Here is a 43,101-nt window from a genome sequence, read left to right as displayed (position 1 = left end):
CCACCTCACACCGGTCGAGTTCGAACAACAACTGATCACGTCACGTACTCTGCCACTCGCCGCATGAAACCCGGTGTCCACTCCCGGGGATCAACCTCAGGTCGTTGCTGCCCCTTTGTTGCCGTCACGAGTGAGTGAGGGGCGGGTGAGCTCCGGAGTCGGCCGTCCAGATGCGGCTGCTCAGGTCTGGACGGTGAGGAGCCGGCGGCCGGTGGCGTCCGGTTCGCCGACGCGGATCCGGAGGTGCAGGGCACCGGTGCGTGGCAGCACCAGCGGCGTGTCGACGACCAGTTCCCCGACCGCCGTGCAGTCTTTCTCGTCTCCTGCCCGGGCGGCCAGTTCGGCAAGGACCGTGTTCGGTACGACGGCCTCCCCGACGACGCTGTGCGTGGCGAGGTGGGGTCCATACGGACCACACAAAACGCAAGTCAGGCCCCCTTTGCAGCAGGCTCCAGAATCGCCACGCACTCCACGTGGTGGGTCATCGGAAAGGTGTCGGCCTGAGCGAGTCCCGGAAAAGGCCAGGTCAGGACCTATGTCTCAGCTCGCGACCCTGCGTACGGGCGGCCAGAGCGTCAAACGAGCGTCACGACCAAGAGTCCATTCCTCCTCTTCGGGCAGAACAGGCTGCCACGACCAGCTCCATCCCCTCCGCGAGCCCGCTCCCGCTCGCTCCGGACGCAAGCTCGCCCATCATGACCCGCGCCACTTTTCCGGCCGCCATAATGGAGGCATGCCCTCCAGCCCACAGCACCCCGCACACACGCCGAGCGACCTCTCGGGCGCGGTCGCCGAGGACCTCGCGCTGTACCGGGAGAAGTTCCGCCGTCGTCTGCCGGAGTCGCTGGACGAGTTGCGCGGGCCGGCCCGCGGTGTCGTGGATCTGCCGCTGCACATGGCCTGGTCCGGGATGACCTCATACGACCTGGGCAAGCCGCGTCAGCGCATGGGCCTGTACCGCACCGTCCTGCACGAGGGCCTGCACGACGACCTGCCCCGCTACCTCAACCAGGACCTGCTCCTCCAGCTGTGGCCGGTGCTGCGCACCCTCGTCGGCCGCACCGTCCGCGCCGTATGGGAAGACGCCTTCCCCCAGCTCGCCTCCCGCACCCGGGCAGCCGCGTGACGGACATGCCGGAGCTGCACACGCGGCTCCTGGCGGATGTGATCGCACTCGGTTCCCCGTATCCACTGGTTCTCACCGGCGGATACGCCGTGCGGGCACACCGCCTCGTCAACCGTCCCAGCCAGGACCTCGATGTCGCCACCGAGAACCCGGCGCCCATGGCCGACATCGCCGCCACGCTCCGCGCCGGCCTGGAAGCCCGCGGCTGGAAGGTGCACGCGCTGGAGACCGCCCCGCTGTCCGCCCGCTTCACCGTGTCCGACCCGGCCACCGGGCAGGAGTGCGAAGTCGACATCCTCAAGGAGATCTTCTGGCGGCCGGTCACCCAGAGCCCGTACGGGCCCGTCCTCGCGGAGGAGGACGTGATCGGGACCAAGGTCCGCGCCCTCGCCGACCGTGGAGCGCCCCGCGACCTGATCGACGTGTTCGCAGCCTCCCGCCGCTGGACCAACACCGAGCTCGAAGAGTTCGGCCGCCGACATGCCCGTGGCCGCTTCGAGCGCGAAGACCTGCAGTCGAACCTCACGGGCGCCGAGTGGACCGACGACGAAGCCTTCCTCGCCTACGGGCTCGATGACGCCACCATCACCGCGCTTCGCGCTTGGGCTGTGGAGTGGGCCGACGACCTCGCGGCCCGTCTCCTGGAAGAGGCCGATGATCCGGACATCGACTGATCACGTCCGGATGAGACCACACCTGCAATCGATCAGAGCAAGAACCAAGAAATGAGCAGGTAGCAAAACAGGGCATCGCTGGTCTGTCCCGCGTCAAGTACACCGGGCAGGCCGTGCCCTGGGAGAAATCAGTCGGCGGGCAGGCTGCCACCCTATCGGCACGGTGATCAACGGGAACCGGCCCTCATCGAGTCCCTCTACGCTGGTCTCCATGTCCTCGGCCGTCGAGAAGCCGGCGTGAACAGGTCAGCGTGCCAGGCGCCGCCGGATACCCGTACGCCGTATCCGGCGGTCAGTCGGCCTTCGCGCTGCAGCAGCCGCTCTCGCACCGATCCGGGCGGTACAGCTGCCCTCCGTCTGGCTGCCTTCGTCGACCTTCTGGCCCGACCGACCGTGAGCGGCGCATCGCGGTGAGGCGGGTGGCAGGCCAACAACACCCGTTGTCATCGGACATGACCGCGACTGCGCCATGACGACGGGAGTTAAGCAGATCGGCGACCCGCTGCCCGGCATTCGGAAGGGTCCTCTCCCGTGCCAGAGTGATCCTCATGATCCCCGCGCACATCGTCGACGAGCAGCCGCTCACCTACGCCGACAGCTTCGACGTGCCGGTCCTGTTCCGTAACGGACCCTCGAACAAGCCCAAGAGGCAGTGGCGCACGGCGAAGCATGAGGCGTGGAGCGCGTCGGACGGGTTCCCGGCAACCAATGGCTGGTACGCCCCGACCACCACGTGGCGGGAGATCATCAAGGCCGCCACCGAGGTCGGCCGCGACGTCACCCCGCACCTGCAGAACCAGCCCCGGTACGCGCACGGGGAACTCGTCGCCCGGGTCTCCCCGCTGTACGCCTACCTCGGCACCCACCCCGTCACACCCCGACACCCCGTACCGGGCGCAAAGGGCCAGCGCCTGACCCTGAACCCGGTGTACGAGCACGGCACCGAGCGCACCGCACAGAACGCCGCCGCCTACCGGCTGGGCATGACGATGACCGAGTGGGCCTGCCGCTCCCTGCTCGGCCTCGGACAGACCCACCACCTCGAACTCGGCGGCCCCATCACCACCCTGAGCAACACGTTCAAGGACCCGAAGAGGACGCTGCCCGACCTGTGGGGACGGCACGAGGCGGAAGAGATGTACTGGCTGATCGAGGCCAAGGGCGGCAGCGTCGGCGTCGGCACGCTCCGCAAAGGGTGGGCACAACTGGAGGCCGGCAGCAAGATCCTCGGCTCATACAAGCACCGCATCGTCCTGGTCGGGGCGTCCGTGCGGCCCGGAGACGACCTCTTCCTCACGATCGACCATGACCTGCGCTCCGGCGAGCCGCCCCTCCCCCCGGCCGGATCCGGCGCTGACGACGCGGCGGTCGGCCCCGGCAACCTCGAAGACCACCTCGGGGACAGCGACGACGCGCTCATCGGCGCGGCCCGTGCCCAGATGCTCGCTTACCTGGCGCTGCGCTCCGCTCCCGCCTCTCAGTTGCGCACAGTGCCGGTGCCGGCCGACCGCACTTCCCGCCACCGGCGTTCCGGGCTGACCACCCCCCTGGAAAACGACGACCTCACCCTCGCCATGCGGGCGGACGCCCGCGGAGCGGCGCTCCACATCGAGTCGCACACCCTGCGCGCCGAGATCCGCTCCCGGGGGCTCGACGACTTCCTCACCTGCCGCATCCCTGGAACCGAGGTCCACCTCGGCATGTCCAGAAAGCTGTTCGCCGCCTGCGCACGCCTCCACGAAGAAGATCTGGCCATCGCCCAGCGCACCCCGGGACTGCGCGCCGAGGATCAGCCGGCCCTCTACCACGGGCTCAGCGACGAAGCCCAGGAAGTACAACGGCTCACCCAGCGACGGATCTTCCGGGAGCGGCAGGAGGAAGCCCGCCCACGGCTGCGCCCCCTGCTCCGCGACGCCTACGAGCGGGGAGCGACGAGCGACTGGAGCGACCTGCTGCGCCGTCCTCAGGAGCCGAAGCTCGACCTGGAGGGCGACGAGGGTCTCCTCGAAGCGGCCACGCCGGAAACGTACCTGGCCGTCAGCCGCTACGACCTGCCTCCCGCACGCGCCTAGTCCGGCCCGGGCGGCGGCCGGGGTGCTGCGTCTGTGGGTGCTCTGCCGTGTGGACGGGCACCGGTCGTGGCGCACCAGCGTGGACGTGCTCCCAGACCAGGATGTCCTCGCCACCATCGGATAGGCGGCCGGCTCGGACGATGGCCCTGCTGGGCAGCACAGCATTACCCGGCTGGCCCATGGTCTAGGACCTGTCTGACAAATGATCTTGGCTGGGTTCGCGGAGCCAGAGGATGAGTGCTGCGAGGTGGAGTCCGGCCCGGTGGCGGACGGCGAGTTCGTCGAAGCGGGTCGCGATGGCCCGGAACTGCTTGAGCCGGTTGAAGCAGCGCTCGACGACGTTGCGGGCCTTGTAGAGCTCGCGGTCGAAGGCCGGGTGTCTGCCGCCGGCTCGGCCGGGACCGCACACGCATCTCCCACCAGCTCACCCGCATGGGCGAGCACCAACTCGTCACCCGCGAACGCGCCGGCGATGTCACCCTCACCGACACCGGACGCCAGGCCCTCACCACCGTGCACCCCGGCCTGGACGCCGCGGTACGCGGCCGCTTCACCGACAAGCTCTCCGCACGAGAGATCGAAACGCAGAGTTCCGTCCTCCGCCGGCTGCAGCCGCCGGAACACGATGCCGACAAGCCGCCGGGGCGCGCGATCACCAGCCCTTGACCAGGTGGCCCTGCCCCCTCTGCCCGACGTGGTACACGTCAGCGAGTACGCGTACGACGCGGCCCACCGCTTCCGTGAACCCAGCACTCCCGGACCAGGGGTCCGGGTCGCCGCGGACCACGCAACCCCGAACCTCCACGGCCGCGCCGGCCGGGCCGCCACCGGCACGACCGCCCGGGCCGACCGCGCGGCTACGACAGCACCGAGTTCCGTGTATCGGTAGCCCAGCCGGGGGTCACGGCCGAGATCGCCCGCAAGGGCGTGCCGGCCCCGATCCAGGCCGGCAAGCGCTGGGGGATCGAGCGCACCCACTCGTGGATGAACGACTACCCCAAGCTCCGGCGCTGCACCGAGAAGAGCGGCGAGGCCGTGGACTTCCGCCCCCGCCTCGCCGCCGCTCTCGTCACGCTCCGCATGCTCATCCGACGATCGACGAACCGCTACCGCTCGGATGGTCGGCCCGTCACCCGACGCCTCAGGTGCCCCATTCGCCGGTCGGTCCAAGACGTGCGGCCGGGAGAGCGGGTCGCCCTGTCTGCACGAGCACGCCTGTGCCCGGGCGTCAGGTGAACGCCGATGTCCGATGGGCAACGCTTCGTCGTCTTTACCACACGTGATCAACGGAAGCCATCTCTCCGTTTCTCCGGTGTGGCTGGTTATGATCGGTACATTACGTCGCGTCAAAGCCGAACCGGACTTCCCCCGTCCTGAACCCAGGACTGCGTCCGGTCTTGGCGGTCGGGCCGTCCCCCTGGTTCCCCGCTCTCCGAGGATTGATGTCTCCCATAGAACCCGAAGGCACACGAGGGCAGCCGGCGACTCGTCGGCGGCGTACTCCGCGCCTGCGCACGCTGCTCATTTGGCTGGCCATCGTCCCTATTCTGGCGATGAGTGCCCAAGTGGCCATGACCGCACAGCCGCTGGTAGACCAGTCAAAGCAACTGCGCGCTGATGTGGCAGTCGCTGAGCGGATCGATGTACCCCTGACCAGGCTGATGGTCGAACTGCAGGCTGAGCGGACGATGACCGCCACACGGTGGGCGAGCGGCTCCGTGTCCGAGAAGGAGTTGCGCGAGCAGCGCGCGGCCACGGACCGGGCCGCGGACGAGTTCCGCCGGGTGTCGGACGGAGCTCTGGCGGCGACCGGGCGCGAGGACGATCATTACGTCGCGGAGCTGAAGCACAGCCTCGCGGATCTGGCCGCGTTCCGCGAGCGCGCGGACGCCCGCAGCGGGGACGCGGATCGGACGATCGGCTACTACTCCGACCTCGTCGACCGCATCATCCGGGTGTACCAGAACGAGTTCAGCCATGCGGAGGACGCCGAGCTCATCCAGGAGAGCGGTCTGGTCGTCACGGTGTTCACGGTGTCCGAGATGGTGGCACGCGAGACCACCATCCTCGCCATGGCCGGGCCGTCCAGGCGTCTGAGCCCTTCCGGGTTCGCCGAATTCGTCAACTCCGTCGGATCCCAGCGGTACCAGTACGACGAGTGGGTCGCGCCGTATCTGACGGCCGAGGACAAAGCGGCCTACGACCAGGTCTTCGCCTCGGACGGCTGGAAGACGAAGGTCCGTCTCGAGGACGTGGTCATCTCCGACCACCAGAGCACCGCGTCCGGCATCGAGCTGCCCGAGGAAGCTGACGCCTGGCAGGCCGCGTACGACGAGTTCGCGCCGCGCCTTGCCGCGCTCAACGCGAAACAGGGGCGAGCACTGCTCGTGCACGCCGACGCCAAGGCCACGCAGTTGGAGAACGAGGTCATCTGGCTGATCGTCGGAAACGGCGCAGCCGTCATCGCCGTCGCGGCCGTCATCGTGCTCACCACGCGCTCCGTGCTCCGCCGCCTGCGCGGTCTGCACCAACGTACGGTGGCCATTGCCGAGGACACGCTGCCGGATGTCGTCGCCCGGCTCCAGCGCGGGCAGCCCGTCGACGACGATGCGCTGCCCGCGGTGAGCGGAGACCAGGACGAGGTCGGACGTATCAGCGACGCGTTCGCCCGGGTCGTCTCCGTATCCGTCGACGGGCATGCGCGGCTCGCGGCCGAGCGTCAGGGTTTCGGTATGTTCGCCGCGGGCATCGCCTCGCGCACCGGAAACCTGGTCAGCCGCCAGTTGGCCCTCACCGACGAACTGCAGGACGCCTTCGGGCACGACGAGGAGCTTCTCGCCCGGTTGATGCGATCCGACCAGCTGACGGTGGGCATGCGGCGGCAGATCGAGAACCTGCTCATCCTGGCAGGTGGAGAGATCCCCGATCCGCACACCGAGCCCATGCGCGTCGCCGACCTGCTGCGCGAAGCCGCCGCGGAAGTCGAGGACTTCCGGCGGATCGAGCGCCAGGCCCTGGACGAGATCAGCGTGGCACCGCGGGTGATCAGCGAGATCAGCCACCTCCTGGCAGAACTCCTGGACAACGCCACCCGGTTCTCCCCGCCGCAGTCGAAGGTGGTCATCCGTGCCGAACTGGTGACGGACGGGCTGTTGGTCGACATCGAGGACCGCGGGCCTCGGGTGACCGCCGCAACCTACGAGGAGATGAACGGGCGTCTGCACTCGGCCCCGCCGTATTCCGTCCTGGCGGAGAACGCGCACCGGCTCGGACTCTTCGTGGTCGGCCACATCGCCGAACAGCTCGGGGCCACAGTGACGCTGCGCCGCTCGGTGTACGGGGGGACGTCGGCCGTGGTGATCCTTCCCAAGGAACTCCTTGTGCCGACCGAACCGGGCCGGGCGGGAAAGGAGGCGCCGCGCGCGGCGGCGATGCCCGCCCCGGCACCGGGCCCGTTCGACGAACGCAAGCCCGGGCTGGTCCTGCACGCGAGGACCGGGGCGGCCGCCCGCAGGACGCCGGAGCGCTTGCCCGAGCGGCCGGTGAAGAGCAAGCCGTCGGTTCCTTCCCCGACACGGAACGGTGACGCGAAGCCGGCCCTCCCTGAGCGGATCCCACAGGCTCACATCGTCGAGCAGCTCCGCGCGCCGCACGCACCGGAGACCGGCGTCCACCAGGATGCGGCGACACCCGAAGAAGTGGCCGACGCCTGGGCGGACTACGAACACGGGACTCAGACAGTGGAAGAAGAACTCCGACAGGATCAGCCATGACGACAACGAACGACATGATCTACAGCGTCCTGGACAACAACCTGAGCAGGATCGCCGGCATCCAGGGAGCCGTGCTCCTGTCCAACGACGGGATCAAGCTCAGCTCGTACGAGCTGGAACGGGACCAGGCGGAGCGCATAGCCGCCGCGTCCTCCGGCATCGCTTCCACGATGAAGGCGATATCCAGGGAGGTCGACGGCGGCCGGGTGATCCGCCAGCTGGTCGAGATGGACGACTGCTATCTCTGCATCGTCGGGTGCGGGGAGGGCAGCACGCTCATCGTGGTGACCTCCCGCAAGGCGCGGCTGGGGGAGCTGGGCGGTGAAGCCGTGCGCACCGCCCAGGCGCTCGGTGAGTGGCTGAGCACGCCTGATCGCGGCCAGGCGCAGCCGTCGTAATGGCGGACGAGCCCAGGCCGGGAGAGGGAGGCCACCGCCGGACGCGGCTGTACGCGCTGACCGATGGACGTACGGCGGCTGCACACACCGCCCTCACCATGGACACCACGATCACGGCGGTGGCCGTCGCGGACGGCCACGGCGGCCTGCCCAGCGAGTGGCAGGCCATCCTCGCGATGTGCTCGCCTCCGGGCGGCATGGCGGTCGCCGAGATCGCGGCGCGCATGCACATCCGCCTCACTCCCATGACGCTTCTTCTCGGCGAACTCGCGGATCGGGGACTGATCGAGCACCGGCCACCCCTGGAAGGGGCCGAGACCACCAATGTCCACCTGCTCATGAAAATTAGGGACAACCTTGCCTGGATATGACGCCCCTGCCCATGAAGCGGACCCCGTCAAGATCCTCATCGCTGGGGGATTCGGCGTCGGCAAGACGACCCTGATCGAGACGGTCTCCGAGATCGAGCCGTTGCGCACCGAGGAGCGGCTGACGAGCGCGGGCGTCGGCGTCGACGACCTCGACGGCATCGAGTCCAAGGCGGTCACCACCGTCGCGATGGACTTCGGCCGCATCACCCTCACCGACGCACAGGTCGTGCTCTACCTGTTCGGCACACCTGGCCAGGAGCGCTTCTGGTTCATGTGGGACGACCTGCTGAACGGGGCACTCGGGGCGATTGTCCTTGTCGACACACGACGCCTCGACCGCAGTTTCCCGGCCGTCGACTTCTTCGAGAACCGAGGGGTCCCGTTCCTGGTCGCCGCGAACTGTTTCCACGGCGAACAGCCCTACACCGTCGAGGAGATCAGGGCGGCGCTGCATCTGCGTGACCCGAACACACCCATCCACTTGCTCGATGCCCGCCTCCGTGACGACGCGCGCGGTGCGCTGCTCTCGCTTCTGGACATGCTCATCGCCAAAGCCGGGGTCGCGGCGACCGGCTGACTTCGGCCTGCCACGTGGTGGCGTGGAGGTCCACGACCGCGACCGTGGACCCGGTCCGGGCCGCCGCCGCGTCGGCCGTCGAGGAATGCCGGCCGGTACCGGCCATCGTCCTCGTAGTGGACGGCATGAGCTGCACGCTTTCGCCCCTCGTCCAGGCCGGGTCGTACCGCTGCTTGCCGCGGACAAGCAGCGGTACGACGACATCGAAGAGCGGCTGAGCGAGATCGGGTACGCCCCCGCGTGGCCGAGCACCGTTGCCGACGCCTACGACGAGTACCGGGTGATGCAGCCGGAACCGGCCGGTGCGGAAGGCGTCGGGAACATCTCGGTCGGGAGTGCCGAGCATGCCCTCCTGGCTACCTGGACACTGGCCGGCCTTCGCAGCACAGGCGACGACAACACGCCGAGTCCGACGCTCAGGGCGAACGTCCATAGGCGTGCGATTCCCAGGACGACCACCTCACACTCCGTCGGAAACAGCGTCGAACGAGCGTCAAGACATTTCCCGAACCCGTCTCCGACGGAGGCGATCAGAGCGTTCCGGACTCACGCTCCCGCTGCGAACCCGCAGGTGAGCCACGTGGCGGCCACCTACAACAGGCTCCACGCGGTGAACTTCGGGAAACAGGTCGAGCACCACCGGCCACATCTGGAAAACACGAGAAAGCCGCAGGTCAGAGCCCCTTCGCAGCAGGCTCCAGAATCGCCACGCACTCCACATGATGCGTCATCGGGAAGGTGTCGGCTCGAGCGGGTCTCGGAAAACTCCAGGTCAGAGCCGGTTTATCGGCTCGCTGTCCCGCGTGCGGGCGCCCAGAACGTCAAACGAGCGTCACGACCGACACAGTCCATCCCTCCTGATCCGTGCAGAACACGCCGCCGCAATCAGCTCACCCCGCGCGGGTCCGCGCCGCTCACTCCGAGCGCCGGCTCGCACATCGTCACCTGCACGACGTCCCGGCCGCCATAGATCACATCAAAGGGTAGCCGAATGGGAAATGCCCATGGAGTCTCCAACTCGGGCCGATAAGAGCCGACGCGTCGTTGCGGAAGTAGTACTCACGGCTGTTCGACCGCCACGCTCAACGGCACCCTGAACGACAGCAGGTCGAGCCTGGATGGTTCCGCCGCCCCGGTTGCCGACTGGACGTGCGGGCGCCTGCGTGCTGCCGCTCGCAGTGCCACCGCTGCCTCCGTGCGCTCCAAGGCCGTGCATGTCCTTCAGTCCCGGGCCGTTGAGGTCGACTTCGAGATGTGCGGGGTCGGGTCGGCCATGATCTTCACGCACAGTTCCGCCACGTCGTAGCCCGCGATGGGGCGAGCCGATGGTCACCGAAGGGCAAACGCTGTTCGCCCCTGCTCAACGGCTCCAGTGCAGGCCAGGTCATCAACGGGTTCTCTACGAACATCGCTCCGCGGATGTTGACGGGAGGCCGGACCAGTCCAGCACCTGCTCGGCGACCCAGTGGGTCCGTTGCCGCGGCGATCATTTGGCGGTGACCCCGTCTAGTGCTGTGACCGCATAGGTTCGCCGGGTTGTCGGGGCATGCAAATTCTCCACTCCTGCTCCCGTGCAACATCATCGCGTAGGGCCAGAATGTCACTCCGGGGCAGGACTGGCGGCTGGTGGGGCGGGTTGGGTGAGGATTGCGGTGACGGCCTGGTCGAGGGTGGCGGCTGGGTGACCGAGGACGTGCTGGAGATCGTCGGTCTGTCGCTCCAGTGCGCCGGCACGTACCTGGTCCTCAAGCCAGCCCTGGGCACCGGGCGCCCGGCCGTGGCGGTCTCGGTGGACGACGGGTCTGCCGGAGATACGGCTGAGTGCGTGGGCGAGCTGGCTGTAGGTCCACAGGTTGCCAGTGAAGTCGTAGGCGCGGCCGAGGTGGCAGTCCTCGGTGAGGACGTGGGCGGCGGCCTCGGCGAGTTCGCTGCGGAAAGCGGTATTGATGCCACGCCCGCCGGTGCCGCTGGCCAGTTCACCCGAGGTGACGGCGGCGCGCAGGCCCGCGTTGAGGAATGCCTCGCTGTAGTAGGGGTGGCGCAACAGCGTGTGGGGCAGCCCGCTTGCGAACAGGGTGCGCTCGGTGGCGTGATGAGCAGCGGTGACACCGTGGGCCTGAGTGTCGGCACCCAGGAAACTGGTGTAGATGATCGCACCGACTCCGGCGGTGCGGGCCGCGTCGATGGCTGCCTGGTGCTGGCCAGCGCGGCGGGAGGGTTCCAGCTCCGGAGAGGAGATCAGCAGCAGCCGGTCAGCTCCCTTGAACGCGGTGCGCAGCGTTGCCGGGTCATCGTAGTCACCAAGGCGGACACGGACCCCGCGAGCGGCTAGATCCGCGACCCCTTCGGGATTGCGCACCGCGGCAACGATGCGATCAGCCGGGCACTGGGCCAGCAACTGGTCGATGACCAGTCGACCGAAAGCCCCCGAAGCGGCCGACACAACAATCATCCACAACTCCCTCACCGTGGTGTAGCCGTCGCCGACGCGGCGGTTCGTGACCGCTCGGTCCGGACGTCCGGCTCACCATCGATGAACAGCGAACCGCGCGTCAAAGCCTTTTCCAAGCCCCAGGATCCTGAGCCTCGACAGCAACCAACCATCTGCTCGTGCTGTGACCGCATTAGGTTCGCCGGATTGTATTCAGGCCGCTGGGGTGAGGGGGCGTCCGCCCCGGCGGATGCCTTTCTCACTGCGGATGCGGACACGCTCTCGGCGTTGTGCGGCGAGGACGTCGGGGTGGCGGGCGTTGGCGTTGCGCCAGCGTAGGTAGCGGTGCAGGGCCCGGGTCTGTGCGGGGTGGCTGCGGTGGTGGGAGTTGGCCAGGGTGAACTGCCGCAGCGGACCGAAGTGGGCCTCGATCGGGTTGGCCCAGGAGGCATAGGTCGGGGTGAAGCACAGTTCGACCTTGTTCTTCTTCGCCCAGCGGCGGATGTCCGCACCGGTGTGGGCTGAGAGGTTGTCCAGGATGATGTAGATCGGAGCTCCGTCGGGCCGGGCGGGGCGCGGATCGACTTCAGCGCCGCCAGGGTGTTGGCGGTGCCTTTGCGGCGGCGGTTGACGCCCCACAGACGGTCGTCGCCGACGGAGGAGCAGCCGTGGAAGTAGGTGACACCGTGGGTGCGGCGACAGGTCGCCGGCAGCCGGTTGGGCTCGCTCTGTTTCGCCCAGCAAGAGCCCGCGGTGGGCCGGATCCCCAGCGGCCCGAACTCGTCGAAGGCGAACACCCGGTCAGGGAAACGCCCCAACACCTGCTCGATCCGGTCGAGCTTGGCGTCACGCTCGGGATCTGGGGACTCCTTCCAGGTCCTGGTGCGCTGGAAGGTGATGCCGCGGCGCGATAGCAGGCACCGTAAGGCTTCCCGGCCGATGCGGATGACACGGCCGTGTACGCGGCGCAGGTAGGCGGCGAGTTTGCGGATCGACCAGCGAGTGAAGGGCTGGCCGAGCTTGGTGGGGCGGGTGGTGGCCGTCTGGACGACGAAGTCCTCGTCGTCAGGGGTGAGCTGGCGGGGACGGCCTCCCGCCCATCGAGGGTCCAGACAAGCCAGGCCGATCTCGTCGAACCGGTGGATCACGTCCCGGATGGTGTCCTCGTCGGCCTGCACCAACTTCGCGATCACCGGGACGCGGTTCCCGCCGGCCGAGACCAGCGGCATCATCGCCCGCCGGTAGCGCACCGGGCTGGTACTTCCCCGGCGCACGATCTGCTGCAGCTTCTGCGGTCGTGTCCCGCCACGTGGTGTAGGGGATCAAGGGTTACGTATTCCGGTACAAGGTCCCTGACGATTTCCGCAGAGGCGGTCGCCCACGTGGCGCCCTGCTGAGGCCAGTTGAACCCCCGGTCCGGCGAGAGCGATGCCCTCGACCTGCGGATTTCGGCACCTTGATCGGCTACACCACCCGGCGGGACGCCACCGCTTCTGCCCTTCCCGACCGGTCAGTCTGCGCACCCGCACAGGCTCAGCCACCACATCTCCAGCGGTCGGAACCGACGTCACCGCCCGTCCAACCGCCCCAACCACCGACCCGTCGAACGTTCCCGGTCACAGCACTAGCCATGCACGCCGTTCCTCCGCGCTCTTGCATCAAGGTGTCCTCTGCCTGGTGGAGGTGCGGCGGCTGTTCGCAGAGCCCAGGCAGTTGCCTGTGCGTCACCCGGCCAGCCGGTTCATCTTGCGGATCTGCTGGTCGAAGACCCCGGCGGGAGCGAGACGGCGCAGTACGCGTGCGCGTCCGGCCAGGGGGCCGGCGGTGTAGCGCGGCTTCGGCTTCGTGTCGGTCGCCGCCGCGACGATCGCCTGGGCGACGACGGCGGGGGCGTCGCCGTTCCTGAACACGCCGCGCCCCCTGCCGGCCACGGTGCTCGTCGCCCTGCACGACCTGAACCTCGCCGCCTGCCACTGCGACCGCCTCTACGTGCTCGACCACGGCCGGCTTGCCGCCGGCGGCCCGCGCGTGGAGATCCTCACGTCCCGGCTGCCGGCCGAGGTCCACGGCGTGACAAGCGAGGTGACTACTGATCCCCGCACGACCGCGCCGCAGGTGACCTTCCTCCCCGGAGCGCCGCACCCGGCCGAAACGGCAGAGGCACCCTGTCACGGCGCGGCCACGCGCCCGTGATCAGCCCGCTTCAGTCAAGGCCGCGTGCGCGGCGGCGAGGATCTCACCGGAGAGCGGGGAGCCCTTGGTGGCCCGGGACAGGACCAGCGCACCGAACAGGGTGCAGAGGCGGACGATGCCGTCCTGGTCGTCACCGGCCAGGAAATCGGCGAAGTCGGCCACCCCCTCGGCGTAGACGCGACGGGCCTCGCGCCCCCCGCCCTCGCGCGCGATGTCGATGGCGAGCGCGGCGACCGGGCAGCCGTCCGCCGGGGCGTCGCGGTGCTCGACGGAGAGGTAGGCGTCGATCAGCGTCTGCTGGGCGGCGGCGCGCTGCCCGTCGTGCCGCTCAAGTCCGTCGCTGTAGCGCTGGGCGAGCTCGGCGAAGGCGTGGGCGGTGGCCTCGTCGACGAGTGCCTCCTTGGAGGCGAACTGCTTGTAGAAAGCGCCGTGGGTCAGACCGGCCGCCTTCATCAGGTCGGCGACGCTGACCTGAATGCCCTGCTCCCGGAACAGGCGGGATGCGGTGTCCACCACCCGCCTGCGGTTTTCCTCCGCCTGCGCCTGCGATACGCGGCCCATGACCACCTCCCGTTTGGATGTCGACTGGCATCTATCATAGGCTCATGTTTAGATTGCCTCCATAATCTAAAAAAACTGCGGGTAGCCCACGGCGCCCGCCACGACCAGGAGTGCACATGGAACTGAGGAACGCGGTCGCAGTCGTCACCGGCGCCAATCGGGGCTTCGGGCGGCACTTGGCCGCCCAGCTCGTCGAGCGCGGCGCGAAGGTGTACGGCGCGGCCCGACGCCCCGAGACGGTCGACGTGCCGGGCGTCCTCCCGCTACGGCTGAACGTCACGGACGAGGCGTCGACACAAGAGGCCGCGCGCCTGGCGTCCGACGCGACACTGCTGATCAACAACGCGGGCATCTCCACCGGCGCGACGCTGATGGGAGGCGACGTGGCTGAGGTGCGCCGGGAGATGGAGACCAACTTCTTCGGCCCGCTCGCCGCGACCCGAGCCTTCGCCCCCGTGATCGAGGGCAACGGCGGCGGCGCCGTGCTCAACGTCCTGTCCGCCCTGTCCTGGTTCCACCCGGCAGGACTCGGCTCCTACGCCGCGTCCAAGGCCGCCGCTTGGGCGCTGAGCGACGCGACCCGTGAGGAGCTGGCACCGCGCGGCATCACCGTCTCGGCGCTGCACGTCGGCTACATGGACACCGACATGGCCGCCGGCGTGCCCGCCGATCAGAAGGTCGCCGCCGCCGACGTCGCGGCCCAGGCCCTGTACGGCATCGAGACCGGCCTGCCCGAGATCCTCGCCGACGAGACCAGCCGGTACGTCAAGCAGAGCCTGTCCGCGGCACCCCGGCCGAACGCGGACTGACGCTCGCCCCTCCACCCCGGCGCGACCACCCTCACACCCCTGCAAGGACATCTCATGCGCTACACGACCTTCGGTCACCGGACCGGACTGCGCGTCTCCGAGTACGCGCTCGGCACCGCGAATTTCGGCACCGGTTGGGGCGCAGGCGCCGAGCCCGAGGAGGCCCGGCGGATCTTCGACCGGTTCGCCGAAGCCGGCGGGACCTTTCTCGACAGCGCGGACGCCTACCAGTTCGGCGAGTCGGAGGAACTGACCGGAAAGCTGGTCTCCGCCGACCGCGACCACTTCGTCCTGGCCACGAAGTTCACCCTCGGCGCCGCCCCGCAGCCGGACATCTCCAAGACCGGCAACAGCCGCAAGACCATGGTCGCCTCGGTCGAGGCCAGCCTGAAGCGCCTGGGGACCGACTACATCGACCTGTTGTGGGTGCACTTCCCCGACGACCTCACTCCGATGGAGGAACTCCTGCGCGGGCTCGACGACCTGGTGAGCGCCGGCAAGATCCATCACGCCGCGCTGTCCAACTTCCCCGCCTGGCGCGTCTCGCGCGCGGTGACCCTCGCGGACCTGAAGAACTGGGTCCCTGTCGTGGGCGTCCAGCACGAGTACAGCCTCGTCGAGCGCACGGCCGACCGTGAGCTCCTGCCCATGGCCGAGAGCCTCGGGCTCGGCGCAGCCCTGTGGTCCCCGCTCGGCGGCGGACTGCTCACCGGCAAGTACCGCGGCTCCGCCGAGGGGCGCCTGAGCGACCTGGGCATGGTCATCCACACCGAGAGCACCGGCCAGAAGACCGCCGTCGTCGACACCGTCCTGGCGATCGCAGGGGAGACCGGCGTGACGCCCGCCCAGGTGGCGGTGGCCTGGGTGCGCGAACGCGCCGCCCGCTCCGTTGCCACGCTCGTCCCGATCATCGGCCCGCGCAGTCTCTCCCAGCTCGACAGCTACCTCGGCGCCCTCGACGTCCAGCTGACCGACGAGCAGTACACCCGCCTGGCCGAGGTCAGCGCGGTGCCACTCGGCGTTCCCCACGAAGGGATCGCCGCCACCTTGGACCGCCTCCAAGGAGGCGCCGCCGACCGCGTCACCGCCCCGGTCGTGCCGGTGGCCTGATGGGTGAACGCGGCTGAGGACGAGGTGCGCCCGCGCCGCAGCCAGGAGAGCAACACAGCTGTCTCGTACGGGGAGAAGCCCGGGGCGAGCGGAGACCCCGGCCTTTCACGGACGGGAAACGGAACGGAGACAACTATGAAAGCTTTCCTGGTCGAGAAGTACGGCGACCAGGCCGGGATGCGTGCCACCGAAACACCCGACCCCCGGGTAGGTGCCGACGACGTCCTGGTCAAGATCCACGCGGCGGGCGTGAACCCGCTGGACATCAGGATCCGCAACGGGGACTTCAAGGCGTTCATGCCATACCGCCTCCCGCTCATTCTGGGCAACGACCTCGCCGGGACGGTCGTCCGGGTCGGCCCGTCCGTCACCCGCTTCGCGGTGGGCGACGAGGTCTACGCCCGGCCCGACAAGGACCGCATCGGTACCTTCGCCGAACTCATCGCCGTCCACCAGGACGACCTGGCGCCCAAACCGGTCACCCTCACCATGGCCGAGGCCGCCTCCCTCCCCCTGGTCGCCCTGACCGCATGGCAGGCACTGGTCGAGCGGGCACGCGTGCAGCCGGGCCAGAAGGTCCTCGTCCACGCGGGCGCCGGCGGCCTCGGCTCCGTCGCCGTCCAGCTGGCCAAGGCGCTGGGCGCGCATGTGGCCACCACCGTGAGCACCGCCAAGGTCGACTTGGCCAAGGACCTCGGCGCGGACGTCGTCGTCGACTACCGCGCCCAGGACTTCGAAGAGCTTCTCGACGGCTACGACGTCGTCCTCGACAGCCTCGGCGGCGAGAACCTCGCCAAGTCCCTGCGCGTTCTCAAGACCGGTGGCACAGCCATCAGCGTCGCGGGCCCGCCCGACCCGGCCTTCGCCCACGAACTGGGCGCGAACCCGATCCTCCGCCTGGCCATGACCGCCCTCAGCTTCAAAACCCGGCGCAACGCCAAACGCCACGGCGTGACGTACTCGTTCCTGTTCATGAAGGCCAGCGGCGACCAACTGCGCGAACTCACTGCCCTCATCGACACCGGGAAGATCCGCCCCGTCGTCGACCGCGTCTTCCCGTTCGAAGAAACCCTCCACGCCATGGAATACGTCGAGAGGGGACGGGCAAAGGCCGGCAAAGTCGTCGTCGCGATGACGTAAGGGTGAAAACGAGTCCCAGGCGCCAGTCACCTCCCACAGCGACAAGTCCCTGCACACCCCACTCCCCCGCCACACCACCTCAGGACCCGGCCATGAGCACACCGCCCAGTTCACCCGCCCCGATGTCGTACAAGAACACGCCGAACCGCTCCGTGTCCGTGCGTGGCGTGACCTTCGCCTACCGGCGGCTCGGCCCGGACAACGGCGTGCCCCTGATCCTCCTCAACCACCTGTCCGCAGTCCTGGACAACTGGGACCCGCGCGTCGTCAACGGACTCGCCGCCCGGCGTCCCGTGATCACCTTCGACAACCGCGGCGTCGGCGCGTCCGGCGGTTCCACACCCGACACGATCGAGGCGATGGCTCGCGACACCGTGCTGTTCATCCGGGCCCTCGGGTACGACAGGGTCGACCTGCTCGGACTGTCGATGGGCGGCTTCATCGCCCAAGTCATCGCGGCGGAAGAACCCGGGCTTGTGCGCAAACTCATCCTCGCGGGCACGGGACCCGCCGGCGGGCCCGGGATCGACAAGGTCACAAGCCTCACCATCAAGGACACCACCAAGGCCGCCCTGACCCGCAAGGACCCCAAGCAGTACCTGTTCTTCACCGACACCGCCGGTGGCCGCCGAGCGGCCCGCGCCTTCCTGGACCGGCTGAAGGAACGCACGAACGACCGCGACAAAGCCATCTCGCTCTCATCGTTCCGCGCCCAGCTGAAGGCCATCCACCACTGGGGCCGCCGGGCACCGGCCGATCTGTCCCTCATCCACCAACCGGTCCTGGTGGCCAACGGCGAGAGCGATCGCATGGTCCCGAGCGTCAACACAGTCGACCTGGCGGCCCGGTTGCCCCAAGGCCAACTCGAACCCCTCTACCCCGACGCCGGACACGGCGGGATCTTCCAGTACCACGCCAGATTCGTCCCGCGGGCGCTCGAATTCCTGGAACCGTAGCCAGCCGCCGGACAGGTCCATGGCCCCTGCCCCGCACTCAGCGAGACCCGCACCAGGAAATCCGTCCTCGCACATCGATGCCGCTCTGGGAGCCTCGCCGACCGCGGCTCCGCCTCTGACCACGGCCGGACAGCTCGTCACCACCGGTCGTCGGTCAATCCTCCGCCTGGCCGGGCACTGGCCCCGGGCCGGTCACATCACCACAGCCCTCGACCGGCTCACCCACGTGCCCGACCCAGGCTGACCAGCCGATTTCTCGTCCCCTGGACGGCACGTCACCACATGGAACTTCGCGGCCGACGCACTGCTCGACGGGTCGAGCCCGACAAGTCGGTTGACCCGCGCCATCTGATCCGGAACGACCACCTGACACTCCGTCGGATGCAGCGTCGAACGAGCGTCAAGACATTTCCGGAACCCGTCCCTGACGGCGTTGAACAGAGCGTTCTCGACCCACGCCCCACTACGAAGTCGCAGGTGAAACACGTGATGGAAACCTCAACATGCTCCACCCGGTAGACCTGCGGAAACATGTCGGCACGACCCGCCCGCCACCTGGGGAATCAATAAATCAGCAGGTCAGAGGCCCTTTGCCGCAGGCTCCAGAATCGCGACGCACTCCACATGATGCGTCATCGGGAACAGGTCGAACACCCGCAGCGTCCGCACCCGGTACCCCCCGTCCCGGAAGTAGGCCAGGTCCCGGGCCAGCGCCGCCGGGTCGCACGCCACGTACGCGATCCGACGCGCGCCCAGGGACGACAGGTGCTCCACCGTCCTGCGGCCGGCCCCGGCCCGCGGGGGGTCGAGGACGACGAGGTCGACCTCGGTGATGCCCGTGCGGGGCAGGACGGACTCGACCTTGCCCTGTTCGATGCGGACGCGGGGGAAGTCCGCGAGGTTGTGGCGGGCGTCCTCCACCGCGCGCTTGCCGGACTCGATGCCGAGGACCGCGCCCGACTCCCCGACCCGGTCGGCCAGGGCGCCGGCGAACAGGCCGACGCCGCAGTACAGGTCGAGGGCCATGTCGCCCTTGCGGGGCAGCAGGCCCTGCATGACGGCGGTGACGAGGGTGTCGGCGGCCTTCGGGTGGACCTGCCAGAAGCCGCCGCCCGCGACGCGGTGGGTGCGGCCGTCGGCGCGTTCGCGGACGAAGGGGCGGCCGTGGACGCGGTGGAGCTGACCGGAGCGCTCGTCGACGCGCATGACCGAGACGGGGCGGTCGAGCTCGACCAGGGGGAGGCGGGCGCCGGGCTTGGGGGTCAGGACCACCTGGCGGTCCTGGGAGCCGGTCGCGGCGATCGCCTCGACGGAGTCCATGCCCGTCCAGTCCCGCTTCTCGATGCCCAGCTCGCTGACGCCCTCCGCGGCGATCATGCAGTGGTCGATCGGCTCGACCTCGTGCGAGCGGTGCCGGCGCAGTCCCGCGCGGCCGTCGGCGGTGACGGCGTACTGGACGCGCGTGCGCCACGCCGGGACCTGGCCGGCGGGGACCTTGTCGCCCTCGGCGGGCATCACGGTGCCGTCCCAGCCGACCTCCTCCGGGGTGAGCCCGGCCAGGCGCCGCAGCTGCTCGGCGACGACCTCGCCCTTCAGCCGGCGCTGGGCGCCCGGCTTGGCGTGCTGCCAGTCGCAGCCGCCGCAGCGGCCGGGGCCGGCGAAGGGGCAGGGGGCGTCGATCCGGTCCTTGGAGGCGTCCAGCACCCGCACCGCGTCCGCGCGGAGGAAGCGGGCCCCCTCCTCGCCCTCCGTGACCTGGGCGACGACGCGTTCACCGGGCAGGGTGTGCCGGACGAAGAGGACCTGGCCCTCGGACGTACGGGCGATGCAGTGACCGCCGTGGGCGACGGGGCCGACCTCGACCTCGTACTCCTCCCCCACCAGCGATTTCCTCGGTTCTGCCTGCATGGCGGGGTGACTCCACAACATCGAGAGCGGACAGGCCCCTCAGGGCCCGGGACGACAGCCCACCAGTCTACGTGTGCGAGGAGGGGCCCTTCGCCCGCTCCTTCGGTCCGCGGCGCACCGAGCCGGGGGCGGCCCACTCCTGCCGCCTGCGGGCGCGCTTCCTGGCGGCCTCGGAGGACTGGAGCTGGTACGGCACCGAGGTCACCATCACACCCGGCGTGAACAGCAGCCTGCCCTTGAGCCGCAGCGCGCTCTGGTTGTGCAGCAGGTGCTCGTACCAGTGGCCGACCACGTACTCGGGGATGATCACGGAGACCACGTCGCGCGGGGACTCCCTGCGCAGGCCCTTGACGTACTCGATCACCGGGCGGGTGACCTCCCGGTACGGCGAGTCGAGCACCTTGAGGGGTACGTCGATGCCGCGCCGCTCCCACTCCTCGCGCAGCGCCCTGGTCTCCTCCGGGTCCACGTTGACGCTGAGCGCCTCCAGGGTGTCGGAGCGCATCAGCCGGGCGTAGGCGAGCGCGCGCAGCGTGGGGCGGTGGATCCTGGAGATCAGGACGACCGAGTGGACGCGGGAGGGCCGCACCATGTCGTCACCGGGGACCTCGGGGGCGGCGATCTCCTCGGCGACGCGGTCGTAGTGCCTGCGGATCGCCGTCATCGTCGCGTAGAAGATGCACATGCCGAGCAGCGCGACCCAGGCGCCGTGGGTGAACTTGGTGACGAGGACGACGACCAGGACCAGGCCGGTGAAGAAGGCGCCGAAGGTGTTGATGGCCCGGGAGCGGATCATGTGGCGGCGCCTGGCCTGGTCCCTCTCGGTGGCCAGCAGCCGGTTCCAGTGCCGCACCATGCCGGTCTGGCTGAGGGTGAAGGACACGAACACGCCGACGATGTAGAGCTGGATCAGCCGCGTGGAGTCGGCGCCGTAGATCAGCACCAGCAGCGCGGCCGCGCCGGCGAGCAGCAGGATGCCGTTGGAGAAGGCGAGGCGGTCGCCGCGCGTGTGCAGCTGGCGGGGGAGGTAGCGGTCCTGGGCGAGGATCGAGCCGAGCAGCGGGAAGCCGTTGTAGGCGGTGTTCGCGGCGAGGAACAGCACCAGCGCGGTGGCGGCGGCGAGGATCATGAACAGGAGGCTGCCGTGGCCGAAGACGGCCTCGGCGACCTGGGAGATCACCGGGTCCTGGACGTAGTCGGGGCCGAGCGGGGCGCCGTCGTGGATCAGGTCCTTGGCGGGGTGCTCGGCCATGCGGACGTCGGTGGCGGCGGCCAGCGCGATGATGCCGCAGAACATGGTGACGGCGAGCAGGCCCATCATGGCGAGCGTGGTCGCGGCGTTCCGGGACTTGGGCTTGCGGAAGGCGGGCACGCCGTTGGAGATCGCCTCGACGCCGGTGAGCGCGGCGCAGCCGGAGGAGAAGGCGCGCAGCAGCAGGAAGACCAGGGCGAAGCCGGCGAGGCCGGGGTGTTCGGGTTTGATCTCGAAGTCCGCGGTCGGCGCCCGCATGTCGTCGCCGAGCACGATCCCGCGGAAGGCCCCCCACGTGATCATGAGGAAGACGCCGGCGACGAAGACGTACGTGGGGATCGCGAAGAGGGTGCCCGACTCCTTGACCCCGCGCAGGTTCATCAGCGTCAGCAGCACGATCACGCCGATCGCGCAGGCCACCTTGTTCTCGACGACGAACGGGACCGCCGACCCCAGGTTCTCGATCCCGGAGGAGATCGAGACCGCGACGGTGAGGACGTAGTCGACGAGCAGGGCGCTGGCGACGGTCAGTCCGGACCTGGGGCCGAGGTTGGTGGTGGCCACCTCGTAGTCGCCGCCGCCGCTCGGGTACTCGCGGACGTTCTGCCGGTAGGAGGCGACCACGGTGAACATCAGCACGACGACCGCGACGGCGATCCAGGGGCTGAAGTGGTACGCCGACAGGCCCGCGATCGACAGGACCAGCAGCACCTCGCCGGGGGCGTACGCCACGGAGGAAAGCGGGTCGGAGGCGAAGACGGGAAGTGCGACGCGCTTCGGCAGGAGCGTCTCGCCCAGCCGGTCACTGCGCAGTGCGCGCCCGATCAGAATCCGTTTGGGCACGTCGGTCAATTTGGACACAGCAGTGGATCGTAAGCCTTTCGGCCAGGGACCGCCCAACCACCGCCCCACATCCATACGGCATCCATACGGCCCCGTCCTCCGGGTGAAATCACCGGCGGGCGGGGCGCGGATCGCGCAGGTCGCGGAAGTCCTGTGCCTGGATGACTGACCCGGCCGTCGTCGCCACGCCCCGTGGAGGTCCCATGCACACCACCGCACAACTGATCGGCGCCGTGGCCTCCCTCGTCGGTCTCGGCGTCCTCGCCGTGGCGAGTGTGCGCAGCATCACGCGCCGCTGACCGTCCCGGGCGCGCGCCCGGCGGCTCCGGCGCGCAGGGCCTCCGGTCCGATGGCGGCCATCCGGGTCGACGGCACCGTGCAGGCGTACGCCCCCGCCACCGTGCCGAGCCGGGCGCGGTGGAGGGCGTCCTCGCCGCCCGGCCGGCCGTGCGGGAAGGCGGCGGCGAAGGCGTCGCCGGCCCCGTTGGAGTCGACGACCGGTGTCGGGGGCCCGGCCGCGGGGACGTGGGTCGGTTCGCCGTCGGCCGGCAGGTACGCGCCCCCGGCGCCCGCGGTGGCGACGACGATCCGGGCCCGGCCCCGCGCGGCGGCCCCGCGCAGGACGGCCTCCGGGTCGGTCGGGGCGGCGGCGGAGAGGAGGACGAGGTCCGCGGCGAGGGCGAAGGGCTCGTGGACGGGTCGACGCCGTCCCGGTCGTGCAGGTCGGTCGAGATCGTCACGCCCGCCTCGCGCAGCACGGGGAGGGCGCCGGCGCACGGCTGGGTGATGACGACGTGGGCGTGCCGGCTGACGGCGGCCGGATCGCGCACCGTCCGCTCGGGCAGCCGGTCCGTCTCGGCCCGGCGGGTCGCGTCGTGCGGGGAGAGCCTCCGGCCGTCGGGGCCGACCGGGTCGACGGCGCGCTGGGTGCCGCACGGCTGCGGTACAGCGGTGAGCGCGATGCCGTGGTCCCGGCGCAGGGCGCGGACGAGGTCGCCCTCGTGGTCGTCGCCGATCAGGTCGAGGTGGCGGGTGCGCAGGCCGAGGGCGCTGGAGCCGAGGGCGACGAAGTCGCCGCGTCCCGCGCGGGTGACGATGCCCGGCCGGATCATGTGGCTGTCGGCGGGCGGCACGGGCAGCTCGGACACGTGCACGATCGTGTCCACGCCCGCACCGCCCGGGACGAGGACGCCGGTCTCGGCGGTCGTGGCCGGTTCCCTCCTTGCCCCGGGCCTCGGTCGTGCCCGGGTGGTGCGGATACGTTGGACCCGGCACGCGAACACGACGGCCGGGCCCCGGAGGGCGTCGGGACCGCGATCCCCCGGCATGATGTTGCCCGGCGGCCCGCACACAGGCCGCGTTGTTTGCCTGGCGAGCCGAAAGAGAGACATGAGCACGAAGGTCATGAAGGCCGAACGGCCTGCAGGAAGCACGGTGTGACGCGATGCATATCGTCATCATGGGCTGCGGCAGGGTGGGTTCCGACCTGGCCCAGGCCCTGGAGGAACAGGGACACACGGTCGCCGTGATCGACCAGGACCCCACCGCCTTCCGCCGGCTGGGGTCCTCGTTCAGCGGCCGCCGGGTCACCGGCGTCGGTTTCGACCAGGACACCCTGCGCGAGGCGGGCATCGAGGAGGCGGGCGCCTTCGCCGCCGTCTCCAGCGGCGACAACTCCAACATCATCGCCGCGCGGGTGGCCCGGGAGATGTTCGGCATCGAGCACGTCGCCGCCCGCATCTACGACCCCCGCCGCGCGGAGGTCTACCAGCGCCTGGGCATCCCCACCGTGGCGACCGTGCGCTGGACGGCCGACCAGATGCTGCGCCGGCTGCTCCCCTCGGGGGCCGAGCCGCTGTGGCGCGACCCCACCGGCGGGGTCCAGCTGGCCGAGGTGCACACCTCCACGGCCTGGGTGGGGCACAGGATCAGCAGGCTGCAGGACGAGACCGGCGTGCGGGTGGCCTTCCTGACCCGGCTCGGCGAGGCGATCCTGCCCAGCTCGCAGACGGTGCTGCAGGAGGGGGACCTGGTGCATGTGATGATGCGCACCGATGAGATCGACCGCGTCGAGGCGGCGTTCGCCAAGGGTCCCGAAGAGGAGGGCGGTCACTGATGAGGGTCGCCATTGCCGGAGCCGGCGCCGTCGGCCGCTCGATCGCGGGCGAGCTGCTGGAGAACGGCCACGAGGTCCTGCTGATCGACAAGGCGCCGACCGCCATCTCGGTCGAGCGCGTGCCGCAGGCGGAGTGGCTGCTCGCCGACGCCTGCGAGATCACCTCCCTGGACGAGGCGGCGCTCCAGCGCTGCAACGTCGTCATCGCCGCGACCGGCGACGACAAGGTCAACCTGGTCGTCTCGCTGCTCGCCAAGACCGAGTACGGCGTCCCGCGCGTCGTCGCCCGGGTGAACAACCCGAAGAACGAGTGGCTGTTCAACGAGTCCTGGGGGGTGGACGTCGCCGTCTCCACCCCGCGCCTGATGTCGGCCCTGGTGGAGGAGGCGGTGAGCGTCGGCGACCTGGTCCGGCTGCTGCGCTTCAGCCACGGTGACGCCAACCTGGTCGAGCTGACCCTGCCGGAGGAGTCGGCGCTGGCCGGCACGCAGGTCGGGGACGTCCAGTGGCCGCAGGACACCTCGCTGGTCACCATCATCCGCGGCACGCGCGTCCTGACGCCGACCCGGGAGGACTCCCTGGAGGCCGGCGACGAACTCCTCTTCGTGGCCGCCCAGGCACGCGAGGAACAGCTGGAGGACCTGCTCTCGGTCCGCAAGGAGTCGTGAGAAGAGGGGCGCCCGGAGTTCTCCGGGCGCCCCTCTTTCGTACGGACTAGGACTCGCGGCGGTGACGGCCGGCCGTCGTCGTCTCGCCGTTCTCCTGCGCGGCGGCGGCCTTGCGCTCCTCCTCCGCGCGTTCCTCCGCCTCCATCTCGGCGAAGACGTCGATCGGCGGCGGCGCCTTCGCCAGGAACACCCAGGTCAGGTACACCGCGAGCAGGAACGGCGGGATCTTCAGCGCGATCAGCACCCAGCCCAGCTGGGTCGTGTCCGCCCACCAGTACAGCGGGAACAGGATCGCGCTCTTGCCGAGCAGGATCAGTCCCCAGGCCCAGCTGGCCTTGGTGTACGCCTTCTTCCGGCCGGGGTTGCGGGTGCGCCAGGAGAGGTTCTCCCGGAAGACGGGGCCCAGCATCAGCCCGATCAGCGGGACGCCCGCCATGGCCGTGACGATGTACGCCAGGGCCAGGCCCAGCGTGTACAGCATGCCCGGCAGGTAGAAGTCCTTGGCGTTGCCGGTCATCATCGCGAAGACCACGCCGAAGGCGACGCCGAAGACGCCGCTGAAGGCGTGCTTGACGGTGTCCTTCCGCGCCAGGCGGACCACGACCATCACCAGCGACACGGCGAGCGCCGCGATCGCCGACATGTGCAGGTCCTTGTTGATCGTGTAGATGCTGACGAACAGCAGTCCGGGGAGCACCGTCTCGACCATGCCCCGCACTCCGCCGAACGCCTCGAAGAGGGCTGCTTCGGTCACCGCCCGGGCGTCGTCCGCGGATGTGTCTTCGGTCGTCGGCTTGTCGAGTGACGTCACCGGCTACTCCCGTCCGAGGGGTCTCAGTTCGTATTTCGGATTGAACAGCACCCGGCGGCCCCGGCTCATCGAGATCCGGCCCGATGCGATCAGCCTGCGCCCCGGTTCTATCCCCACGATGGAGCGCCTGCCGAGCCACACCACGTCGAGTGCGGCGGAGCCGTCGAACAGCTCGGCCTCCAGGGCCGGAACTCCCGCGCGCGGCCGCAGCGTGACCGTGCGCAAGGTACCAGTAACCGTGACGATCTGCCGGTCGCGGCAGTCGCCTATCCGCGTACAGCCGGCCGTCTCGGCGTCCTCACGCAGCTCCTCGGACTCCAGGTCCTCCTGAGACGAGGAGAGCCGGTCGAGCATGCGCCGGAACCGGCCTGCCGGCTTCTCGGGTCGAGGAACAGCACTCATATCTGAAGCGTACCGGGGGGCACTGACGGTTACGTACCCGCTGCCGCCCCGGTCCGAACGGGCACGGCCCGACCGCCGTCGCGGTCGCTCCGCCGGCCCTCACCTCTCGAAGCGGTAGCCCATGCCCGGCTCGGTGATCAGGTGCCTCGGATGGGACGGATCCGCCTCCAGCTTCCGCCGCAGCTGCGCCATGTACACGCGCAGGTAGTTCGTCTCCGTGCCGTACGACGGCCCCCACACCTCCCGCAGCAGCTGTTTCTGCGCCACCAGCCTGCCGCCGGCCCGCACCAGCACCTCCAGCAGGTGCCATTCGGTGGGGGTCAGCCGTACGTCCCTGCCGCCGCGGTTGACCTTCTTCGCGGCCAGGTCGACGGTGAAGGCGGCGGTCTCCACCACCGGGTCGCCCCCGTCGCCGGCGGGCTCCGCACGGCGTACGGCGGCCCGCAGCCGGGCCAGCAGTTCGTCCATGCCGAAGGGCTTGGTGACGTAGTCGTCGGCCCCCGCGTCCAGCGCCTGGACCTTCTCGGCGGAGGCGTGCCGGGCGGACAGCACCAGGATCGGCGCCCGGGTCCAGCCGCGCAGCTCCCTGATCACCTCGACGCCGTCCGTGTCGGGCAGGCCGAGGTCGAGGACGACGACGTCGGGATGGCGGGCGGCGGCCGTGCGCAGGGCGGCGGCGCCGTCGTGGGCGGAGTCGACCTCGTACGAGCGTGCCCTGAGGTTGATCACGAGGGCGCGCACGATGGCCGGGTCGTCGTCGACCACCAGGACACGGGTCATGAGGGCTGCCTTTCGGGTTCTGCGGCCGCTGCGGCCTGCTGGTCCTCCGGATGCGCCGCGGCGCGCAGGGTGAGCGTCATCGTGAGGCCGCCGCCGGGGGTGTCCTCGGCGTTCAGGGTGCCTCCCATGGCCTCGGCGAAGCCCCGGGCGACCGCCAGTCCGAGACCGACGCCGGCCCCGCGCGGTGCGTCACCGTGCCGCTGGAAGGGTTCGAAGATGTGCTCCTTGGCCTCGTCGGGGACGCCGGGACCGCGGTCCACCACCCGCACCTCGACCCGGTCGGCGAGGGCGCTGGCGGCGACCAGGACGGGCAGGCCGGGGGGACTGTACTTCACGGCGTTCTCGATCACGTTGGCCATCGCCCGCTCCAGCAGCCCCGGGTCCGCGGCGACCATGGGCAGGGCCTCGGGGACGTCCAGGGCCACGCTGTCCTCGGGCACCCCGCCGAGCGCCCTCGGCACCACCTCGTCCAGGTCGGTCCCCCGGATCAGGGGGGTGACCGTGCCGGTGTGCAGCCGGGACATGTCCAGCAGGTTGCCCACCAGGTGGTCCAGGCGGTCGGCGCCGTCCTCGATGCCCTCCAGCAGCTCGGCCCGGTCCTCGGGGGACCACTCGACGTCCTCGGAGCGCAGTGAGGAGACGGCGGCCTTGATACCGGCCAGCGGGGTGCGCAGGTCGTGGCTGACGGCGGCCAGCAGGGCGGTGCGGATGCGGTTGCCCTCGGCGAGGGCGAGGGCCCGGCCGGCCTGCTCGCGCAGCCGGCGGCGGTCCAGGACGACGGCGGCCTGCGCGGCGAAGGCGGCCAGCACCCTGCGGTCCTCGGCGGGCGGCACCCGGCCGGTCAGCGCCAGCGCCATGTGGTCGCCGACCGGCACCTCCACGTCCGCGTCCTCGGGCCGTTCGACCGGGCGTCCGCGCCCCGCCCGGCCGGCGCAGGTCCACGGCTCGACGTCGCCCGCGCGTTCGAGGAGGGCGGCGGACTCCATGCCGAAGGTCTCCCGCACCCGCTCCAGCAGCTCCTCCAGACCGGTCTCCCCGCGCAGCACGTTGCCGGCGAGGAAGGACAGGATCTCCGACTCGGCCCGCAGCCGGGCCGCCTGGTGGGTGCGCCGGGCCGCGAGGTCGACCACGGACGCCACCGCCGCGCCCACCGCGACGAAGATCACGATGGCGATGATGTTCTTCGGGTCGGAGACGGTCCAGCGGTGCAGGGGCGGGGTGTAGAAGTAGTTCAGCAGCAGCGAGCCGACCGCCGCGGAGGCCAGCGCCGGCCAGAGCCCGCCGAGCAGGGCCGCCGCCACCGTCAGGGCCAGGAAGAGCAGCATGTCGTTGGCGAGTCCGAGGTCCACGGCGCTGAGCAGCGCCGCCACCGCCGCCGGGCCGGCCAGGCCGACCGCCCAGCCCCAGGCCAGCCGGGAGCGCCCGAGCCGTGCGCCCCGTGCGCCGGGCAGTCCGCGGCCCTTGGCGACCTCCTCGTGGGTGACGATGTGCACGTCCAGGTCGGGTCCCGAGTCCCGGGCGACGGTCGCGCCGACGCCGGGCCCGAAGACGTACTGCCAGGCCGGGCGGCGCGAGGAGCCGAGCACGATCTGGGTGGCGTTGGCCCCGCGCGCGAAGGCGAGCAGGTCGGCGGGTATGTCGTCGCCGACGACGTGGTGGAAGGTGCCGCCGAGGTCCTCCACCAGGGTGCGCTGCTCGACCAGCTCCCGGGGCGAGGCCGCGGTGAGCCCGTCGCTGCGGGAGATGTAGACGGCGAGCAGTTCGCCGCCGGCGCCCTTCTCCGCCAGCCGCGCGGCCCGCCGGAGCAGGGTGCGGCCCTCCGGACCGCCGGTCAGGCCGACGACGATCCGCTCGCGGGAGCCCCATATCGCCGAGACCTCGTGCTCGCTGCGGTAGCGCTGGAGGTGGGCGTCGACCCGGTCGGCCACCCACAGCAGCGCCAGCTCCCTGAGCGCGGTGAGGTTGCCGGGGCGGAAGTAGTTGGACAGGGCGGCGTCGACCTCGTCCGGCCGGTGGATGTTGCCGTGCGCCATGCGGCGGCGCAGCGCCTCGGGCGTCATGTCGACCAGCTCGATCTGGTCCGCCCGCCGCACCACCTCGTCCGGTACGGTCTCCCGCTCCCGTACGCCGGTGATCGACTCCACGACGTCGCCCAGCGACTCCAGGTGCTGGATGTTGACCGTGGACAGGACGTCGATCCCGGCCGCGAGCAGCTCCTCCACGTCCTGCCAGCGCTTGGCGTTGCGCGAGCCGGGGACGTTGGTGTGGGCGAGCTCGTCGACGAGGGCCACCCGGGGGCGGCGGGCGAGGACGGCGTCGAGGTCCATCTCCGTCAGGACGGCCCCGCGGTGTTCCACCTCCCGGTGCGGGATCAGCTCCAGGCCCCGCAGCAGCGCCTCGGTGCGGGGCCTGCCGTGCGGCTCGGCGAAGGCCACCACGCAGTCGGTGCCGCGTTCGGCACGGCGGTGGGCCTCGGAGAGCATCGCGTACGTCTTGCCGACGCCCGGTGCCGCGCCGAGGTGGATCCGAAGGTTGCCGCGTCCCATGGCCTCATTGTCTTCCCCCTGACACCCGGCCGGGCGCGGGGCCCCGGCGGGGTCAGTGCTCGACGATCCCGCCGTCGCTCAGCTCCAGGACGCGGTCGGCGAGGTCGAGGAGGGTGGTGTCGTGGGTGGCGACGAGCGCGGTGACGTGCTCGCTGCGGACGACCGCGCGCAGCAGCTCCATCACGGCGTGCCCGGTCTCCGCGTCCAGCTGGCCGGTCGGCTCGTCGGCGATGAGCAGGGAGGGGTGGTTGGCGAGGGCGCGGGCGAGGGCGACCCGCTGCTGCTGGCCGCCGGAGAGTTCGCCGGGCCGCTGGGCGGCGTGGTCGGCGAGGCCGACGAGGGACAGCAGCAGCTCGACGCGCTCCTCGCGCTCGCGCGGGTCGGCGCGGCGCAGCCGCAGCGGGACGCCGACGTTCTCGGCGGCGGTGAGGATGGGGATGAGGCCGAAGGACTGGAAGACGAAGCCGATGTGGTCCCGGCGCAGGGCGAGCAGCCCGTTCTCGTCGAGGTCGGCGAGGTCGCTCCCGTCGACGCGGACCCGCCCCCGGTCGGGGGCGTCGAGGCCGCCGACGATGTTCAGGAGCGTGGTCTTGCCGGATCCGGAGCGGCCCTTGAGGGCGACCAGTTCGCCGCGCGGGACCTCGAAGGAGACGCCGCGCAGCGCGTGGACGGCGGCGGCTCCCGTGCCGTACGACTTGTGCACGTCCTCGACACGCACCATCGTCTCGGTGACCACCTGACGCATACGGCTGCCCTCCCCCGTGGACCGGGTGCCAGTATCCCCGCCCGGCGCCCGGTCGATCAACGGTCGGACCGGATCGCCTCCGGCACACGGACGTGCACACGAGGGCCGCAGGGCGAGGGGGACCTCCCGCTCGAGCGGAGCCGGGAGGCGCCCGCCGGCACCGGCTCGCGCACGCGAAGAGGGCCGCACCCCGCCCGGGGGCGCGGCCCCTCGACCCGCCGGGAACCCGGCTAGCGCACCTCGGTGATCTCCGGTCCGCGCTGGAGCTGGCCCATGCCGCCGGCGAAGCGGGAGCCGCCCTCCTCCTGCTGCTGCACGTTCTCGGGGACCATCTGCGCGTCGTTCGGCAGCTTCAGGACGATCGGGTCACGCGGGGCCATCGGGCCCTCGCCGCGCACCACGACCGTGTCCCGGAAGATCTGCTCGAGGAGCCCGGCGGCCTGCGGCTGCACCGCGCCCTGGCCCGAGATCACTCCGCGCAGGAACCAGCGGGGGCCGTCCACGCCGACGAACCGCACGACCTGGAAGCCGCCGGTGCCGTCGGGCAGCTGCACCGGCACCTGGGCCCGCAGCTCCCAGCCCAGCGGACCCTCGACCTCGTCGATGATGCCGCCCTGCTGGGTGATGCCGGCCGCGATCTCCTCGCGCACCTCGCCCCAGATGCCCTCCCGCTTGGGCGCGGCGAAGCCCTGCAACTGGATGGCGCTGTCCCGCAGCACGACGGTGGCCGCGACGATCGCGTCGCCCGCGACCTCCACCCGCAGCTCCATGCCGTCGACACCGGGCACGAACAGGCCGCCCAGATCGACCCGGCCCTCGCCGGGCTCGCTGACCTCGCTGCTGTCCCAGGGTCCGTCGGGCCGCGGCGCCGGCTCGAGCCTCAGCCGCTCGGCCTCCTCGCCCGCCTCAGCGTCGACACCGTCGACGACCTGCTCGGCCTCGCCGGCCGCACCGTCGGCGGCATCCTTCTTCTTGCGACGTCCGAACACGTCACTGTCCTTCCCGGTCGGATACGACCGAAGCGTATCGATTCCCACCCGCTGTACCGCCCACGGCGGCCTGAACGCTTGTGCCGCTCTTACCTTCCACCGCGGCGTGGCCGCCGGTGGACCCGAAGCCCCCCTCGGCCCGGGCCGAGGGGGGAAGCTCCGCGACCGACACGAAGCGGACCCTCTCGACCTGCTGGACGACCAGTTGGGCAATCCGGTCGAAGCGCTCGAACCGCACGGTCTCGCGCGGGTCGAGATTCACCACGATCACCTTGATCTCCCCACGGTACCCGGCATCAACCGTCCCCGGGGCATTCACCAGGGCGACGCCACAGCGGGCGGCGAGACCGGATCGCGGGTGCACGAAGGCCGCGTACCCGTCGGGCAGCGCCACAGACACTCCCGTGGGCAGTACGGCCCGCTCGCCGGGAGCCAGTTCGCGGGCCTCGGTGGTCCGCAGGTCGGCCCCCGCGTCCCCCGGGTGCTCGTACGCCGGAAGCGGTACGTCGGGGTCGACGCGCCGGATCAGCACCTCGAGCGCGCTCACGGGTTCACCTCGAAGGCGCGGGCGCGGCGGACCTGGTCGGGGTCCTCCATGGCGGCCCGGATCTCCTCCTCGCGGCCGTGGTCGACGAAGTGGTCGACCTTGACCTCGATGAACAGGGCGTCGGCGCGGACCGCGACCGGCCCGTCGGGGCCGCCGATGCGTCCGGTGGCGGTGCAGTAGATCTTCCGTCCGGCCACCGCCGTCACCTCGGCCTCCAGGTGCAGCACGGTGCCGACCGGCACGGGCCGGACGAAGTCGGTCTCCAGCCTGCCGGTCACCGCGATCGTGCGCAGCAGCCAGTTGAGCGAGCCGAGCGTCTCGTCCAGGGCGGCGGCGAGCACCCCGCCGTGCGCGAGTCCCGGGGCGCCCTGGTGGGCGGGCTGCACGGTGAACTCGGCGGTGATCGACACGCCCTCGCCGGCGCGGGCCTCCAGGTGCAGTCCGTGGGGCTGTTCGCCGCCACAGCCGAAGCACTGGCCGTAGTGCGCGCCCAGGAGCTCGCCGGGTGCGGGGGCGTCCGGATGGCGCACGGGGGCCACGGCGTCGTCCGGGGGCTGAAGAGCTGCGGAATTACCACTCACAGCCGCAGACCTTACCCGCGCGCGGGTCCCGGCCCGACACCGTGCCAAGCTTGGATTCATGCAGCTCTCCGCCGCCCCGTACGAAGAACGCCTCACCGCCCCCCGCTCCTGGTGGCTGATCTCCTTCCTGGTGGGGGTCTCGCTGGCGCTGATCCTGCTGCCGTTCGGCACGCTGCCGATGCTCGCCGGCCTGGCCGGCGGCACCGCCGCGGCGGCCGTCGTGGCCAGCTCGTACGGCTCGGCGCGCATCCGGGTCGTGGGCGGCCACCTGCTCGCGGGCGAGGCGAGGATCCCGGTGTCGGCGCTGGGCGAGGCGGAGGTCCTGGACGCCGACGAGGCCCGGGCCTGGCGCACCCACAAGGCCGACCCGCGCTGCTTCATGCTGCTGCGGGCGTACATTCCAGGCGCGCTGCGCGTGGACGTCACCGACCCGGCGGACCCGACTCCCTACGTCTTCCTGTCGACGCGCGAGCCGGAGCGGCTGGCGCGGGCGCTGCGGGCGGCGAAGGACGCGGCCGCCGCCTGAGGCCTGCCCGGCGGGATCGCACCGGGGAAACCGGCGACGCTTCGAAGCACCGGCGAGCACGACCCGGCACGTGCGACCGCACGGGGCGAAAGGACGTCGGCACGACAGGGTCCCCCACGTGAACGCGGTCCGGGACGGGAAGCCGGCGACCGACGCCGACACCACGGACGCGCCGGCCGGGCCCCGCGCCTTCGGCGTGATCCGCCGGACGGACTTTGACGGCGGCAGGGGAACACGGGGGCGAGGTGTGGCCCGCAGGGCTCACGGGGCCCGGTGCCCGTCGTCCTTCCCCAGGTGGCCGCCGAGCTCCTTGAGGGCGTCCTCGGGGAGGACGTCCTCGGGGCGTTCCAGGGCGGGGAGGGCCGGCAGCGCGTCCCAGGGCACCTGGATTCTTCGCAGGTCGTCCCGGATGCGTGCGGCGAGCTTTCTGGTGTCCCTGCGGTTCAGGGCGGCGCCCACGGCGGCTCCCACCAGGAACGGCATCAGGTTCGGCAGGTTGCGGACCGTGCGCTTCAGGATCCGCTGGCGCAGTTCGCGCTTCATGCGGCTGTTCAGCGCCGCGCTCACGGTCGAGGGCCTGGTCGCCTCGATCCCGCGCTCCTGCGACCAGGAGTTGAGGTACACGGTGCTGCGCTGGGCGAGGGCGCCGGCCGGCCGTACGCCGTAGACCTCGTGGAGTTCGGCGATCAGTTTCAGTTCGATGGCGGCGACGCCGGTGATCTCGGCGGCCAGTTCCGTCGGCATCGCGGGCGGCACGGGCATCATGGCCGCCGCGCCGACTCCGGCCCCGACCGTCGCCGTGGCCTTCGCCGCGCCCGCGACGAGCTTGTCCGCGAGGTCCTCGGGGCCGAGGCCGGGGAACTGCCGGCGCAGCGTCCCGAGGTCGCGCACGGGCACCCGCGGGGCGATCTCGATGATCCGGTCCGCGAGGTGCGCCAGTCCCGCGCGGGCGCGGGCGCCGCCCTTGCGGGCGCCTTCCAGGGCCTTCTCGCGGACCACGGCGGCCCGCCGGTGCGCCGCGGGCGCGGTGACCTCCGGGGACGCCGGGAGGTCACCCCGGCCGGCTGCCGCTTCGAGCGAGGCCGCCCCGGTACCGGTTGGGCCCCGCTCTTGGTCACGCGTGTCGTGCTGCGGGCCCTCCTGGGGCCCCGGGTCCGCTCCTCTCGCGAAGAAGCGGCGCTTCCGCGGAGGGGTCGAGCCAGTCACGGCCGACCCCGCCTCAGTCGCAGTCGCGGCAGATCGGCTGGCCGTTCTTCTCGCGGGCCAGCTGGCTGCGGTGGTGGACCAGGAAGCAGCTCATGCAGGTGAACTCGTCCTGCTGCTTCGGCAGGACCCGGACGGCCAGCTCCTCGTTCGAGAGGTCCGCTCCGGGCAGTTCCAGGCCCTCGGCGGCCTCGAACTCGTCGACGTCCACGGCCGAGGCCGACTTGTCGTTCCGCCTGGCCTTCAGTTCTTCGAGGCTGTCCGAGTCGACGTCGTCGTCGGTCTTGCGTGGAGTGTCGTAGTCGGTTGCCATGTCACTCTCCCCCTCTGGGTGTATGCGGTGTCTCCAGCGCACGTAACGCGTGAGAGGCCGGACTTGTGCCCGACCTGAGGCGGAGATTTTGCCTCACATCAAGGTCTGTTACTCAATCGACACCCAACCGGACTCCTCACGAGTGATCGGCTGGGATGGCGAGGGGGACCGTACACGGTCCGAACGTCGCGCATCAAAGGCGCCTCACCGTGTACTTCCCGTGATCAGGCCCCCTGAAAACCGGGACTTTCCCGACTTTCTCGGGGATACATGATCACGGAGAGTGGACGGGCCGGGAATCGCGCTTGTGATCGATCACACATGGGGTTACCGGAGAGGCGCCCCGAAAATTCCGCTCAAAGCGAACACCCCATCGTGTCGGCGGCATCATCTCAGATCGGCAGGGTGACGCGCATCACGAGCCCGCCCCCCTCGCGCGGCTGTGCGTAGATGTGCCCGCCGTGCGCCCGGGCGACCGACCGGGCGATGGACAGACCGAGTCCGACGCCCTTGTCGCTGCCCGTGCGCTCGGTGCGCAGCCGCCGGAACGGCTCGAAGAGGTTGTCGATCTCGTACGCGGGTACCACCGGGCCCGTGTTCGACACCACCAGGACCGCCTGGCCGTGCTGCACCTCGGTGGTGACCTCGACCCAGCCCTCCTCGGGCACGTTGTACCGCACGGCGTTCTGCACCAGGTTCAGCGCGATCCGCTCCAGCAGCACGCCGTTGCCCTGGACGACCGCGGGCCGGCGCGCGCCGCGGATCTCCACGCCCTTGGCCTCCGCCTCGCCGTGCACCTGGTCGATCGCCTGGGTGGCGACCTCGGCGAGGTCCACGGGCTTGCGCTCGACGATCTGGTTGTCGCTGCGGGCGAGCAGCAGCAGGCCCTCCACGAGCTGTTCGCTGCGCTCGTTGGTGGACAGCAGCGTCTTGCCCAGCTGCTGCAGCTCCACCGGCGCGCCGGGATCGGAGAGGTGCACCTCCAGCAGGGTGCGGTTGATCGCCAGCGGGGTGCGCAGCTCGTGCGAGGCGTTGCCCACGAAGCGCTGCTGGGCGGTGAACGCCCGCTGGAGCCGCTCCAGCATGTCGTCGAAGGTGTCGGCCAGTTCCTTCAGCTCGTCGTCCGGGCCGTCCAGCTCGATCCGGCGGGACAGGTCCGAACCGGCCACCGCGCGGGCGGTGCGGGTGATCCGGCCCAGCGGCGACAGGACCCGGCCGGCCATGGCGTAGCCGAAGGCGAAGGCGATGACGGCGAGGCCCAGCAGGGCCAGCAGGGAGCGGCTGAGCAGGTTGTCCAGGGCGACCTGGCGCTGGTGGTCGATGCACTCGCTGATCCGGGCGTTGAACTCGGACAGCTCCAGGTTGCCGTTGGCGATGCCCGGACAGTCGTTGCTGGAGACCTTCAGGCCGTTGAAGTCGACGATCTTGAACAGGGGCTGGCTGCCGGTGCGCAGGGCCTGGGCGGCGAGCAGGTAGATGATCGACAGCAGCAGGATGCCGGCGATCAGGAACATGCCGCCGTACAGCAGCGTGAGCCGTATGCGGATGGTGGGACGCAGCCACGGCAGCGGGGTCGCCGAGCGGGGGTCCCAGGTGGGCTTGGGGGGCGCCGTGGGGGGCGCGGGCGTGGCGGCCATCGGTCATCAGATCCGGTATCCGGAGCCGGGCACGGTCACGATGACCGGCGGCTCCCCCAGCTTGCGGCGCAGGGTCATCACGGTCACCCGCACCACGTTGGTGAACGGGTCGGTGTTCTCGTCCCAGGCCTTCTCCAGCAGCTGTTCCGCGGAGACGACCGCGCCCTCGCTGCGCATGAGCACCTCCAGGACGGCGAACTCCTTCGGGGCGAGCTGCACCTCCTTGCCGTCGCGGAAGACCTCGCGGCGGTTGGGGTCGAGCTTGATCCCGGCGCGCTCCAGGACGGGCGGCAGCGGCACGCTCGTACGCCGCCCGAGGGCGCGCACGCGCGCGATGAGCTCGCTGAACGCGAAGGGCTTGGGCAGATAGTCGTCGGCGCCGATCTCCAGACCCTCGACACGGTCGCTGACGTCGCCGGACGCCGTGAGCATCAGCACGCGGGTGGGCATGCCGAGTTCGACGATCCTGCGGCAGACGTCGTCGCCGTGCACCAGCGGGAGGTCGCGGTCGAGGACGACCACGTCGTAGTCGTTGACGCCGATGCGCTCCAGGGCGGCCGCACCGTCGTACACGACGTCGACGGCCATGGCCTCCCGGCGCAGCCCGGTGGCCACCGCATCGGCGAGCAGCTGCTCGTCCTCGACGACGAGTACGCGCACGTCGCTTGTCCTTCCTCGGGTCCCGCCCTCGATTCGGACAACGCCTCAGGGCGCACTCGGGCAGGGGTACGGGTGGGTGTGTTGACCTCCATCCTGCCCTTTTCGGCCGTAAGTCGGCTGTAAGGCGGGTGAGGGGACGGTGGCGGGCGGGCGCGGGACCGGGGAACGTCCGGGCGAACGGGGCGGGAATACGAGAATTTCTCGCGCGGTGAGGTTTCCCCGGAAGAGAGCGTGGGGAGGACGGGTTTTACATCCCGCGATCACGCTCTGCACGTACCGCGCCACCATGCGGTGCGCATCAGTCCGCTTCCGCAGAGCGGGCGTGGATGTCCGGCGCCGTCGCCGCCCGGCCGGGCGGCGCCGGGCATCCGCTCCGGACGTGATCATCCCTTCCCAACGGCACACCCCCGTGCCACCGACCCACCGACCCAGGACGAGGGGGCGCAGCATGGACGCATTCACCGCAGGACTTCTGCAGCGCATAAAGGCGACCGAGTCCGATCTCTCGCGGGCCCGCGACGACGGCGACGACTTCCTCGTCGAAGTGGAGCAGGGCGAACTCGACGATCTGCGCCGCCTCGCCGCCGAACACGGCGTGGAGGTCGGCGCGTACAGCGTCTGACCGGCTCTCGACGGAACGGGCCCCGGCGAATCCAGCGCCGGGGCCCGTTCGTTCTGCTCGTCCGCCCACGGGGCGCCTCAGCCGGTGTCGAGGAGACGGCCGTGCCCGGCCCTTCGGGCCTGCGCGCTCCCCCACTCCCGACTTCGCTCGAGCGGGAGGGGCGCGGTCCCGCCACCGGCGCGCCCCCACGGTTCTCTCACGGCCGGCGTGTGGGGGCGGTGGGCGCAGGCGGACCCTCACCCCTCGTCCGCCCGCGAGGGCGCCGGGCCCCGGTCGGACGTCGCCCCCGTCGGCGGCCCGTCAGTCGTGCCAGGCTCCGTGGTCCTCCAGCAGCCGCTGGAGCGGCTCGAAGACGCCCGGGGTGGCGGCGACCGCGAGGTCCCAGGACGGGCGGTCTCCGGGGCGGCCGCCGGTCAGGGCGCCCGCCTCGCGGGCGATCAGGTCACCGGCCGCCAGGTCCCAGGGGTGCAGCCCGCGCTCGTAGTAGCCGTCGAGGCGCCCCGCGGCGAGGTCGCACAGGTCGATCGCGGCCGAGCCGCCGCGCCGGATGTCCCGCAGCAGGGGGATCAGCCGCCGCGCCACGTCGGCCTGGTGGGTGCGGACCTCGGTGACGTAGTTGAATCCGGTCGACACCAGGGCCTGGTCCAGGGGCGGCGAGGGACGGCAGGTCAGCCGCCGCTCGCCCGCCCAGGCGCCGGTGGCCCAGGCGCCGCCGCCGCGCACCGCGTGGTACGCCTCACCGCGCATGGGGGCCGCGACCGCCCCGGCCACGGTCTCGCCGTCCTGCTCGGCGGCGATGGAGACGGCCCAGGTGGGCAGGCCGTACAGGTAGTTGACCGTGCCGTCGAGCGGGTCGATCACCCAGCGGATGCCGCTGCTGCCCTCGGTGGAGGCGCCCTCCTCGCCGAGGAAGCCGTCCTCCGGACGGCGCTCGGCGATCAGCGTGGTGATCAGCTTCTCGGCCGCGATGTCCATCTCGGTGACGACGTCGATCGGGCTGGACTTGGTCGCGGCGACCGCGAGGTCGGCCGGGCGGCCGTCCCGCAGCAGCTCACCCGCGCGGCGGGCCGCCTCCCGGGCGAGTTCCAGCAGTTCCACGTGCAGGGGGTCGGTCACGGTACTCCTCACGCGTAAGGGCTGTCGGCACCCGCGGCGGCGGGGCGCGGGGCGCGGGCCGGGCAGCAGCCCACCGGGCAGAGATCGTGGCTGGCGCCGAGCGCGCCCAGGGCGCACGGCGTGACGTCCTGCCCGCGTTCGGCGACGGCGCGTTCCACGACCAGCTCGCGGATCGCGGCGGCGAACCGCGGGTCGGCGCCGACGGTCGCCGAGCGGCGCACCGGCAGGCCCAGCTCCCCCGCCTTGGCGGTGGCCTCGGTGTCGAGGTCGTAGAGGACCTCCATGTGGTCGGAGACGAAGCCGATGGGGGCCATGACCACGGCCGGGACCCCGGCCGCGTGCCGCTCCTCGAGGTGGTCGCAGATGTCGGGCTCCAGCCAGGGGATGTGCGGGGCGCCGGAGCGGGACTGGTAGACGAGCTGCCAGGGGTGGTCGACGCCGGTGCGCTCACGGACGGCGTCGGCGATCAGCCGGGCCACGTCCAGGTGCTGCCGGACGTACGCGCCGCCGTCGCCGTGCCCCTCCACCGGGCCGGAGGTGTCGGCGGCGGAGGTGGGGATCGAGTGGGTGCAGAAGGCGATGTGCGCGCCGTCCCGGACGTCCTCGGGAAGGTCGGCGAGCGACCGCACGACCCCGTCGATCATGGGCTCGACGAAGCCGGGGTGGTTGAAGTAGTGCCGCAGCTTGTCGACCTTCGGCGGCTCCAGCCCTTCCGCCTCCAGGGTGGCGAGGGCGTCGGCGAGGTTCTCCCGGTACTGGCGGCAGCCGGAGTACGAGGCGTAGGCGCTGGTGGCCAGGACGAGGATGCGGCGGCGGCCGTCCCGGACCATCTCGCGCAGGGTGTCGGTGAGGTAGGGCGCCCAGTTGCGGTTGCCCCAGTAGACCGGCAGGTCCAGTCCGTGGTCGGCGAAGTCCCCGCGCAACGCGGCCAGCAGGGCGCGGTTCTGGTCGTTGATGGGGCTGACCCCGCCGTAGAGGAAGTAGTGCTGCCCGACCTCCTTGAGGCGTTCCTTGGGGATGCCGCGCCCGCGCGTCACGTTCTCCAGGAACGGGACCACGTCGTCCGGGCCTTCGGGACCACCGAAAGAGAGCAGGAGCAGGGCGTCGTAAGGGCTGGCATCGAGCACGTCAGGCATGTCTCGATCCTGCCACCCGGCGCCGACGGGCGGGACGGGGCGGGGGTGTCACCAGCCGCGGGACGGCGTTTCCGGGTGCATTAGGGTGACCTGACCCGTAAGTTGTACCGACAGCGGTCGCGCCTTACCGAGACCTTCGGAGACCCCCGTGCCCAGCCCCTACCGCGCCCTGTTCGCCGCCCCCGGCAGCAGGGCCTTCTCCGCCGCGGGGTTCCTCGGCCGGATGCCGCTGTCCATGATGGGCATCGGCGTCGTGACGATGGTCTCCCAGCTCACCGGGGAGTACGGGCTGGCCGGCGCGCTGTCGGCGACCATCGCGCTGGCCGCCGCCGTGGCGGGCCCGCAGGTCTCGCGCCTGGTGGACCGGTACGGGCAGCGGCGGGTGCTGCGCCCCGCGACGCTGGTCTCGCTCAGCGCGGCGGCGGTGCTGCTGTTCGCCGCGCACTACGGGTGGCCGGAGTGGGTGCTGTTCGTCGCGTGCGTCGGCATCGGCTGCGTGCCGAGCGTCGGCTCGATGGTCCGGGCCCGCTGGGCCGCCCTGTACCGGGGCACCCCGAAGCTGCACACCGCGTACTCGTTCGAGTCCGTGGTGGACGAGATGTGCTTCATCTTCGGACCGATCGTCTCCATCGGACTGTCCACGGCCTGGTTCCCGGAGGCCGGCCCGCTGCTCGCGGCCTGCTTCCTGGCGGTCGGCGTCTTCTGGCTGACCGCGCAGCGCGCCACCGAGCCCGAGCCGCACCCGCGCGAGCACACGGGCGGCGGCTCGGCACTGCGCGCCCCGGGCCTCCAGGTGCTGGTCGCGACGTTCGTGGCGACAGGGGCCGTCTTCGGCGCCGTGGACGTGGTCACCGTGGCGTTCGCCGAGGAGGAGGGGCACAAGGCCGCCGCGAGCGTGGTGCTCGCCGTGTACGCGCTGGGTTCCTGCGTGGCGGGCGTCGTGTTCGGACTGCTGCACTTCGCGGGGGCGCCGGAACGCCGTTGGCTTCTGGGCGTGTGCGCCATGGCCGTGAGTATGATCCCACTCCTACTGGTCGGGAACCTGCCGTTCCTGGCCGTGGCGCTGTTCGTTGCGGGTCTGTCCATCGCTCCGACGATGATCACGACGATGTCCCTCATCGAAGAGCACGTACCACGCGCGCAGCTCACCGAGGGCATGACCTGGGTGAGCACCGGGCTCGCGGTCGGGATCGCCACCGGTTCCTCCGCGGCCGGCTGGGTGATCGACGCGGCCGGGGCGCGTGCCGGGTACGGGGTTCCGGCGGTGGCCGGGGCCGTCGCGGTCGGGGTGGGGTTCCTCGGGTACCGCCGGCTCGAGCGGCCGGCTCCGGGTCGGGGAGGCTCCGTTGGGCAGCACAGCGAGCACGGGGAACGGCACATGGCGTAACTGGGGCGGCACCGTCCGCGTCCGTCCCGCGCGGGAGACCGCGCCCGCCTCCGTCGACGAACTGGCCGCCGCCGTGCGCCGGGCCGCCGAGGACGGCATGCCGGTGAAGGCGGTCGGCACCGGGCACTCCTTCACCTCCATAGCCGCCACCGACGGCCTGCTGATCCGCCCTCACCTGCTGACGGGCATACGGCACGTCGACCGCGCGGCCGGCACGGTCACCGTGGAGGCCGGCACCCCGCTCAAACGGCTGAACCTGGCCCTCGCGCGGGAGGGCCTGTCGCTGACCAACATGGGCGACATCATGGAGCAGACGGTCTCCGGGGCCACCAGTACGGGCACCCACGGCACGGGCCGCGACTCGGCCTCCCTCGCCGCCCAGATCCGGGGCCTGGAACTGGTCACCGCCGACGGCTCGGTGCTCACCTGCTCCGCGAAGGAGAACCCGGACGTCTTCGCGGCCGCCCGGATCGGACTCGGCGCCCTCGGCGTCGTCACCGCGATCACCTTCTCCGTGGAGCCGCTCTTCCTGCTCACGGCCCGCGAGGAGCCGATGCCCTTCGACCGGGTCTGCGCCGACTTCGACCAGCTGTACGCCGAGAACGAGCACTTCGAGTTCTACTGGTTCCCGCACACCGGCAACACCAACACCAAGCGCAACAACCGCAGCGCGGGACCGGAGCGGCCGGTGCCGCGGTTCAAGGGCTGGTTCGAGGACGAGTTCCTCTCCAACGGGGTGTTCCACGCGGTCAACCTGGTCGGCCGCGCGGTGCCCGCGAGCGTTCCGGCCATCGCGCGGATCTCCAGCAGGGCGCTCTCCGCGCGGACGTACACCGACATCCCGTACAAGGTGTTCACCTCGCCGCGCCGGGTGCGCTTCGTGGAGATGGAGTACGCCGTACCGCGCGAGGCCCTGGTGGAGACGCTGCGGGAGCTGAAGGCGATGGTCGACCGCTCGCCGCTGCGGGTCGGCTTCCCCGTGGAGGTGCGCACCGCGCCGGCCGACGACATCACGCTGTCCACCGCGTCCGGCCGGGACAGCGCCTACATCGCCGTCCACATGTTCAAGGGCACCCCCTATCAGGGGTATTTCACCGCGGCCGAGCGCATCTTCACCGCGCACGAGGGGCGGCCCCACTGGGGGAAGATCCACACACGGGACGCGGAGCACCTCTCCCGGATGTACCCGCGCTTCGGGGAGTTCACGGCGCTCCGGGACCGGCTCGACCCGGAACGCCGGTTCCGGAACGACTACTTGCGGAGGGTCCTGGGGTCGTAGAGGATTCGTTGCACGGCGTGCCAATCCACGCAGGTGGCCCAAATGGAGTACTGTTGCGAGCCCTGGGGCCGGTCTCCCGTCAGGGTGCCCGGACCTCGAGGACCGCCGGGAGGGGACTGGTTGCACAGGGTGAGGCAGTTGGTCACTTAGCGTTGCGAATAAGTAACCGTGCCATAACGGCGATCCAGGGCCCGCGCCCGACACGCCGGGCAACTCGGCAAGGTTGTGGCAGGCTGCACCCGGGCAGGCCACACTCGACTAGCGGAAGCAGCGACGCACGTGACGTCGGCAGGCACCACCCGGGAGGTCCCCATGCCGGAACTGCGTGTCGTGGCCGTCTCGAATGACGGCACACGGCTGGTGCTGAAGGCTGCGGACAGCACGGAGTACACGCTTCCGATCGACGAACGGCTCCGCGCCGCCGTGCGCGGCGACCGTCCCCGCCTCGGCCAGATCGAGATCGAGGTGGAGAGCCACCTCCGCCCCCGCGACATCCAGGCACGCATAAGGGCCGGCGCGACCGCGGAAGAGGTCGCCCAGATGGCCGGCATCCCTGTGGACCGCGTACGCCGCTTCGAGGGCCCCGTCCTCGCCGAGCGCGCGTTCATGGCCGAGCGCGCCCGCAAGACCCCGGTCCGCCGCCCCGGCGAGAACTCCGGTCCCCCGCTGGGTGAGGCGGTGCAGGAGCGGCTGCTGCTGCGCGGCGCCGACAAGGACACCGTCCAGTGGGACTCCTGGCGCCGCGACGACGGCACCTGGGAGGTGCTGCTGGTCTATCTGGTCGCGGGCGAGCCGCACTCGGCTAGCTGGACGTACGACCCGCCCCGGCGGCTCGTCCAGGCC

The 43,101-nt window shown here is 71.0% G+C and carries 38 protein-coding genes and 7 pseudogenes (1 of these 45 running past the window's edge); 22 read left to right on the top strand and 23 right to left on the bottom strand.

Features of this window, described 5'->3' with window-relative positions:
- Positions 1 to 180: 180 nt before the first annotated feature.
- Positions 181 to 420 (bottom strand): hypothetical protein, encoded by a 240-nt coding sequence (locus tag ADK41_RS06800; RefSeq protein WP_030826402.1) that lies wholly within the window; start codon positions 418 to 420, stop codon positions 181 to 183.
- Between the two features lie 313 nt (positions 421 to 733).
- On the opposite strand from ADK41_RS06800, the gene ADK41_RS06795 reads away from it, so the two are divergent.
- From ADK41_RS06795 to ADK41_RS06785, 3 genes are all read left to right on the top strand, one after another.
- Complete coding sequence (locus tag ADK41_RS06795; protein WP_030826399.1) at positions 734 to 1,126, top strand: hypothetical protein; 393 nt, start codon at positions 734 to 736, stop codon at positions 1,124 to 1,126.
- 5 nt (positions 1,127 to 1,131) lie between these two features.
- Positions 1,132 to 1,800 carry a nucleotidyl transferase AbiEii/AbiGii toxin family protein gene (locus tag ADK41_RS06790; RefSeq protein WP_030826397.1) on the top strand — a complete coding sequence of 223 codons (669 nt, stop codon included), beginning with the start codon at positions 1,132 to 1,134 and terminating at the stop codon, positions 1,798 to 1,800.
- 548 nt (positions 1,801 to 2,348) lie between these two features.
- Positions 2,349 to 3,872, top strand: coding sequence for a hypothetical protein (locus tag ADK41_RS06785; protein WP_030826394.1), 1,524 nt, complete (start codon positions 2,349 to 2,351; stop codon positions 3,870 to 3,872).
- Positions 3,873 to 4,056: 184 nt separating this feature from the next.
- On the opposite strand, the pseudogene ADK41_RS06780 reads toward ADK41_RS06785, so the two are convergent.
- Positions 4,057 to 4,269, bottom strand: a pseudogene (locus ADK41_RS06780) (IS5/IS1182 family transposase); the annotation flags it as partial.
- A 35-nt stretch (positions 4,270 to 4,304) separates the two neighbouring features.
- On the opposite strand from ADK41_RS06780, the gene ADK41_RS06775 reads away from it, so the two are divergent.
- The 6 genes and pseudogenes from ADK41_RS06775 to ADK41_RS06755 all read left to right on the top strand — a co-directional run bounded on the left by ADK41_RS06775 (position 4,305) and on the right by ADK41_RS06755 (position 8,991).
- Complete coding sequence (locus ADK41_RS06775) at positions 4,305 to 4,538, top strand: hypothetical protein (RefSeq protein WP_106979456.1); 234 nt, start codon at positions 4,305 to 4,307, stop codon at positions 4,536 to 4,538.
- Between the two features lie 243 nt (positions 4,539 to 4,781).
- Positions 4,782 to 5,015: pseudogene (locus ADK41_RS42870) on the top strand (IS5/IS1182 family transposase); the annotation flags it as partial.
- Between the two features lie 299 nt (positions 5,016 to 5,314).
- Positions 5,315 to 7,645 (top strand): sensor histidine kinase, encoded by a 2,331-nt coding sequence (locus tag ADK41_RS06770; protein WP_030826385.1) that lies wholly within the window; start codon positions 5,315 to 5,317, stop codon positions 7,643 to 7,645.
- On the top strand, positions 7,642 to 8,043 hold the full coding sequence (locus ADK41_RS06765; RefSeq protein ID WP_030826382.1) for a roadblock/LC7 domain-containing protein: 402 nt from the start codon (positions 7,642 to 7,644) through the stop codon (positions 8,041 to 8,043). The genes ADK41_RS06770 and ADK41_RS06765 overlap by 4 nt, the downstream gene beginning before the upstream one ends.
- Positions 8,043 to 8,414, top strand: coding sequence for a DUF742 domain-containing protein (locus ADK41_RS06760; RefSeq protein WP_030826379.1), 372 nt, complete (start codon positions 8,043 to 8,045; stop codon positions 8,412 to 8,414). The genes ADK41_RS06765 and ADK41_RS06760 overlap by 1 nt, the downstream gene beginning before the upstream one ends.
- Positions 8,401 to 8,991 carry a GTP-binding protein gene (locus tag ADK41_RS06755; RefSeq protein WP_030826376.1) on the top strand — a complete coding sequence of 197 codons (591 nt, stop codon included), beginning with the start codon at positions 8,401 to 8,403 and terminating at the stop codon, positions 8,989 to 8,991. Before ADK41_RS06760 ends, ADK41_RS06755 begins: the two co-directional genes overlap by 14 nt.
- 1,600 nt (positions 8,992 to 10,591) lie before the next feature.
- Here ADK41_RS06755 and ADK41_RS06745 read toward each other — a convergent pair.
- The 3 genes and pseudogenes from ADK41_RS06745 to ADK41_RS06735 form a co-directional block, all read right to left on the bottom strand.
- Positions 10,592 to 11,443, bottom strand: coding sequence for an NAD(P)H-binding protein (locus tag ADK41_RS06745; RefSeq protein ID WP_030826370.1), 852 nt, complete (start codon positions 11,441 to 11,443; stop codon positions 10,592 to 10,594).
- Between the two features lie 192 nt (positions 11,444 to 11,635).
- Positions 11,636 to 12,708: pseudogene (locus ADK41_RS06740) on the bottom strand (IS630 family transposase).
- Between the two features lie 438 nt (positions 12,709 to 13,146).
- Positions 13,147 to 13,326 (bottom strand): annotated as a pseudogene (locus tag ADK41_RS06735) (short-chain dehydrogenase/reductase); the annotation flags it as partial.
- Between ADK41_RS06735 and ADK41_RS06730 the strand changes: the two are divergent.
- Positions 13,325 to 13,615, top strand: a pseudogene (locus ADK41_RS06730) (histidinol phosphatase); the annotation flags it as partial. The pseudogenes ADK41_RS06735 and ADK41_RS06730 overlap by 2 nt on opposite strands.
- Here ADK41_RS06730 and ADK41_RS06725 read toward each other — a convergent pair.
- Entirely contained in the window at positions 13,616 to 14,176 is a 561-nt protein-coding gene (locus ADK41_RS06725) for a TetR/AcrR family transcriptional regulator (RefSeq protein WP_030826359.1), read from the bottom strand.
- Between the two features lie 116 nt (positions 14,177 to 14,292).
- On the opposite strand from ADK41_RS06725, the gene ADK41_RS06720 reads away from it, so the two are divergent.
- The 5 genes and pseudogenes from ADK41_RS06720 to ADK41_RS40620 all read left to right on the top strand — a co-directional run.
- A complete protein-coding gene (locus ADK41_RS06720; protein ID WP_030826349.1) occupies positions 14,293 to 14,985 on the top strand; it encodes an SDR family oxidoreductase in 693 nt (230 codons plus the stop codon).
- Between the two features lie 54 nt (positions 14,986 to 15,039).
- Positions 15,040 to 16,095 carry an aldo/keto reductase gene (locus ADK41_RS06715; protein ID WP_030826346.1) on the top strand — a complete coding sequence of 352 codons (1,056 nt, stop codon included), beginning with the start codon at positions 15,040 to 15,042 and terminating at the stop codon, positions 16,093 to 16,095.
- Positions 16,096 to 16,230: 135 nt separating this feature from the next.
- Complete coding sequence (locus ADK41_RS06710; protein ID WP_030826343.1) at positions 16,231 to 17,235, top strand: NADP-dependent oxidoreductase; 1,005 nt, start codon at positions 16,231 to 16,233, stop codon at positions 17,233 to 17,235.
- Between the two features lie 92 nt (positions 17,236 to 17,327).
- Positions 17,328 to 18,191, top strand: a complete 864-nt coding sequence (locus ADK41_RS06705; RefSeq protein ID WP_030826341.1) for an alpha/beta fold hydrolase — start codon at positions 17,328 to 17,330, stop codon at positions 18,189 to 18,191.
- 83 nt (positions 18,192 to 18,274) lie between these two features.
- Positions 18,275 to 18,435 (top strand): annotated as a pseudogene (locus ADK41_RS40620) (IS1380 family transposase); the annotation flags it as partial.
- Positions 18,436 to 18,770: 335 nt separating this feature from the next.
- On the opposite strand, the gene ADK41_RS06700 reads toward ADK41_RS40620, so the two are convergent.
- The 3 genes and pseudogenes from ADK41_RS06700 to ADK41_RS06690 form a co-directional block, all read right to left on the bottom strand.
- Positions 18,771 to 20,099, bottom strand: coding sequence for a class I SAM-dependent RNA methyltransferase (locus ADK41_RS06700; protein WP_030826338.1), 1,329 nt, complete (start codon positions 20,097 to 20,099; stop codon positions 18,771 to 18,773).
- Between the two features lie 67 nt (positions 20,100 to 20,166).
- Positions 20,167 to 22,212 carry an APC family permease gene (locus tag ADK41_RS06695; protein WP_030826335.1) on the bottom strand — a complete coding sequence of 682 codons (2,046 nt, stop codon included), beginning with the start codon at positions 22,210 to 22,212 and terminating at the stop codon, positions 20,167 to 20,169.
- Between the two features lie 267 nt (positions 22,213 to 22,479).
- A pseudogene (locus ADK41_RS06690) lies at positions 22,480 to 23,360 on the bottom strand (PfkB family carbohydrate kinase).
- Positions 23,361 to 23,638: 278 nt separating this feature from the next.
- Between ADK41_RS06690 and ADK41_RS06685 the strand changes: the two are divergent.
- Together ADK41_RS06685 and ADK41_RS06680 are read left to right on the top strand one after the other, a co-directional pair.
- Entirely contained in the window at positions 23,639 to 24,310 is a 672-nt protein-coding gene (locus ADK41_RS06685; protein WP_030826332.1) for a potassium channel family protein, read from the top strand.
- Positions 24,310 to 24,978 carry a potassium channel family protein gene (locus tag ADK41_RS06680; RefSeq protein ID WP_006136376.1) on the top strand — a complete coding sequence of 223 codons (669 nt, stop codon included), beginning with the start codon at positions 24,310 to 24,312 and terminating at the stop codon, positions 24,976 to 24,978. The genes ADK41_RS06685 and ADK41_RS06680 overlap by 1 nt, the downstream gene beginning before the upstream one ends.
- A gap of 46 nt (positions 24,979 to 25,024) precedes the next feature.
- Here the strand turns inward: ADK41_RS06680 and ADK41_RS06675 are convergent, their stop codons facing one another.
- The 8 genes from ADK41_RS06675 to ADK41_RS06640 all read right to left on the bottom strand — a co-directional run bounded on the left by ADK41_RS06675 (position 25,025) and on the right by ADK41_RS06640 (position 32,379).
- Entirely contained in the window at positions 25,025 to 25,789 is a 765-nt protein-coding gene (locus tag ADK41_RS06675) for a DUF3159 domain-containing protein (protein ID WP_030826330.1), read from the bottom strand.
- Between the two features lie 3 nt (positions 25,790 to 25,792).
- A complete protein-coding gene (locus ADK41_RS06670) occupies positions 25,793 to 26,191 on the bottom strand; it encodes an OB-fold nucleic acid binding domain-containing protein (protein WP_078661935.1) in 399 nt (132 codons plus the stop codon).
- Between the two features lie 99 nt (positions 26,192 to 26,290).
- A complete protein-coding gene (locus ADK41_RS06665) occupies positions 26,291 to 26,971 on the bottom strand; it encodes a response regulator (protein ID WP_030826326.1) in 681 nt (226 codons plus the stop codon).
- Positions 26,968 to 29,517, bottom strand: coding sequence for a sensor histidine kinase (locus tag ADK41_RS06660; RefSeq protein ID WP_030826325.1), 2,550 nt, complete (start codon positions 29,515 to 29,517; stop codon positions 26,968 to 26,970). Before ADK41_RS06660 ends, ADK41_RS06665 begins: the two co-directional genes overlap by 4 nt.
- Positions 29,518 to 29,569: 52 nt before the next feature.
- Positions 29,570 to 30,262 carry an ABC transporter ATP-binding protein gene (locus tag ADK41_RS06655; protein WP_030826323.1) on the bottom strand — a complete coding sequence of 231 codons (693 nt, stop codon included), beginning with the start codon at positions 30,260 to 30,262 and terminating at the stop codon, positions 29,570 to 29,572.
- Positions 30,263 to 30,492: 230 nt separating this feature from the next.
- A complete protein-coding gene (locus tag ADK41_RS06650; RefSeq protein ID WP_030826321.1) occupies positions 30,493 to 31,251 on the bottom strand; it encodes a DUF3710 domain-containing protein in 759 nt (252 codons plus the stop codon).
- Between the two features lies 1 nt (position 31,252).
- A complete protein-coding gene (gene dut, locus ADK41_RS06645; RefSeq protein WP_030826318.1) occupies positions 31,253 to 31,798 on the bottom strand; it encodes a dUTP diphosphatase in 546 nt (181 codons plus the stop codon).
- Positions 31,795 to 32,379 carry a PaaI family thioesterase gene (locus ADK41_RS06640; RefSeq protein ID WP_030826317.1) on the bottom strand — a complete coding sequence of 195 codons (585 nt, stop codon included), beginning with the start codon at positions 32,377 to 32,379 and terminating at the stop codon, positions 31,795 to 31,797. Before ADK41_RS06640 ends, dut begins: the two co-directional genes overlap by 4 nt.
- A gap of 58 nt (positions 32,380 to 32,437) precedes the next feature.
- On the opposite strand from ADK41_RS06640, the gene ADK41_RS06635 reads away from it, so the two are divergent.
- Positions 32,438 to 32,905, top strand: coding sequence for a DUF3093 domain-containing protein (locus ADK41_RS06635; protein WP_030826314.1), 468 nt, complete (start codon positions 32,438 to 32,440; stop codon positions 32,903 to 32,905).
- Between the two features lie 261 nt (positions 32,906 to 33,166).
- Here the strand turns inward: ADK41_RS06635 and ADK41_RS06630 are convergent, their stop codons facing one another.
- The 4 genes from ADK41_RS06630 to ADK41_RS06615 form a co-directional block, all read right to left on the bottom strand.
- The gene (locus tag ADK41_RS06630; protein ID WP_030826311.1) at positions 33,167 to 34,111 is read right to left on the bottom strand and encodes a hypothetical protein; all 945 of its coding nucleotides are present in this window, start codon (positions 34,109 to 34,111) and stop codon (positions 33,167 to 33,169) included.
- A gap of 13 nt (positions 34,112 to 34,124) precedes the next feature.
- Positions 34,125 to 34,421 carry a DUF4193 domain-containing protein gene (locus tag ADK41_RS06625; RefSeq protein ID WP_003993510.1) on the bottom strand — a complete coding sequence of 99 codons (297 nt, stop codon included), beginning with the start codon at positions 34,419 to 34,421 and terminating at the stop codon, positions 34,125 to 34,127.
- Positions 34,422 to 34,813: 392 nt separating this feature from the next.
- Positions 34,814 to 36,058, bottom strand: coding sequence for a sensor histidine kinase (locus ADK41_RS06620; RefSeq protein WP_030826308.1), 1,245 nt, complete (start codon positions 36,056 to 36,058; stop codon positions 34,814 to 34,816).
- A 6-nt stretch (positions 36,059 to 36,064) separates the two neighbouring features.
- Complete coding sequence (locus ADK41_RS06615; RefSeq protein ID WP_007387794.1) at positions 36,065 to 36,718, bottom strand: response regulator transcription factor; 654 nt, start codon at positions 36,716 to 36,718, stop codon at positions 36,065 to 36,067.
- Between the two features lie 448 nt (positions 36,719 to 37,166).
- Between ADK41_RS06615 and ADK41_RS42015 the strand changes: the two genes are divergently transcribed.
- Positions 37,167 to 37,340, top strand: a complete 174-nt coding sequence (locus ADK41_RS42015; protein WP_167353455.1) for a hypothetical protein — start codon at positions 37,167 to 37,169, stop codon at positions 37,338 to 37,340.
- Positions 37,341 to 37,640: 300 nt separating this feature from the next.
- Here the strand turns inward: ADK41_RS42015 and ADK41_RS06610 are convergent, their stop codons facing one another.
- Positions 37,641 to 38,456 carry an inositol monophosphatase family protein gene (locus ADK41_RS06610; RefSeq protein ID WP_030826306.1) on the bottom strand — a complete coding sequence of 272 codons (816 nt, stop codon included), beginning with the start codon at positions 38,454 to 38,456 and terminating at the stop codon, positions 37,641 to 37,643.
- A gap of 8 nt (positions 38,457 to 38,464) precedes the next feature.
- A complete protein-coding gene (locus ADK41_RS06605; RefSeq protein WP_030826304.1) occupies positions 38,465 to 39,592 on the bottom strand; it encodes a ferrochelatase in 1,128 nt (375 codons plus the stop codon).
- A 148-nt stretch (positions 39,593 to 39,740) separates the two neighbouring features.
- On the opposite strand from ADK41_RS06605, the gene ADK41_RS06600 reads away from it, so the two are divergent.
- The 3 genes from ADK41_RS06600 to sepH form a co-directional block, all read left to right on the top strand.
- Positions 39,741 to 40,979 (top strand): MFS transporter, encoded by a 1,239-nt coding sequence (locus ADK41_RS06600; protein ID WP_030826302.1) that lies wholly within the window; start codon positions 39,741 to 39,743, stop codon positions 40,977 to 40,979.
- On the top strand, positions 40,939 to 42,258 hold the full coding sequence (locus tag ADK41_RS06595; RefSeq protein WP_030826300.1) for a D-arabinono-1,4-lactone oxidase: 1,320 nt from the start codon (positions 40,939 to 40,941) through the stop codon (positions 42,256 to 42,258). The genes ADK41_RS06600 and ADK41_RS06595 overlap by 41 nt, the downstream gene beginning before the upstream one ends.
- 312 nt (positions 42,259 to 42,570) lie before the next feature.
- Positions 42,571 to 43,101 carry the 5' portion of a septation protein SepH gene (sepH, locus tag ADK41_RS06590; RefSeq protein WP_030826299.1) on the top strand. The gene runs 507 nt beyond the window's last position, so the window shows 531 of its 1,038 coding nt (coding positions 1-531); the start codon lies at positions 42,571 to 42,573; the stop codon falls past the right edge of the window.

The organism is Streptomyces caelestis, assembly GCF_001279005.1.
Taxonomy (GTDB): domain Bacteria; phylum Actinomycetota; class Actinomycetes; order Streptomycetales; family Streptomycetaceae; genus Streptomyces; species Streptomyces heliomycini.
Note: the sequence above shows the minus strand (reverse complement) of the source record. Positions and strands in the feature narration are given on the sequence as shown.

Excerpts from the sequence above, each read along its gene's own strand:
- ADK41_RS06795 (WP_030826399.1), top strand. The coding sequence starts at position 734 with ATGCCCTCCAGCCCACAGCACCCCGCACACACGCCGAGCGACCTCTCG.
- ADK41_RS06790 (WP_030826397.1), top strand. The coding sequence starts at position 1,132 with ATGCCGGAGCTGCACACGCGGCTCCTGGCGGATGTGATCGCACTCGGT.
- ADK41_RS06785 (WP_030826394.1), top strand. The coding sequence starts at position 2,349 with ATGATCCCCGCGCACATCGTCGACGAGCAGCCGCTCACCTACGCCGAC.
- ADK41_RS06775 (WP_106979456.1), top strand. The coding sequence starts at position 4,305 with ATGGGCGAGCACCAACTCGTCACCCGCGAACGCGCCGGCGATGTCACC.
- ADK41_RS06770 (WP_030826385.1), top strand. The coding sequence starts at position 5,315 with ATGTCTCCCATAGAACCCGAAGGCACACGAGGGCAGCCGGCGACTCGT.
- ADK41_RS06765 (WP_030826382.1), top strand. The coding sequence starts at position 7,642 with ATGACGACAACGAACGACATGATCTACAGCGTCCTGGACAACAACCTG.
- ADK41_RS06760 (WP_030826379.1), top strand. The coding sequence starts at position 8,043 with ATGGCGGACGAGCCCAGGCCGGGAGAGGGAGGCCACCGCCGGACGCGG.
- ADK41_RS06745 (WP_030826370.1), bottom strand. The coding sequence starts at position 11,443 with ATGATTGTTGTGTCGGCCGCTTCGGGGGCTTTCGGTCGACTGGTCATC.
- ADK41_RS06725 (WP_030826359.1), bottom strand. The coding sequence starts at position 14,176 with ATGGGCCGCGTATCGCAGGCGCAGGCGGAGGAAAACCGCAGGCGGGTG.
- ADK41_RS06720 (WP_030826349.1), top strand. The coding sequence starts at position 14,293 with ATGGAACTGAGGAACGCGGTCGCAGTCGTCACCGGCGCCAATCGGGGC.
- ADK41_RS06715 (WP_030826346.1), top strand. The coding sequence starts at position 15,040 with ATGCGCTACACGACCTTCGGTCACCGGACCGGACTGCGCGTCTCCGAG.
- ADK41_RS06710 (WP_030826343.1), top strand. The coding sequence starts at position 16,231 with ATGAAAGCTTTCCTGGTCGAGAAGTACGGCGACCAGGCCGGGATGCGT.
- ADK41_RS06705 (WP_030826341.1), top strand. The coding sequence starts at position 17,328 with ATGAGCACACCGCCCAGTTCACCCGCCCCGATGTCGTACAAGAACACG.
- ADK41_RS06700 (WP_030826338.1), bottom strand. The coding sequence starts at position 20,099 with ATGCAGGCAGAACCGAGGAAATCGCTGGTGGGGGAGGAGTACGAGGTC.
- ADK41_RS06685 (WP_030826332.1), top strand. The coding sequence starts at position 23,639 with ATGCATATCGTCATCATGGGCTGCGGCAGGGTGGGTTCCGACCTGGCC.
- ADK41_RS06680 (WP_006136376.1), top strand. The coding sequence starts at position 24,310 with ATGAGGGTCGCCATTGCCGGAGCCGGCGCCGTCGGCCGCTCGATCGCG.
- ADK41_RS06670 (WP_078661935.1), bottom strand. The coding sequence starts at position 26,191 with ATGAGTGCTGTTCCTCGACCCGAGAAGCCGGCAGGCCGGTTCCGGCGC.
- ADK41_RS06665 (WP_030826326.1), bottom strand. The coding sequence starts at position 26,971 with ATGACCCGTGTCCTGGTGGTCGACGACGACCCGGCCATCGTGCGCGCC.
- ADK41_RS06660 (WP_030826325.1), bottom strand. The coding sequence starts at position 29,517 with ATGGGACGCGGCAACCTTCGGATCCACCTCGGCGCGGCACCGGGCGTC.
- ADK41_RS06655 (WP_030826323.1), bottom strand. The coding sequence starts at position 30,262 with ATGCGTCAGGTGGTCACCGAGACGATGGTGCGTGTCGAGGACGTGCAC.
- ADK41_RS06635 (WP_030826314.1), top strand. The coding sequence starts at position 32,438 with ATGCAGCTCTCCGCCGCCCCGTACGAAGAACGCCTCACCGCCCCCCGC.
- ADK41_RS06625 (WP_003993510.1), bottom strand. The coding sequence starts at position 34,421 with ATGGCAACCGACTACGACACTCCACGCAAGACCGACGACGACGTCGAC.
- ADK41_RS06620 (WP_030826308.1), bottom strand. The coding sequence starts at position 36,058 with ATGGCCGCCACGCCCGCGCCCCCCACGGCGCCCCCCAAGCCCACCTGG.
- ADK41_RS42015 (WP_167353455.1), top strand. The coding sequence starts at position 37,167 with ATGGACGCATTCACCGCAGGACTTCTGCAGCGCATAAAGGCGACCGAG.
- ADK41_RS06605 (WP_030826304.1), bottom strand. The coding sequence starts at position 39,592 with ATGCCTGACGTGCTCGATGCCAGCCCTTACGACGCCCTGCTCCTGCTC.